The sequence below is a fragment of the Streptomyces dysideae genome (assembly GCF_001514305.1).
GTDB lineage: Bacteria > Actinomycetota > Actinomycetes > Streptomycetales > Streptomycetaceae > Streptomyces > Streptomyces dysideae.
On record NZ_KQ949119.1, the window covers coordinates 1 to 57,023 of the forward strand.

50 protein-coding genes and 2 pseudogenes are annotated in these 57,023 nt (G+C 70.1%); 40 read left to right on the plus strand and 12 right to left on the minus strand.

Features of this window, described 5'->3' with window-relative positions:
* Window positions 1-564 precede the first annotated feature (564 nt).
* On the minus strand, window positions 565-1,203 hold the full coding sequence (locus AQJ91_RS42015; RefSeq protein ID WP_067033517.1) for a dTDP-4-dehydrorhamnose 3,5-epimerase family protein: 639 nt from the start codon (window positions 1,201-1,203) through the stop codon (window positions 565-567).
* 92 nt (window positions 1,204-1,295) lie between these two features.
* Between AQJ91_RS42015 and AQJ91_RS42020 the strand changes: the two genes are divergently transcribed.
* From AQJ91_RS42020 to AQJ91_RS42035, 4 genes are all read left to right on the plus strand, one after another.
* A complete protein-coding gene (locus tag AQJ91_RS42020; protein WP_067033385.1) occupies window positions 1,296-1,763 on the plus strand; it encodes a type II toxin-antitoxin system CcdA family antitoxin in 468 nt (155 codons plus the stop codon).
* Between the two features lie 140 nt (window positions 1,764-1,903).
* Entirely contained in the window at window positions 1,904-3,046 is a 1,143-nt protein-coding gene (locus AQJ91_RS42025; protein ID WP_067033387.1) for an SAM-dependent methyltransferase, read from the plus strand.
* A 48-nt stretch (window positions 3,047-3,094) separates the two neighbouring features.
* Window positions 3,095-3,910, plus strand: coding sequence for a TylF/MycF/NovP-related O-methyltransferase (locus AQJ91_RS42030; RefSeq protein WP_079085610.1), 816 nt, complete (start codon window positions 3,095-3,097; stop codon window positions 3,908-3,910).
* Between the two features lie 11 nt (window positions 3,911-3,921).
* Window positions 3,922-4,263, plus strand: a complete 342-nt coding sequence (locus AQJ91_RS42035) for a DUF6176 family protein (RefSeq protein ID WP_067033390.1) — start codon at window positions 3,922-3,924, stop codon at window positions 4,261-4,263.
* Between the two features lie 22 nt (window positions 4,264-4,285).
* On the opposite strand, the gene AQJ91_RS42040 is transcribed toward AQJ91_RS42035, so the two are convergent.
* The 4 genes from AQJ91_RS42040 to AQJ91_RS42055 all read right to left on the minus strand — a co-directional run bounded on the left by AQJ91_RS42040 (window position 4,286) and on the right by AQJ91_RS42055 (window position 8,334).
* A complete protein-coding gene (locus AQJ91_RS42040; protein ID WP_067033393.1) occupies window positions 4,286-4,741 on the minus strand; it encodes a MarR family winged helix-turn-helix transcriptional regulator in 456 nt (151 codons plus the stop codon).
* A gap of 134 nt (window positions 4,742-4,875) precedes the next feature.
* The gene (locus AQJ91_RS42045) at window positions 4,876-5,856 is read right to left on the minus strand and encodes an aldo/keto reductase (protein ID WP_067033396.1); all 981 of its coding nucleotides are present in this window, start codon (window positions 5,854-5,856) and stop codon (window positions 4,876-4,878) included.
* 28 nt (window positions 5,857-5,884) lie between these two features.
* Window positions 5,885-7,075, minus strand: a complete 1,191-nt coding sequence (locus AQJ91_RS42050) for a nucleotide disphospho-sugar-binding domain-containing protein (RefSeq protein WP_079085612.1) — start codon at window positions 7,073-7,075, stop codon at window positions 5,885-5,887.
* A gap of 17 nt (window positions 7,076-7,092) precedes the next feature.
* Window positions 7,093-8,334 (minus strand): cytochrome P450, encoded by a 1,242-nt coding sequence (locus tag AQJ91_RS42055; protein ID WP_067033399.1) that lies wholly within the window; start codon window positions 8,332-8,334, stop codon window positions 7,093-7,095.
* 184 nt (window positions 8,335-8,518) lie between these two features.
* On the opposite strand from AQJ91_RS42055, the gene AQJ91_RS42060 reads away from it, so the two are divergent.
* From AQJ91_RS42060 to AQJ91_RS42070, 3 genes are all read left to right on the plus strand, one after another.
* Window positions 8,519-9,562 (plus strand): methyltransferase, encoded by a 1,044-nt coding sequence (locus tag AQJ91_RS42060; RefSeq protein ID WP_067033402.1) that lies wholly within the window; start codon window positions 8,519-8,521, stop codon window positions 9,560-9,562.
* 91 nt (window positions 9,563-9,653) lie between these two features.
* Window positions 9,654-11,300, plus strand: coding sequence for an FAD-dependent monooxygenase (locus tag AQJ91_RS42065; protein WP_159054788.1), 1,647 nt, complete (start codon window positions 9,654-9,656; stop codon window positions 11,298-11,300).
* Window positions 11,297-12,541 carry a cytochrome P450 gene (locus AQJ91_RS42070; RefSeq protein WP_067033407.1) on the plus strand — a complete coding sequence of 415 codons (1,245 nt, stop codon included), beginning with the start codon at window positions 11,297-11,299 and terminating at the stop codon, window positions 12,539-12,541. The genes AQJ91_RS42065 and AQJ91_RS42070 overlap by 4 nt, the downstream gene beginning before the upstream one ends.
* Window positions 12,542-12,637: 96 nt before the next feature.
* Here the strand turns inward: AQJ91_RS42070 and AQJ91_RS42075 are convergent, their stop codons facing one another.
* Both AQJ91_RS42075 and AQJ91_RS42080 read right to left on the minus strand, forming a co-directional pair.
* Complete coding sequence (locus AQJ91_RS42075; protein WP_067033410.1) at window positions 12,638-13,414, minus strand: AfsR/SARP family transcriptional regulator; 777 nt, start codon at window positions 13,412-13,414, stop codon at window positions 12,638-12,640.
* A gap of 71 nt (window positions 13,415-13,485) precedes the next feature.
* Complete coding sequence (locus tag AQJ91_RS42080; RefSeq protein ID WP_067033412.1) at window positions 13,486-13,932, minus strand: anthrone oxygenase family protein; 447 nt, start codon at window positions 13,930-13,932, stop codon at window positions 13,486-13,488.
* Window positions 13,933-14,156: 224 nt separating this feature from the next.
* Between AQJ91_RS42080 and AQJ91_RS42085 the strand changes: the two genes are divergently transcribed.
* Genes AQJ91_RS42085 through rfbD form a run of 10 tightly spaced genes read left to right on the plus strand, consistent with a single transcriptional unit; the run spans window position 14,157 to window position 22,108 of the window.
* Entirely contained in the window at window positions 14,157-14,534 is a 378-nt protein-coding gene (locus AQJ91_RS42085) for a TcmI family type II polyketide cyclase (RefSeq protein WP_107122678.1), read from the plus strand.
* A gap of 11 nt (window positions 14,535-14,545) precedes the next feature.
* Window positions 14,546-15,001: a cupin domain-containing protein gene (locus AQJ91_RS42090; protein WP_067033523.1), complete on the plus strand. Its 456-nt coding sequence runs from the start codon at window positions 14,546-14,548 to the stop codon at window positions 14,999-15,001.
* On the plus strand, window positions 14,998-16,263 hold the full coding sequence (locus tag AQJ91_RS42095; protein ID WP_067033417.1) for a beta-ketoacyl-[acyl-carrier-protein] synthase family protein: 1,266 nt from the start codon (window positions 14,998-15,000) through the stop codon (window positions 16,261-16,263). Before AQJ91_RS42090 ends, AQJ91_RS42095 begins: the two co-directional genes overlap by 4 nt.
* Entirely contained in the window at window positions 16,260-17,528 is a 1,269-nt protein-coding gene (locus tag AQJ91_RS42100; protein WP_067033419.1) for a ketosynthase chain-length factor, read from the plus strand. The genes AQJ91_RS42095 and AQJ91_RS42100 overlap by 4 nt, the downstream gene beginning before the upstream one ends.
* Before the next feature lie 2 nt (window positions 17,529-17,530).
* Window positions 17,531-17,995: an SRPBCC family protein gene (locus AQJ91_RS42105; RefSeq protein ID WP_067033421.1), complete on the plus strand. Its 465-nt coding sequence runs from the start codon at window positions 17,531-17,533 to the stop codon at window positions 17,993-17,995.
* A gap of 19 nt (window positions 17,996-18,014) precedes the next feature.
* Window positions 18,015-18,767, plus strand: a complete 753-nt coding sequence (locus tag AQJ91_RS42110; RefSeq protein ID WP_067033423.1) for an SDR family NAD(P)-dependent oxidoreductase — start codon at window positions 18,015-18,017, stop codon at window positions 18,765-18,767.
* Complete coding sequence (locus AQJ91_RS42115; protein ID WP_079085615.1) at window positions 18,764-19,126, plus strand: antibiotic biosynthesis monooxygenase family protein; 363 nt, start codon at window positions 18,764-18,766, stop codon at window positions 19,124-19,126. The genes AQJ91_RS42110 and AQJ91_RS42115 overlap by 4 nt, the downstream gene beginning before the upstream one ends.
* Window positions 19,123-20,190, plus strand: a complete 1,068-nt coding sequence (locus AQJ91_RS42120) for a glucose-1-phosphate thymidylyltransferase (protein WP_067033425.1) — start codon at window positions 19,123-19,125, stop codon at window positions 20,188-20,190. The genes AQJ91_RS42115 and AQJ91_RS42120 overlap by 4 nt, the downstream gene beginning before the upstream one ends.
* Window positions 20,187-21,230, plus strand: a complete 1,044-nt coding sequence (gene rfbB / locus AQJ91_RS42125) for a dTDP-glucose 4,6-dehydratase (RefSeq protein ID WP_067033428.1) — start codon at window positions 20,187-20,189, stop codon at window positions 21,228-21,230. Before AQJ91_RS42120 ends, rfbB begins: the two co-directional genes overlap by 4 nt.
* The gene (rfbD, locus tag AQJ91_RS42130; RefSeq protein WP_067033432.1) at window positions 21,227-22,108 is read left to right on the plus strand and encodes a dTDP-4-dehydrorhamnose reductase; all 882 of its coding nucleotides are present in this window, start codon (window positions 21,227-21,229) and stop codon (window positions 22,106-22,108) included. Before rfbB ends, rfbD begins: the two co-directional genes overlap by 4 nt.
* Window positions 22,109-22,164: 56 nt before the next feature.
* Here the strand turns inward: rfbD and AQJ91_RS42135 are convergent, their stop codons facing one another.
* Together AQJ91_RS42135 and AQJ91_RS42140 are read right to left on the minus strand one after the other, a co-directional pair.
* Window positions 22,165-22,536 carry an antibiotic biosynthesis monooxygenase family protein gene (locus AQJ91_RS42135; RefSeq protein WP_234383363.1) on the minus strand — a complete coding sequence of 124 codons (372 nt, stop codon included), beginning with the start codon at window positions 22,534-22,536 and terminating at the stop codon, window positions 22,165-22,167.
* Window positions 22,533-22,790, minus strand: coding sequence for an acyl carrier protein (locus AQJ91_RS42140; protein WP_067033435.1), 258 nt, complete (start codon window positions 22,788-22,790; stop codon window positions 22,533-22,535). Before AQJ91_RS42140 ends, AQJ91_RS42135 begins: the two co-directional genes overlap by 4 nt.
* A gap of 175 nt (window positions 22,791-22,965) precedes the next feature.
* Here AQJ91_RS42140 and AQJ91_RS42145 point away from each other — a divergent pair, with 175 nt between their 5' ends.
* The 8 genes from AQJ91_RS42145 (at window position 22,966) to AQJ91_RS42180 (ending at window position 33,724) form a co-directional block, all read left to right on the plus strand.
* On the plus strand, window positions 22,966-24,525 hold the full coding sequence (locus AQJ91_RS42145) for an MDR family MFS transporter (RefSeq protein ID WP_067033438.1): 1,560 nt from the start codon (window positions 22,966-22,968) through the stop codon (window positions 24,523-24,525).
* Window positions 24,526-24,875: 350 nt separating this feature from the next.
* The gene (locus AQJ91_RS42150) at window positions 24,876-25,688 is read left to right on the plus strand and encodes an AfsR/SARP family transcriptional regulator (RefSeq protein WP_067033440.1); all 813 of its coding nucleotides are present in this window, start codon (window positions 24,876-24,878) and stop codon (window positions 25,686-25,688) included.
* Window positions 25,689-25,733: 45 nt separating this feature from the next.
* Window positions 25,734-26,603: a class I SAM-dependent methyltransferase gene (locus AQJ91_RS42155; protein ID WP_067033443.1), complete on the plus strand. Its 870-nt coding sequence runs from the start codon at window positions 25,734-25,736 to the stop codon at window positions 26,601-26,603.
* Window positions 26,600-28,036, plus strand: coding sequence for a M20/M25/M40 family metallo-hydrolase (locus AQJ91_RS42160; protein WP_067033444.1), 1,437 nt, complete (start codon window positions 26,600-26,602; stop codon window positions 28,034-28,036). Before AQJ91_RS42155 ends, AQJ91_RS42160 begins: the two co-directional genes overlap by 4 nt.
* A 1,815-nt stretch (window positions 28,037-29,851) precedes the next feature.
* Window positions 29,852-30,667, plus strand: coding sequence for an alpha/beta fold hydrolase (locus AQJ91_RS42165; RefSeq protein WP_067033448.1), 816 nt, complete (start codon window positions 29,852-29,854; stop codon window positions 30,665-30,667).
* A gap of 3 nt (window positions 30,668-30,670) precedes the next feature.
* Window positions 30,671-31,510, plus strand: coding sequence for an SDR family NAD(P)-dependent oxidoreductase (locus AQJ91_RS42170; protein WP_067033450.1), 840 nt, complete (start codon window positions 30,671-30,673; stop codon window positions 31,508-31,510).
* Between the two features lie 60 nt (window positions 31,511-31,570).
* Window positions 31,571-33,145, plus strand: coding sequence for an acyl-CoA synthetase (locus tag AQJ91_RS42175; RefSeq protein ID WP_067033453.1), 1,575 nt, complete (start codon window positions 31,571-31,573; stop codon window positions 33,143-33,145).
* Window positions 33,146-33,241: 96 nt separating this feature from the next.
* On the plus strand, window positions 33,242-33,724 hold the full coding sequence (locus AQJ91_RS42180) for a GNAT family N-acetyltransferase (protein ID WP_067033456.1): 483 nt from the start codon (window positions 33,242-33,244) through the stop codon (window positions 33,722-33,724).
* 73 nt (window positions 33,725-33,797) lie between these two features.
* On the opposite strand, the gene AQJ91_RS42185 is transcribed toward AQJ91_RS42180, so the two are convergent.
* Together AQJ91_RS42185 and AQJ91_RS42190 are read right to left on the minus strand one after the other, a co-directional pair.
* A complete protein-coding gene (locus AQJ91_RS42185; RefSeq protein WP_079085617.1) occupies window positions 33,798-35,363 on the minus strand; it encodes a sodium/solute symporter in 1,566 nt (521 codons plus the stop codon).
* Window positions 35,360-35,965, minus strand: coding sequence for a DUF485 domain-containing protein (locus AQJ91_RS42190; protein ID WP_067033458.1), 606 nt, complete (start codon window positions 35,963-35,965; stop codon window positions 35,360-35,362). The genes AQJ91_RS42185 and AQJ91_RS42190 overlap by 4 nt, the downstream gene beginning before the upstream one ends.
* A gap of 376 nt (window positions 35,966-36,341) precedes the next feature.
* Between AQJ91_RS42190 and AQJ91_RS51155 the strand changes: the two are divergent.
* The 3 genes and pseudogenes from AQJ91_RS51155 to AQJ91_RS42200 form a co-directional block, all read left to right on the plus strand.
* Window positions 36,342-36,599: pseudogene (locus tag AQJ91_RS51155) on the plus strand (DUF3631 domain-containing protein); the annotation flags it as partial.
* Window positions 36,600-36,678: 79 nt separating this feature from the next.
* Window positions 36,679-37,479: pseudogene (gene dmpG / locus AQJ91_RS42195) on the plus strand (4-hydroxy-2-oxovalerate aldolase); the annotation flags it as partial.
* 248 nt (window positions 37,480-37,727) lie between these two features.
* Entirely contained in the window at window positions 37,728-39,068 is a 1,341-nt protein-coding gene (locus AQJ91_RS42200) for an MFS transporter (RefSeq protein ID WP_067033461.1), read from the plus strand.
* Between the two features lie 330 nt (window positions 39,069-39,398).
* Here the strand turns inward: AQJ91_RS42200 and AQJ91_RS57605 are convergent, their stop codons facing one another.
* Entirely contained in the window at window positions 39,399-39,743 is a 345-nt protein-coding gene (locus AQJ91_RS57605) for a helix-turn-helix domain-containing protein (RefSeq protein WP_267891302.1), read from the minus strand.
* Between the two features lie 252 nt (window positions 39,744-39,995).
* Between AQJ91_RS57605 and AQJ91_RS42210 the strand changes: the two genes are divergently transcribed.
* The 12 genes from AQJ91_RS42210 (at window position 39,996) to AQJ91_RS42265 (ending at window position 56,861) form a co-directional block, all read left to right on the plus strand.
* Window positions 39,996-40,709, plus strand: coding sequence for an aminotransferase class IV (locus tag AQJ91_RS42210; protein ID WP_067033464.1), 714 nt, complete (start codon window positions 39,996-39,998; stop codon window positions 40,707-40,709).
* A 107-nt stretch (window positions 40,710-40,816) separates the two neighbouring features.
* Window positions 40,817-42,616 (plus strand): class I adenylate-forming enzyme family protein, encoded by a 1,800-nt coding sequence (locus AQJ91_RS42215; protein WP_067033467.1) that lies wholly within the window; start codon window positions 40,817-40,819, stop codon window positions 42,614-42,616.
* 123 nt (window positions 42,617-42,739) lie between these two features.
* Entirely contained in the window at window positions 42,740-43,429 is a 690-nt protein-coding gene (locus tag AQJ91_RS42220) for a DsbA family oxidoreductase (RefSeq protein WP_234383364.1), read from the plus strand.
* A 198-nt stretch (window positions 43,430-43,627) separates the two neighbouring features.
* A complete protein-coding gene (locus tag AQJ91_RS42225) occupies window positions 43,628-45,022 on the plus strand; it encodes a nitrate/nitrite transporter (protein ID WP_067033532.1) in 1,395 nt (464 codons plus the stop codon).
* 14 nt (window positions 45,023-45,036) lie between these two features.
* On the plus strand, window positions 45,037-46,131 hold the full coding sequence (locus AQJ91_RS42230; protein WP_067033473.1) for an AMP-binding protein: 1,095 nt from the start codon (window positions 45,037-45,039) through the stop codon (window positions 46,129-46,131).
* Window positions 46,131-47,498, plus strand: coding sequence for an aldehyde dehydrogenase family protein (locus tag AQJ91_RS42235; protein ID WP_067033476.1), 1,368 nt, complete (start codon window positions 46,131-46,133; stop codon window positions 47,496-47,498). The genes AQJ91_RS42230 and AQJ91_RS42235 overlap by 1 nt, the downstream gene beginning before the upstream one ends.
* Window positions 47,499-47,515: 17 nt before the next feature.
* Window positions 47,516-48,142 (plus strand): FMN-dependent NADH-azoreductase, encoded by a 627-nt coding sequence (locus tag AQJ91_RS42240; RefSeq protein WP_067033478.1) that lies wholly within the window; start codon window positions 47,516-47,518, stop codon window positions 48,140-48,142.
* Window positions 48,143-48,207: 65 nt separating this feature from the next.
* On the plus strand, window positions 48,208-49,629 hold the full coding sequence (locus tag AQJ91_RS42245; protein WP_079085620.1) for a 3-deoxy-7-phosphoheptulonate synthase class II: 1,422 nt from the start codon (window positions 48,208-48,210) through the stop codon (window positions 49,627-49,629).
* A 75-nt stretch (window positions 49,630-49,704) separates the two neighbouring features.
* Window positions 49,705-51,900 (plus strand): aminodeoxychorismate synthase component I, encoded by a 2,196-nt coding sequence (gene pabB, locus AQJ91_RS42250; protein WP_067033481.1) that lies wholly within the window; start codon window positions 49,705-49,707, stop codon window positions 51,898-51,900.
* Window positions 51,897-54,116 carry a molybdopterin oxidoreductase family protein gene (locus AQJ91_RS42255; protein WP_067033484.1) on the plus strand — a complete coding sequence of 740 codons (2,220 nt, stop codon included), beginning with the start codon at window positions 51,897-51,899 and terminating at the stop codon, window positions 54,114-54,116. The genes pabB and AQJ91_RS42255 overlap by 4 nt, the downstream gene beginning before the upstream one ends.
* A 19-nt stretch (window positions 54,117-54,135) precedes the next feature.
* Entirely contained in the window at window positions 54,136-55,380 is a 1,245-nt protein-coding gene (locus tag AQJ91_RS42260) for an NAD(P)/FAD-dependent oxidoreductase (RefSeq protein WP_234383365.1), read from the plus strand.
* Complete coding sequence (locus AQJ91_RS42265) at window positions 55,377-56,861, plus strand: FAD-dependent oxidoreductase (protein WP_067033489.1); 1,485 nt, start codon at window positions 55,377-55,379, stop codon at window positions 56,859-56,861. Before AQJ91_RS42260 ends, AQJ91_RS42265 begins: the two co-directional genes overlap by 4 nt.
* Window positions 56,862-57,023 lie beyond the last annotated feature (162 nt).

A 57,023-nucleotide genomic window follows, 5' to 3' on the forward strand; every position in this document is an offset into this window, starting at 1 on the left:
CCTCCGGCTCGTAGCGGCCGTTTGGGCAGGCGCTCGGAGACGACGGCACCGGCATACTCAATCCGTGATCGAGACCGACGGACCTGTTCCGCTGCCCGGTGCCTCCGTACCGGATGGGCCCCGCATGCCGGACGCACACCACGTACACCATGCGAAGGGCCACGCGCGGAGCCGCTCGGCCCGACCGGGTTCTGGCGTCTGGCGAACCGGATGCGACGCGGGGTGTTCAACCCTGCTTGGCATCCGGTTCGTCAGATGCCATGACATGGGGCATCCTGCCCTGCGCCACCCGTCCGGAACACTTCGCAGGCCGTCTGCGTGCGGCGGGAGATCCAGGGTGAGGTTCCTTACCTTCCTGGTCGTGGGGTCTGGCTGGTCGTCGGAAGGGCTGAGTTGGCGGGGACGGCCGCCCGCCCGCCGAGGGTCCAGCGCCGGTATCGAAGGTGACGGCTTCGGACAGGTGTGATAAAGCACGGCGGTTTCCCATCCGATGCGCACGAGGCCACAGTCCGCGAGAGCGACCGCAATCACTTCGACGGGCCGACTCCCCGCCATAGACGTCAGTCAGGGCAGTGAAGGTCCTCCATGAGGAATCGAGGAGGACCTTTCGTGCGTCCCGCCCTCAGTTTGGTACCAGGAGATGCATTGGGCGTAGGACGGGAGAATGCCGAGGTCTTCGGCCTCGGTCAGGGTGGGGGCAGTGCTGTCCTTGTGGGAGAGGACGGGGGTGATGTCCGGGGGCCACTCGATGGCGAGGCGGGGGTCGAGCGGGTGGATGCCGTACTCGCGGTGTGGGGCGTAGCCGGTGGAACAGAGGTAGACCACGGCGGCGTCGTCGGTCAGCGCCGCGAAGGCGTGGCCCAGGCCCTCAGCGAGGTAGACGGCTTGGTGGTGGTCGTCGAGCCGCACCGCTTCCCATTGGGCGTACGTAGGTGACCCGGTCCTGAGGTCCACGATGACGTCAAGGACCGTGCCACGGACGCACGTCACGTACTTCGCCTGGCCCGGGGGGACATCCGCGAAGTGGATGCCGCGCACAGAACCTCGGCGGGAGATTGAGAAGTTGGCCTGTGCGAGGGGGAAGTCCCGGCCGGTCGCCGCACGCAGTTCGGGCTGACGGAACCACTCGTGGAAGCTGCCCCGCTCGTCCCGGTGCAGTACGGGTTCCAGGAGCCAGGCGCCTTCGACAGTCAGGGGGCGCAGAGTCATCACGTCCTTCATCGTCGGGTTCATGGGGCGACATTGGGGTTACATTGGGGTTATGGTTGCAATGGGCTACCGAAGGACTCGTGCACATGCCCAAGATCAATGTCTATGTTCCCGACGCGCTGGCCGAGCGCGTCAAGGCCGCTGGCATCTCGGTTTCTCCCATCTGTCAGCGTGCACTGGAAGAGGAGGTGCGCCGCATGGAGGCGCAGCAGAAGGCAAGTGCGGAACTGCTCGAGGTCGCCGCGCGGCTTCGAGCCACCCAGCCGGAAGCCGGAATCGGGGGAGAGGAGGGCTCACGCGGTCACCAGGCCGGGCTGAACTGGGCACGGACCACCGCGACTTACGAGGAACTGTCCGAGATGGCTGGTCTGGGGCTGCACGGCTGGTCGGTACTGCCGGTACCCGGACACCACACCATGGTGCCCGCCCTTCGCGAGGCGGGATACCCCCAGCAGGCAAATGAAGAATTCGAGTTGAGCATCCAGGATCCCTGGGTTCGGGGCATGGTCTCGGCCTGCGTCGACGTATGGCGCGAGGTCGCACCAGTCATCTGAGTCGGCGGCTTGGGTGGCCGACCGGCCCCCCATGAAGGGGCTCGAACGAATCTCGTACGAGACACCAGCCGTCCCCTGAGTGCCATGACTAGATTCCCTGAGTGTCTGGGACCTGCGCGCTTCACGAAGGGTGGTGTCTCGTGATCGAGGACGACACAGGCAAGCTGATCGCGGCAGCCGGTGGGACCGAGAGGGATATCGGGGACGCTCTTCGGGCCGTGGGACCCGAGCGTGCCGTCCAACTGCTGGCGGACGAACTCATCCACCGCGCCGACCTGGAGGACCTCCCGCACGCCGAAGCCGTGGTGCGCTTCGCCTGTCACCTTGGTGAGCGGACCGTGAACCATCTGGTGCACGTCTCCAAGGGAAGCGCCCGCCACCTCGCCGACGCCGGGGAGTCCGAGCGGGCAACGGCGCCCGACGTGACGGTCCGGTACGACACCCCGGAACTGGTGCGTGCGGTCTTCGGGCCGACGAGCGCACGCACCAGTGCCACCCGCCGCGTCGAGTGGCACACCACCGACCCGATCGGGCCGCACAGCGAGGTACCGCGCACCGCTCCTCTGGTACAACGCCTCCTGCGCGGCACCGTGCCCGGCCCGGACGACCTCGCCGAGTTGTCGCTCCGCTTCGGCAGCGACAAATGGGGCCTGCACTTCTACACCCCCCTGTTCGAACGGCACTTCGCGTCTTTGCGGGACCGCCCGCTGACCCTGCTTGAACTGGGCATCGGAGGCTTCGACGACCCGGAGGCCGGCGGCGGCTCGCTGCGCCTGTGGCGGCGCTACTTCCATCGCGCGATGATCTGCGGCGTCGACATCGCGGAGAAGACCGTGGCGGCCGGCGGGCGAATCCGCTCATTCTGCGGCAGCCAGACCGATCCCGTCTTCCTCGATTCCGTACTGGAGCGCGTCGGACCGCCGGATGTCGTGATCGACGACGCGAGCCATCGCTGCGCGGACGTCATCGCGTCCTTCCGCCATCTCTTCCCGGCGCTGCGGCCGGGCGGCCTGTACGTGGTCGAGGATCTGCAGACCTCGTACTGGCCAAGGTATGGGGGCAGCAGCGAGGAGCTCTCGTCACCGGCCACGAGCATGGGGTTCCTCAAGACGCTCGCCGACGCGGTCAACCACGAGGAGCTCAACGGACCGGCCCCAGACGCCGTCGACGAGTTCGGCCCGCACGTCGTGAGCGTGCACTTCTACCACAACCTGGCAGTGATCGAGAAAGGCACCAACAAGGAGGGCACACTCCCTTCCTGGCACCCGGCACGCGCCGGCTGATCGTCCTCCTCACCCCTGAACCGTCCGTTTCGACCGGAAGGCACTGTGATGACCGCGCGCGCCCAAGCCGAAGCCCCGCCGATACCGACGGCAGACGATCTCGCCGCCACCTACCTGGAACTGATGAAGCGTGTCCTGATGCGCTGTGCCGACGGCGAGGTGTTCCTCGCCGCCCCGCCGGACGGAGAAGCGAGCCGGGCACCGTCGATGGAGGAGATGGAGAACGGGGTCGCCATGCACCCCGACGCGGACACCATGGTCGGACGGCCGCGGCTCGACAACGTCCAAGCGTGCATCGAGAGCGTGCTGCGCGACAACGTGCCAGGCGACTTCGTCGAGACCGGCGTGTGGCGCGGCGGCACCTGCGTCTTCATGCGGGCCGTGCTCAAGGCGCACGGCGTCACGGACCGCCGGGTGTGGCTTGCCGACTCCTTCGCAGGATTCCCCAAGCCCGATTCCCGCACCTATCCCATGGACGCCGTGTACGAGCGCTACGCGAGCTTCGCCAAGGGACTCGGCGAGTCCATCGCGGTGCCGGCGGATGACGTACGGGCCCGCTTCCGGGGCTATGGACTCCTCGACGACCAAGTGCGCTTCCTGGAGGGCTTCTTCGCCGACACCCTGCCGCAGGCGCCGGTCGACGACATCGCTCTCCTGCGCCTCGACGGTGACTACTACCAGTCCACCTGGGAGGCGCTGGAGCATCTGTACCCCCGGCTGAGCTCGGGCGGCTACTGCATCGTCGACGACTACTGGCTCACCACCTGCCGCAAGGCGGTCGACGACTTCCGCGAGAAGCACGGCATCACGGAGTCCGTCGAGATCATCGACTGGACCGGGGTCTACTGGCGCAAGGAACAGTGAGGTCCGCCGCCATGTACACACGGTGCATCCGTATCCGTCTGCGCCCCGGCACCACAGAGCGGGCCGCCGAGTGGCTGCGTGACTTCGAGAAGCGCAGGGAGGAGTCGCTCGCGTCGATGCGCAACTCCGGGATGGTGTGGGAGAGCGCCTTCCTGGACCGCAGGCCGGAGGGCGACGAGGTGCTGCTGGTGCAGTGCTCCCGTGACTTCGACGCCACCTCCCGGGCCTTCCTCGGTTCGACCCTGGACATCGATGTTCAGGCGCGTGCCGTGATGCAGGAGATCGCCGAGGCGTTCAGTACGCCGGAGACGATGGTCCACCTCGTGGCGGAGCCGACGCAGGACGTGGCGTAGAGCCAGGCCGCGGACGCGGAACTCACATCCGCTCGACGGACTTCGCGAACTTCACCAGGAGCCGGGAGAACTCCCGGACCTCCTCGGCGGGCCAGTCGGCGACAAGGTCGTCGAACACCTTCTGCTGGAACTCCACCGACCTGGCGAGCAGGCCCTCACCGGAAGGCGTCAGCCGGAGCACCTTGCGCCGGCTGTCGCGCTGGGACGGTGTGTGGGTGACGTACCCGCTCTTGACCGCGTCCGAGACCATCCGGCTCGCGGTCGAGGGGTCCAGCTTCAGCTGTTCGGCCACGGAGCCGATGGTGACCTCGCCGTCCGGCAGCGGCTCGGTGCTTTCCCCCACTGCCTGGACGACCATGATGTGGATCAGCCGGGTCTGCTCCAAGGAGGTCGGCTTCCGGCCCAGGATCCGGACCGTGCGGAAGAGGGCGGGGCCGGAGGCGCGGGTCGGGGAACCGAGGTCGTCCACGCTGCTCATGGCAGGACCGTAACACACATATACATGTGCGGCGCATGTATTTTTCGGTCGGCGTGCCGAACGCGGCGGACGAAGCAGAGCTTCGTCCGCCGCGTTCGGCACGCCCGTTCTGGTCACCGGATCGCCGGTGCCCGTCAGGTGTCGAGGAGCTCCTCGACCTGGGGTGCGTACCGGGCACCGGCCACCTCCCGCTCGGGGAAGCATTCCCCTAGCTCGGCCAGCTCCTCGGGCCCCAGCTCCAGGGCGGCCGCCGACGCGTTCTCCTCAAGGTGCTCGGGGAACTTGGTGCCCGCCAGCGCCACGACGTCCTCGCCCTGGGCGAGAACCCAGCCGATGGCCAGTCGGCTCAGGGACACGTCCAGCCGCTCCGCGACCGCCCGGAACCGCTTCAGCAAGACCAGGTTGCGTTCGATGTTGCCTGGCGCGAAGCGGGGGAAGTTGTGGCGCCAGTCGCCCTCGTCCACCTCATCCAGCGAGCGCACCGTACCGGTGAGGAAGCCCCGCCCGAGTGGGCTGTACGCGACGAGCGGCACCTCCAGCTCCCGCAGGGCCTTCAGGATCTCCCCCTCCACGTGCCGCTGCCACAGAGAGTGCTCCGTGGCTACGGCGGAGACCGGATGCACGGCCTGCGCGCGGCGCAGCGTGGCCGACGACACCTCCGACAGCATCAGGCCGCGCACCTTACCGGCCTTGACGAGCTCCGCGAGGACCCCCACCGACTCCTCCACCGGGACCTTCGGGTCTACCCAGCCCAGGCAGTACAGGTCGATGCGGTCCGTCCCGAGCCTGCGCAGCGAGGCATCGCAGGTACTACGCAGGTACTCCGGGGTGCCGTCGAGCATCATGCCGCCCTCGGGGTTCGGGCGGATGCCGGTCTTGACGCAGATCACGGCCTCGTCACGGCGATTGCCGAGCGCGCGTCCGAGCCGCTGCTCGCCCTCGCCCCCGGCATAGAAGTCCGCGGTGTCGATGAGCGTGACGCCCAGATCCAGGGCTCGCCGGACGGTGGCATCGCAGGTCTTCGGGTCCTCCACGCCGTAACCGCCGGACATGCTCAGCGTCCCGAGGCCGACGGCCGACACTTCGATGCCCTGCCCCAATGTGCGTGTCCTCATCCGTTCCTCTCCTCCCTGTCGTCACCCTTCACCCTGCCGCCACCCGGTCGGTGATCAGCCGTGCAATATCCACGGGCGACGGCTGCGCGGCCGATTCGGCGGCTATCGCGAGGGACGCCTTGCGGTGCGGGCCTTCTCCCTGAAGAGCGGTCACCGCGTCCCGTATCGCTGTGACCGTCCGCTGATCCGGTCCGAGTTGTATGCCCGCGCCCACCGCGGTGATCTGTCCGGCATTGGCGAACTGGTCCGCGAAATGAGGCAGTACGAGCTGGGGTACGCCGCTGACGAGCGAGGCCATCGTCGTACCGGAGCCGCCGTGGTGCACGATCGCGTCGCACAGCGGCAGCGTCGCCCCGAGTGGCAGCCAGCCCGCCGCTCTGAGCCGCTCCTGCAGCCGGGCCGTGCCCCGCAGAGCGGCGGCGTCCGCCTCGTCCATGCCGACGACGACCTCCACATCCAGATCGGCCAGGGCCTCCACCACCTCTTCCAGGAGCGGCTCCATTCGGCCGTACCGGGGCAGCACGGTTCCCAGCGTCACGCAGACCAGAGGCCGTTCGGCGGGACGCAGCGCCCAGTCGGGCAGCACCGATGTGCCGTTGTAGGGGACATATGCCATCGGGTCGCCGACAGGGACGTCCTCGTGCTGGAAACTCGGTGGGCAGACATCGACCAGCGCCACTGGTGGTGACGCTTCGGGTGTCGCCAGGACCCTGGTGGCGGGCCGGAACGCCGCCGTCGCGGCGGCCTGCAGATCAGGGCGCGGGGCGAGCCCCCAGCGGTGTTCGACCCGGGGGACCCCGAACCGGGTCGCTGCCACGGGGCCGGCCAGTTCCATCGGTTCCGAGACCACGACGTCCGGCCGCCAGCTCTCCACCAGCCGCATCAGGCCCGGCAGAGCCCGTTCCGCGAGCCGGGCGAAGCCCTGAGCGGTGTCGGCGACGGCCTGGCGCGGATCGGCGGACTGGCGCGGCGGTCCCTGCCCCGTGCTCTTGGGCCGCATCACCTCGATCATGTCGTAGGCATCCGCACAGGGGACCACCGGCAGACCGGACCTGGTCACCTCCGGTAGCAGGCTCCCGGGCGTCGCCACCAGCACCTCGTGGCCCGCGGCGCGCAGCGCCCAGGCCAGCGGCACCATCGGATAAAAGTGGCCCGCCGCCGGACACGTGGTGAACAGGACGCGGGCGCGCCGCGGCGCCTCGATGCCAGCCGCGCTCATCACCGGCTCCGCGCCCCTCACCAGGTCACCCGCAGCCGGCGCACGATGCGGTGCATGCCGGGAAGGAACTCCAGCGCGTCCTCCCCGTCGAGCCGCAGCTCGGGCAGCCTAGCGGTGAGATGGTGCAGCGTCAGCCGCAACAGGGCTCGGGCCAGATGAGAGCCTACGCAGGCCCGTGGCCCGTGTCCGAAGGCGAAGTGCCGTTTGGGCTCGCGGGTGATGTCCAGAGTGTCAGGGCTCTCGTACTGTGCCTCGTCGCGGTTGGCGGACGCATACATCACCATGAGCCGGTCGCCCGCGGCGAGCGACCTGCCGCCCAGTTCGACCGGCTGCGTGACCTGCCGGAACAGGCCCTGCAGGGGCATGTCGTAGCGCGCCACCTCCTCCACCGCCCGGGATGCCAACTCCGGCTTCCGGCACAGCAGTTCCCACTGGTCACGGTGGTCGAGCAGGTGCCACACGGCGGTGCTGACCATGGCCGTCGTAGTGCTCTGACCGGCGCCGATCAACCCGGTCATGGACTCCACCACCGTCCTTCGTTCGCGGGCGGTCAGCGGGCCGTTCCCCTCGGCCACGGCCTGTACGACGGCGCTGAACAGGTCGTCGCGCGGCTCGGCACGCCGCCGCTGGGCGTATTCGTCGAGCAGCCGCTGATAGGACGCCACTCGCCGGGCGCTGGCCAGCTGTTCCTCGGGGCCGAGGCTGGAGGAGGCCGACATCAGGACGGTCAGCGAGTAGCTGCCCTCCACCACCGCGTCCACGTCCTGCGGAGCCAGGCCGAGCACGCGTGCCTTGCCGCGGATGGGCAGGCGGCGGGCGAAGCGGCGCTGCAGATCACCGGGTCCGCCCGCCGCGAACTCGTCGACCAGCGAAGAGACCTGCTCCTCCAGATATGGCTCCAGGATCTTCACCCGCGCCTGCGTGAACGCCTGCTGGATCGGCGTACGGGCTCGGATGCGCGCCTCATCGCCGGGGTTGTCCGCGTCCGCAGGGAGCGGCGGCGTCGACGCCTCGATCTCAGCCTTCGCCTCGGGGGTCAGTTCCTCCAGGGAGCGCAGGACTGCAGCCAAGGAGAAGGTCTTGGGGTCGGACAGCACGCGCTGGACGTCCTGGAACCGCGTCACCACCCAGGCTCCGAGGGCCGGGGAATGGAATACGGGGTCCTCGTGACGGGCCCGCGCGTAGAAGGCGTATGGATCGTCCTGGAGCCGTAACGGGTCATACTCCTGCCCGAGCACCGACACGTGAGTCTCGGTCATGCGGTCACCTCTCTCTGCGGGAGCTGGGCCGTCGGCGCTCATGCTCCGGCGGTGGCGTCACCGCTGATTCGAGAGGTGGTCGAAGGTTCGCCCTGGCGGGCGACACCGCGCATTCTCAAACCGTTCCTGATGCCGGGCTCCGAGGATGACGGCGTCGGTCACGATCCCTTCGGAGGGAGAACCCATGCCCGAGTCGTCCGCCGCGGTGCGTACCAGCGCGTTGACCCCGGAGCCCATTCACCGAGTGCTCCTCGCCTACTGCGGTTCCAAGGTGCTGATGAGCGCGGTCGAAGTAGACCTGTTCAGCGTGCTCGCGCAGGAGGGCCCTGCCACCGAGGCAGAGCTGCGCCGCACACTGAATCTGCACCCTCGTTTCTCCCGGCACTTCCTGGATGCCCTGGTCGCCCTGGAACTGTTGGAGGCGCACGGCGACCGGTACGCCAACTCTCCGCTGGCCGACCACTTCCTGGACCGTGCGAAGCCCACCTGCATCGGCGGATTCGCCGAGATGACCAGTGACACCTTCTACCCGGCCTGGGGCCGGCTGACCAAGGCGCTGCACACCGGCCAGGCCCAGGCGCCGCTGCCGCCCGACGACGAGAATCATCTGTTCCGGGTGAACGCCAAAGAACAGCCGGACCGGGTACGCCGCTTCATGTCCTCCATGGACTCGCACAGCACCCGCATCGGCGAGGAACTGGCCGCCCTCATCGACTGGAGCGGATACAGCCGCTTCGCGGATCTCGGGGGCGCCCGTGGCAATCTGACCGCGGTCGTCGCCAAGGCACACCCCCACCTGAGCGGCGTCTGCTTTGACCGTCCGCAGAGCCGTCCCTTCTTCGACGAGCACATCGGAAGGCTCGGTCTCACCGACCGGGTCACCTTCCAGGCGGGGGACTTCTTCGCCGACCCGTTGCCGGATGCCGATGTCCTCATCTACGGCCATGTACTGCATGACTGGGGCCCCGACAGCCGTCGCACGCTACTCAATCGCGCCCACCAGACGCTGCCTCCGGGCGGAACGCTGGTGATCTACGACCGGATGCTCGACGGCAGCCCAAGGGATCTGGCCAAGCTCATGTACAGCATGACGTTCATGCTCGCCTCGGGAGGGGGCTCCGAGTACAGCGTCGAGGAGTGCGGCGACTGGCTGCGGGAGGCGGGCTTCACCGAGATCAGCGCCCAGCCACTGTTGCACGATCACACCGTGCTGATCGCCCGCAAGTGAGGTCAGCCCCCCGTTCCCGACGCCCAATGTCGCGTCGACGCCCGGATTCCCCTCCATGTCTGCCGATACGAGTTCTGCCCGGGAGGGCCACGTGCACATCGAACGGACGCCCGTCCTCATCATCGGGGGCGGCCTGACCGGCCTGTCCGCCGCCGCGTTCCTCGCCTGGCACGGCGTACCGTCCGTGCTCATCGAGCGGCACGCCGACATCTCGGCGCACCCGAAGGCGCGGGCCATCAACCCCCGCTCCACCGAGCTGTTCCGCTCCATAGGCATGGAGCAGACCGTGTATGCCAACCGTTCGCCGATCGCGGACAACACCGATCTGGTTCATGTGGAGACGCTGGCGGGGCGGGAGCGGGTGCGCATGCCACGCTCGACCGGTGACGAGATCAGCGCGCTCAGCCCGAGCGAGTGGGCGCTGATCGACCAGAACCGGCTGGAGTACCTGCTGCGGGATCGCGCACGTGACGCGGGTTGCGACATCCGCTACCACACCGAGCTGACCTCCTTCGCCCCGGACGAGGACGGGATCACCGTCGAGACCCTCGACCGCAGTACCCAGGAGCGCCGTACCGTCCGGGCCGAGTACGTCATCGCGTCGGACGGCGGCCGCAGCCGGGTGCGTGAACTGCTCGGCGTGCCGCAGACCGGCCCGGGCACCCTCTCGAACCTGGTTAGCTTCTTCTTCACAGCCGACCTCACCGAGGCGCTGCGCGGGCGCAGCATCATCGCCTGCTACGTCAACAACCCATCCGTGCGCGGCACTTTCATGCCCCTGGACAACGACCGGCGCTGGGTCTTCAACGTCTCGTACGATGCCGAGGGCGGGGAGAAACCGGAGGAGTTCACTCCGGAGCGGTGCACCGAGCTGATCCGGCTCGGTATCGGCGTACCCGATCTGCCGGTGAAGATCGACACCACCGATCCGCTGCCCTGGGAGATCGCCGCCAGGGTCGCCGAGCGGCTCCGCGTCGGCCGGGTGCTGCTCGCCGGGGACGCGGCCCATGTCATGCCGCCCACCGGCGCGTTCGGGGCCAGCACCGGCATTCAGGACGCCCACAACCTCGCTTGGAAGCTCGCCCTGGTGCTGAACGGCACGGCGGGCCCAGAGCTGCTGGAGAGCTATCACACCGAGCGGCACCCCGTCGCCCGACTCATGATGGAGCAGTCCATGCTGCGGTTCCGGGTGCGCGAAGGGGAGGACTACGCCGACGTGGCCGCAGCCATGCTGGACGAGCTGTCCATGGCTTTCGGATACCACTACCAGTGGGGGGCGTTCGTCGCGGCTCCGTCCAGGCGGCAGCCCACCTCCGCCGCCGACCAGCCGCCGGTGGAGGATCCGCACCGTCCCACTGCCGCTCCCGGCCACCGCGCCCCGCATGTGCCCCTGCTGCGCGGGCGCGAGGAGATCTCCATCCTCGACCTCTTCAGCCGGTCCTTCGTCCTGCTCGCAAGCTCCGAGGCCGAGCCGTGGGCAGTGGCCGCTCGCTCCGTCGCGGACGAACTCGGCCTCGACGTCGAGGTGGTCCGCATCGCCCCCGATGGGGAACTCCAAGATCCGGGGGGAACCTGGGAGGCGGCCTACGGCGTGCGCCCGTCCGGTGCCGTCCTGGTCCGTCCGGACGGCTTCGTGGCCTGGCGCTCCGAGGGCGGTGCCGGCGCGGTCGGCCCCGAGGCCGAACTGCGGGACGCACTGCGCACCCTGCTCGCCCGGGGACCGGAGGCCGCAGCATGACCGGCACGGCAGCGCCCTCACTTGGTGACGCCTACGTCCCCTTCGCCGACGACGACCCGTACCCCCTGTACGCCCGCGCCCGCCGGGAGGAGCCCGTCTTCTTCTCGCCGGCGCTGAACGCCTGGGTCGTCACCCGGTACGAGGATGTGCGCACGGTCCTCGGCAACCCAAAGGCGTACTCGCTGGCGACGGTCCCGGACTCACTGGCCATGCTCTCCCCGGAGGCGTACGAGGAACTCGCGAAGACCTTCTCCGAGGTCCCGGTGGCCATCCGTGAGGACGCCGTCGACGAGGCCCGAAAGCGGGTGCGCACGCCCATTCTGCGGGCCTTCTCCGGCGAACAGGCCGAGCTGATGCGGGACTTCGTCCAGGCCCAGACGGACCTGCTCGTCGACCGCTTCGAGGAGCGCGGGCACGCCGAGCTCATGGCGGAGTTCGCGCGCCAGCTGCCGGTACGGGTCAAGGCGCCGGTGCTCGGGCTCGATGAGGCCGACATCGAGGCGTTCGTCACGGGCACCTCCGACTTCATGGAGCTGCACTCTGTCGCCGCGCAGCTGTCGGTGGCGGATCAGGTCGACCGGGCCCGCAAGGTTGTCTCGTACCAGCGGCTGCTGGACTCCTACGCCCTGAAGCGGCGCGCCGAGCCGCGCGACGACCTGTTCAGTGAACTGGTACGGGCCATGGCCCCAGGTGACGAGCCGCTCACCACGCCGCAGCGCAAGGCACTGGTGGACAGCATGACGGGGCTCGTCGCGGCGGGTCACTTCACCAGCACCGCCGCGCTCGGCACCGCCGTGTGGCATCTGCTCTCCCACCGGGACCAGTGGGAGCTGCTGTGTGAGAAGCCGGAGCTGGTGGACGGTGCGATCGAGGAACTGGTGCGGTACGACATGCCGCTGCGCGGGCTGATGCGTCGGGTCACCAAACCGGTGTCGCTGTCCGGGGTGGCGCTCGGCCCCGGGGACGAGCTGATGATCGTGTACCAGTCGGCCAACCGCGACGAGAGCGTGTACGCGCACCCCGACGAGCTGGACATCCGGCGCACGGATGCCGCTGAGCACTTCGGCTACGGGCACGGCTCGCGCTCCTGCGTCGGCGCGGACCTGGGCCGCGTGATGCTGCGCACCGCCCTGCTCACCCTGACCGGCCGGCTGCCCGGACTGCGGCTCGCGACGGGGCACGAGGTGCGCTGCATGCCTGGACTGCACAAGATCGTGCGGGAGTTGCGCGTGGAGTGGTGAACTGCGTGGAACGGTGAATCGCTCCGACATCACGGGGCCCGCCTGCCGTGACCGGTGAGGCGGGCCCCGTGCGGCGCCTTTGCTTGGTGACGCCCCTCAGCAGAGCAGGGCGTCGACGGGCGCCGAACACTGCTCGGAGAGAATGCGGCCGCGCAGCCGCCGCAGCCGGGGCGCTGGAGCGGCGCCCAGTTCGGCGTGGAGGATGCGCTGGTGCTGCCGATAGGCCCGCAGGGCCTCCCCGCGCCGCCCGCAGCGATGCAGTGCGACCATCAGCTGGGCCAGGAACTGGCCGTCCAGGGGGAACTCGCGCACCAGTCCCTTGAGTTCGCCGATCAGGTCCCGGTGGCATCCCAGCAGCAGATCCATGTGGATGCGCAGCTGGGCGGCGCGCAGCCATTTGGCGTTGAGGGCGGCGAGGTGCAGGTCCAGCTGCGGGCCGGTCGGCACCCCGGCGAAGGGGTGCCCCCGCCACAGGGCAAGTGCTTGGCGCAGCAGACCGGCGGCGTGGTGCAGGCGGTCCGGCTCGGGTCCCCCGCGCAGCAGGGTGCGGGCGCTCTCCGTCAGCCCCTCGAAGACGAAGGCGTCCACGTCCTCACGCTGCACGGCCAGCCGGTAGCCGGAGCCTCCGGTGGACAGGCGGTCGCTGTCGCCGGGTAGCAGTTTGCGCAGCTCGTGCACGTAGGTGCGGATGGTTGTGTCGGCGGTGGACGGGGGCCCGTCCGGCCACAGCTCGGCGGAGAGCGCCGTCAGGGGCAGGGAGCTGCCCCTGGCCATCAGTAGCAGGGCGATGAGCTGCTGCAGCCGGGGAGCGGAGACCGGGGTCTGCCGATCGCCATCGGTCAGCTGAAGCGGGCCGAGGACCAAGAACTGCAAAGAAGCCTCCTGAGGAACATCGGAACACGTGGCGGAACACGGGACATGGGGCCGGGCCCACCGGGAGGCGGTCAGCCCGTGACGACTCCGGCGGCCGTCAGGACCAAGCCGAGGAGGGCGAACACGGTGCGTAGCGCGTGCCAGTTCCGCCACGCGGTGCGCGGGTCCTCCCAGTCGTCGGGGACGGCGGTGAGCCGCTTCACCCGCCGGTTGATGGGAACGTTCCGGCTCTGGGAGACCACGGAGACTCCCAGCAGACAGACCGCGCCCGCGATCAGCGCGGCCCGCCGCCCGGTGCTGTCGGTGGTGCAGGCCAGCACGACCACCAGCACGGTGGTGGTAACCACCAGGGGCGGCATCACACGGTCGAAGTACCGGCCGAACAGCCGGTGCGCATCGATGTACTCGTTGGGCGGCAGCGTCATAAAGCCGGGTACGAGGCTGATCGCGACGCAGAACAGCACTCCGGCAGTGACGCCGGCGCCGAGCAACGCGGTCACGCCGATGGCCAGGAACATGTCCGTCACCTTCCGTGTGAGGCAGGGGGCATGAGGGGGCGAGCGGGGAGCGGGGTGCCAAGCGGGGGCGAGCCTTTCAGCCTGCCGTCCTACCCCGCACCAGGAAGGTTCGAGAACCGGTCGACAGCGCCGCGGACCGCGGCCTCCAACCGTCCTCAACCTCCGGCTGACGGCACGGCCACATCGTCTTCTGGACCCCGTACACCCACCGGAAGGGCTCGAGCGTGTACCGAACTCTCATCGTGGCGCGGATGGATCCCGGCGACGCTGGTGCCGTCGCAGAGGCCTTCGCCCGATCCGACCAGACCGAACTGCCCCGGATGCTCGGCGTGCACGGCCGTGCGCTGTTCCGCTTCCACGACCTGTACTTCCATCTCGTGGAGTCCCGCAATGAGATCGCCGCGCCGCTCGACCGGGTCCGTGAGCATCCGCTGTTCACCGGGCTCAGCAGCGAACTCGCCCGGTTCGTCAGTCCCTTCTCGCCCGACTGGCAGGGACCGCGCGACGCGATGGCCCAGTGCTTCTACACCTGGGAGTCCGCGGAGAGCGAGCGGGCCACCGCCTCCCCCGTCGCGCGGCCCGCCTCGCCCGGCGGGAGGTGACGGAGATGACCATGCGCGACATGCATGCGGCCAAGGTCGGGACGCAGGACATTACCTCCGACCGCCGTCGGGGCGCGGACCTCCGGGTCCTGCTGAGCCCCCGCACGGTGGGGGCGACCAAGGGAATGCTGGGGGTGGTCGCGCTGCGGCCCGGTGAGTTCGTCAGCGAGCACTACCACCCGTACTCGGAGGAGTTCCTGTACGTCGTGGAGGGCGAGGTCGTTGTACGGCTCGACGACGAGCCCGTCCCGCTCGCCGCCGACGAGTCCCTGCTGGTGCCGGTCGACGTCCGGCACCGCGTCGAGAACAACGGCGGCCGTCCCGCCCGGGTGGTCTTCGCGCTGAGCGGTCTTGCCCCGCGTCCCGAGCTGGGGCACGTGGACACAGAGCCGCAGCCCGCCGCGGACACCGAGCCGTGGCTTGCTGACGCGCCGGATCCCGGATCCGCTGCCGGGGGTGGCCAGTGACCCGCCGCGCCGTCGTCACGGGGATCGGCGTGGTGTCGGCGGGGGCGGTCGGGGTCAAGGCGTTCTGGTCCCTGCTGACCGAGGGGCGCACTGCGACCCGGCCCATCACCCTCTTCGACGCCGAGGGTTTCCGTTCCCGCATCGCGGGCGAGTGCGACTTCGACCCCGAGGCGAACGGGCTGACCACCGAGGAAGCGCTGACCATGGACCGGGCCGCGCAGTTCGCCGTGGTCTCGGCGCGGGAGGCGCTGGCCGACGCGGGCCTCGACCCGGGGCACACCGACCCGGCCCGCCGAGCGGTGTCCATCGGCAGCGCCGTGGGCTGCACCATGAGCCTGGAGCGCGAGTACGTGAAGGTCAGCGGCTCCGGCGATGCCTGGCTCGTGGACCACCGGCAGGCGCACCCTGAGCTCCACTCCTACCTGGTGCCCAGCAGCATCGCCCGCGACGTGGCCTGGCAGATCGGCGCGGAAGGGCCGGTCACGCTCGTCTCCAACGGCTGCACCTCAGGCCTGGACTCGGTCCGCCACGCTGCCAGACTCATTGAGGAAGGGACGGCTGACGTCGCCCTGGCGGGCGCTTCCGATGCCCCCGTCTCGCCCATCACCGTCGCCTGCTTCGACACCATCAAGGCCACCTCGGCCAACAACGAGGACGCCGCGCACGCCAGCCGTCCCTTCGACCTGCACCGGGACGGCTTCGTCCTGGGCGAGGGCGCTGCCGTGCTGCTCCTGGAGGAGCGCGAGGCCGCGCGGCGACGCGGGGCCCGGGTCTACGCGGAGATCGCCGGATACGGCTCGCGCGCCAACGCCTACCACATGACCGGACTCAAGCCGGACGGCCGGGAGATGGCGGAGGCCATCCGGGTCGCCCTGGCCCGGGCGCGGCTCGAACCGACGGACGTCGACTACGTCAACGCCCACGGTTCGGGCACCCGGCAGAACGACCGGCACGAGACGATGGCGTTCAAACGCAGCCTCGGCGACCACGCCCGGCGCGTACCGGTCAGCTCCATCAAGTCCATGATCGGCCACTCGCTGGGCGCCATCGGCTCCATCGAACTCGCGGCTTGCGCCCTGGCGATCCATCACGATGTCGTGCCGCCCACCGCGAACCTCCATCACCCTGACCCCGAGTGCGACCTCGACTATGTGCCGCTGACCGCCCGCGAACTGCCCGTCGACGCGGTGCTGAGCGTGGGCAGCGGATTCGGCGGCTTCCAGAGTGCCCTGGTGCTGACCGCGCCGGAGACCGCCCGATGACGGGCCCGGCCGGCCCTGAGCTGGTGATCACGGGCATCGGCGTACTGGCTCCCACCGGACTCGGCACCGAGTCCTACTGGCGGGCTGCGCTGCGCGGCGAGAGTGGCATCGGGCCGGTCCGCAGGTTCGACGCGACCGGGTACCCGGTCCGGCTGACCGGGGAACTGCCGTCGTTCGAACCTGCCGAACGGGTGCCACGCAGGCTGCTGCCGCAGACCGATGTGTGGACTCAGCAGAGCCTGGCCGCGCTGGAGGAGGCGCTCGCCGACGCCGAGCTGGCCACGTCCTCCGTACCCGAGTACGAGTTCGCACTCTCTACGGCGAGTTCGGCCGGCGGTGTGGAGTTCGGCCAGCGAGAGATCCAGAGCCTGTGGAGCAAGGGCCCTCGGCACGTTGGTGCGTACCAGTCGATCGCCTGGTTCTATGCCGCCACGACCGGACAGGTCTCCATCCGGCACGGACTGCGCGGCCACTGCGACACCTTCGTCTCCGAGGCGGCCGGTGGCCTCGACTCCTTCGCCGGAGCCCGCCGCGCCGTCGAGGACGGGGCTTCCGCCGTAGTCTGCGGAGCCACCGACTCCGCGCTGAGCCCGTACGGGATGGTGTGCCAGTGGTCGGGCGGGCAGCTGAGCGAGCGGGCCGACCCCGCCCGGGCCTATCTGCCGTTCACCGAGGACGCCTGCGGGTATGTGCCGGGAGAGGGCGGCGCGATGTTCGTCGCGGAAGAACGGGCCGCGGCCGAGCGCCGCGGCGCCCCCCGCTGCTACGGAGTGGTCGCCGGGCATGCGTCGACTTTCTCCCCGCCGCCCAGCTCGGGCCGCCCGCCCACCCTGCGCCGGGCGGTGGAGTCGGCGCTCAGCCAGGCGTCCCTCACCCCGGCTGAGGTGGACGTGGTGTACGCGGACGCGCTCGCCGTACCGGAGGCCGACCGGGCGGAGGCTCAGGCGCTGTGCGAGGTCTTCGGGCCGTACGGGGTCCCGGTCACCGCGCCCAAGACGGGGCTCGGCCGGCTCTACTGCGGCGGTTCGGCGCTGGATGTGGCGACGGCGCTGCTGAGCATGCGGGACGGGACGGTCCCGCCCACCCCGAACGTGCACCGGGCCGCCCCGGAGTACCGGCTCGACCTGGTGACCGGCGCGCCGCGGCGGATGCCCGTCCGCAACGCGCTGGTCGTCGCCCGCGGGTACGGCGGCTTCAACTCGGCACTGGTGCTTCGCGCCCCCGGACCTCGTAGACCTCGTGGACTTCATGGAGAGGAGTACTGAGCATGAGCGAGCACACCGAGAACACGGTGTTCATCGACGCGCCCCTGGAACTCGTCTGGGAGATGACCAACGACGTCGCCTCCTGGCCCGACCTGTTCAGCGAGTACGCGTCGGCCGAGATCCTGGAGCGGCACGGGGACACCGTCCGATTCCGGCTCACCACCCACCCGGACCCGGACGGCAAGGCCTGGAGCTGGGTCTCAGAGCGAACCGCCGACCCGAGCAGCAGGACCGTACGGGCCCACCGCGTGGAGCCCGGCGCCTTCTCCTACATGTGGATCTTCTGGCAGTACTGGGCCGCTGGCAAGGGCACCGAGATGCGCTGGGTGCAGGACTTCGAGATGAAACCCGAAGCCCCGTTGGACGACGCCGGGATGCGTGAGCGGATCAACCGCAACTCGGCTGTCCAGATGGGACGCATCAAGGACCTCGTTGAGCGGCGCGCCCTCGCCCTCACCACCGACTGACACACACCTGGAGGCACGCATGGAAGCCCGTACCGAAGGAACTCTGCACGGCAAGCGCGCACTGGTCACCGGGGGAACCAGGGGCATCGGGCGCGCGATCTCACTGGCACTCGCCGAAGCAGGAGCCGGAGTGACCGCCTGCTACCGGCACGACCAGGAGTCTGCGGTGGCCCTCGAACGCGAGCTCAAGCAGACGGGGAATGCGGACCACGGTACAGTCCGTGCCGATCTCGGCTCCGCTGAAGAGGTAGGCAGGGTCATCGAGTCCTGCCGGCAGCGGCACCCCGCGCTCGACGCGCTGGTCCACAACGCCGGTGCGATCAGCCACGTCCCTTTCGACCAGCTGGAAACCGCCGAGTGGCACCGGGTCCTCGACACCAATCTGACCGCCGCCTACCTCCTCGTCCAGCAGGCGTTACCAATGCTCGGCCCCGGGGCCTCTGTGGTCCTCGTCGGCTCCAAGGTCGCGCAGGTCGGCGTACCGCTGCGGGCGCACTACACGGCGGCGAAGGCGGGACTGACCGGCCTTGCCCGCAGCCTGTGCAAGGAACTCGGCCCGCGCGGCATCCGCATCAACGTGGTCGCCCCGGGAGTCACCGAGTCCCCAGCCGCCGACCAGTTGAGTCCCGAGCAGCGGGCACGGTACGAGTCCATGGCCGCCCTGCGCCGGCTCGGAACCCCCGAGGATGTCGCGGCGGCGGTCACCTTCCTGGCGGGCGGGTCCGCGGCCTACATCACCGGGGAGACACTGCACGTGGATGGTGGGATGTGAGCCCCGCCGACTCCGGTCCCGCGGTGCGGGTGCTGGTCTGGTACCGCGAACCCGAGAGCGATCCGGCGGCGCTGCGCCGGGCCTTCGGCCAGGTCGAACGGGCCCTGCAGCGCACCCCCGGGCTGATCCGTAGCGAACTGCTGAGGTCGGTGGTGCGGCACGGGAGTGTCGCCGTGCACAGCGAGTGGACCAGCCTGGACGCCTTTCTCGCCTGGGAAAAGGGACCCGACCACCGGCGGGACACCGCCCCGCTGCGCCCCTACCAGGACACCGGCCGGGACCAGGTCTTCGACGTGTACGCGGTGGCACCCAAGGGCGGGACGGACGTCATCACCGGGGCCGGCAGGGCAGGGGTATGAAGGCGCTGGTGCTCTGCGGAGGCTCGGGCACCCGGCTGCGGCCGATCACCCACACCTACGCCAAGCAACTGGTGCCGGTCGCCAACCGGCCTGTGCTCTTCTACGGCCTGGAGGCCATCGCGCGGGCCAACATAACCGAGGCCGGCATCGTGGTTGGAAACAACGCCGACGAGATCCGCGCGGCCGTCGGTGACGGCTCCCGGTTCAGCCTGCGTGTCACCTACATCCCCCAGCAGCGCCCCCTCGGACTGGCCCACGCGGTGCTGATCGCACGGGACTTTCTCGGCGACGAGGACTTCGTCATGTACCTGGGGGACAACTTCGTCGTCGGCGGCATCACGGAACTCGTGGACCGCTTCGACGCGGAGCACCCCGACGCCCAGATCCTGCTGACCCGTGTCTCCGACCCTTCGGCCTTCGGCGTCGCCGAACTCGACGGACGCGGTTCGGTGGTGCGCCTGGAGGAGAAGCCGGAGCATCCCAAGAGCGATCTCGCCCTAGTCGGGGTGTATCTCTTCGGGCCCGCCGTGCACCGCGCCGTACGGGCCATCGCTCCCTCTCGTCGCGGCGAGCTCGAGATCACCGATGCCATCCAGTGGCTGATCGACGACGGCCGGGACGTGCGGTCCACGACCATCTCCGGCTATTGGAAGGACACCGGCAACGTCGACGACATGCTGGAGGTGAACCGCACACTCCTGGAAAACCTGGTCCCAGGTGTCGCCGGAGAGGTGGACGACACCAGCGAACTCGTCGGCCGGGTGAGGATCGAACCGGGCGCCCGGGTGTTCGGCTCGCGCATCGTTGGGCCCGCCGTCATCGGTTCCGGCACCACCATCACCGGTTCCTACGTCGGGCCGTTCACCTCGGTCGCGGAGAATTGCCGGATCACCGACAGTGAGGTCGAGTTCTCCATCGTGCTGTGCAACTCCCGGCTGCACGGAGTGCGCCGGGTGCATGCCTCGCTCATCGGCCGGAGCGTCGTGGTGACCCCCGCTCCCCGGACCCCCGATGCCCACCGCTTCGTGCTGGGCGACCACAGCGAGGTGCAGATTCCCACATGACGACGAACCGACCCACGACACGGCCCACGCGATTCCGGCCCACGCGCAGGGTGCTGGTGACCGGAGGGGCTGGGTTCATCGGCTCGCACTACGTCCGCTCCCTGTTGGGCGCGGACGGGCCCGGCGGCACGGCGGTCACCGTGCTCGACAAGCTGACCTACGCCGGAGTCCGCGCCAATCTGGACGCCGTGCGCGGCCACCCCGGCTTCGCCTTTGTCCGCGGGGACGTGTGCGACGCTCCCCTGGTTGGTGAACTCGTGGCCGCTCACGACGAGGTGGTGCACTTCGCCGCCGAATCCCATGTGGACCGCTCGATCGATCGCCCGGCTGACTTCGTACGGACAAACGTCCTGGGGACGCAGACGCTGCTGGAGGCGGCTATCCGGCACCGGACCGAACTGTTCGTCCAGATCTCGACCGACGAGGTGTACGGCTCGGCGGAGAGCGGCTCGTGGCGGGAGGACTCCCCGCCCGATCCGAACTCGCCGTACTCCGCGTCAAAGGCGGCCGCGGATCTTCTGGCCCTGGCCTGTCACCGTACGCACGGCCTAGACGTACGCATCACTCGGTGCTCCAACAACTACGGCCCTCACCACTTCCCGGAGAAGCTCATCCCGCTGTTCATCACCCGGCTCCTGGACGGCCTGCCCGTGCCCCTGTACGGGGACGGCGAGCACATCCGCGACTGGCTGCACGTCGACGACCACGTGCGGGGCATCGAACTCGTCCGGCGGCGTGGACGGGCGGGCGAGATCTACCACATCGGCGGCGGCACGGAGCTGAGCAACCGGGAGCTGACGGGCAGGCTGCTGAAGGCGATGGACGCGGACTGGGACCTCGTGGAGTGGGTCGAGGACCGCAAGGGACACGACCGCCGCTACTCCCTGGACTGCTCCAAGGCGCGCACCGAGCTCGGCTACCGGCCCCGCACGGACTTCGCCAGCGGTCTGGAGGAGACCATCGCCTGGTACCGCGACAACCGGCCCTGGTGGGAACCGCTGACCCGCTCGGCACTGGTCCACCCGGCGGTCCCCCGATGACGGGCGCGTGGCTGGTCACGGGCGCCGGCGGGATGCTGGGCCAAGACGTGGTGGCCCGGCTCGCCGGGACGGCGGGCGAGCCGGTGGTGGCGCTGGAGCGGCGGTCGCTGGACATCACCGACGCGGCGGCGGTGCACGAGGCGGTCGCCGCGCACCGGCCCGCCGTCGTCGTGAACTGCGCGGCTTGGACGGCTGTTGACGCGGCCGAGTCCCAGGAGGCGCCCGCGACAAGGACCAACGCGGACGGGGCGCGCCATCTCGCGGCGGCCTGCGCCCGGAGCGGGGCCACGCTGCTGCAGATGTCGACCGACTACGTCTTCTCCGGCGACCGCGTCACGCCCTACCCGGAGGACCATCCGACGAAGCCGCGCACCGCGTACGGCCGCTCCAAACTCGCAGGCGAACAGGCCGTACGGGAACTCCTGCCGGACACCGGTCTGGTGGTGCGCACCGCCTGGCTGTACGGCGCCGGGGGCCGCAGTTTCGTGCGCGCCATGAGCGGCCTAGCCGCCGGGGACGGGACCGTCGACGTGGTGGACGATCAGTACGGCCAACCGACCTGGAGCGCGGACCTGGCCGCCTTGCTGATCCGGCTCGGCCGGGCGGCGCGGCAGGGAGCCGTGCCGCCCGGCGTGTATCACGGGACGAGCGCGGGGCAGGCCAGCTGGTACGAGCTGGCGCGGGAGGTGTTCCTGCTACTGGGCGCCGATCCGGAGCGGGTCAGGCCGACGCGGGGCGCGGACCTGGGGCGGGCGGCGCCGAGGCCCGCGTACACCGTGCTGGGGCACGGCCTTTGGGAAACCACCGGCATCCAGCCCCTGCGGCACTGGCGGGAGGCACTGGCTCAGGCGCTGCCGGTCCTGTCGCGGGAAGGGTGACCCCTCGGGCGGCGGCCGGAGTGGCCGCCGCCCGAGGCAGGACGGACATGCACGTATCAGCCGGCTCCCGCGCCGCGCAGCGCGTACACCATGTTCATGGTCATCATGGAGCCGGCGCCCCGGTACGGGTGGAGCAGCTCACGGTGGCGGACATGGGCCTCGCTGCTCTCGAAGGCACGGAAACTCGGCTCGTCCGTCCAGTCGCTGACGATGTAGTAGACGCTCCCCTCGGCCTCCTTCTCCCCTGCCTCGCCACGCAGCAGCCACTGCGCCAGATTGCCGGGATTCCCGGTCACCGCGTCGCCAACCTTGAGCCAGGTCTCCTCGAATTCCCGCTCACGGCCCGGATGGATCTCCATGCGCAGCAGCACCCGGAAGACGGCTGAGCCGGGCCTGTCGTCCTGGCCTGTCGTTGGCACGCCGGTCACACTGCTTCCTTGAGCCGCTCGGTGACGTAGTCGAGGAACGACCGCGGACACTCCAGCCGCGGCACTTCGGAGTCCTGGATGGTGACCCCGGTCTCCAGCTCCACCCGGGTCGCGGTCTCCAGCAGTGCCAGTGAGTCGACGCCCAGCTCGCCGAAGGCCGTGTTCTGGAGCTCCTCGGGCGAGGCGGAGTCCAACGGTTCCCCCGTCGCGGAACTGATGATGCGGAACAGATCGTCGAGCGTGAATTCACTCATTGCGCATGCCTTCCTCCCGATTGCTCCAAGCGTTGCTCCCGGATGTCAGCACTGTCTCGAGCCCGGGTCGAGCCGGGGAGCAGGAGCGGAATCGAAGGGGCGGAAGGGGTGGCGTGCTGACACACGAGCGCTAATATGTGTGTGTCACGCATGTGAAGTTCGACCGGAGGGGCCCATGTCCGAAGTGAACACCGAGACCGAGCGCCCACCGGGGCAGCCCTCGGCGCGGGGCCCACGCTATGTGCTGCTGCCCCTGGTCGGCGTACTGCTGGCACAGCTCCTGGCCATGCTCGACATGAACATCACCGCCACCGCGATGCCGGTGATTATCGACGAGTTCGGCGGGCTGAGCACCTTCTTCTGGGTGGCCACCGCGTACACCCTGGCCGCCACCGTCACCACTCCGCTGTACGGCAAGTTCGGCGATCTCTTCGGGCGCAAGCCCGTCTTCGTCTTCGCCATGGCCGCTTTCCTCACAGGGTCGATCCTGAGCGGCATCGCCCAGTCGATGCTCCAGCTTTCGCTGTTCCGGGCCCTGCAGGGTGTCGGCGCGGGCGGCTTCATCGTCTCGGCGATGGCGCTCTACACCGAACTGCTGACCCCGGAGCAGCGCACGAAATACCAGGGCTACTTCTCCACCGCCCTCACCGGCTTCGCCGCGCTCGGTCCGCTCGCGGGCGGTTACATCACCGATCAGTGGGGCTGGCGCTGGATCTTCTTCGTGAACATTCCCATCGGGGCCGTATCCCTGCTGCTGATCCTCACGACGCTGAAGCTCGACCGACGCGTCGCCCGGCCGAAGATCGACTACGCCGGCGCCCTGCTGGTCGGCGGAGTGGCTACTTGCCTAGTGCTCATCTCCAGCTGGGCCGGCACCGAGTACGGATGGGGCGATCCGCTGATCATCGCGCTCATCGGCGGGACGCTGGTGCTGCTGGCGTCGATCGGCCTGGTGGAGCGACGGGCCGCCGAACCGGTCGTCCCGCTCTACCTGCTGCGGAGGCCCATCCTCAACATCGCCAACTTCCAGGCCTTCGCCTCAGGCGCCGCGATGTTCGGGGCTCTGATGTTCCTGCCAATCTTCCTCCAGGTGAGCACCGGCAGTTCGGCCACAGACTCCGGCCTGCTCCTCCTGCCGCTGACCATCGGCATCGTGCTGGCCGCGCTGGTGGCCAGCCCTTTGATGGTGAAGTTCGGCAACGAGAAGTGGTTCGGCGTTTTCGGAGTGATGGTGACCGGCGTCGGGATGGCCATGCTCATCACTCTGACCCCGGACACCGGCAGGCTCGTCTCACTGGCTTATACGGTACTCATCGGCATCGGCCTCGGACTGATGACTCAGGTCTACGCGCTCGCCGTCATGAACAACTCGCCCCTCAAGGACCTCGGCGCGGCCGTCTCACTCCAGACACTCGGCCGCCAGCTCGGCGGTTCGCTCGGCCTCGCCGCCTTCAATGCGATCTTCCACGCACGACTCGTCACGGAACTTTCCGGACTGACGCCGGAGCAGGCGAAAGCGGCAGAACAGCCGGAGAGCGTCCATAAGATGACCGGAAATATTCGGGAAACTGTTTTCGGGGCATATGACGACGCTGTCGACCGAGTCTTCCTGGTGACTGCCTGCCTGCTGCTTGTCGCACTGTTTCTAGCCTTGCTCATCAGGCTTCCGAGTCGGCCGAAGGAGCCTGATCAAGAGGTTTTGAAAGATCAACTAAAGGCTGAAGGGCCCGCGTAGTCTAGTTCGCCAGAAGAGGGAAGGTGAGGTGGTTTCAGGTCTATCTCCCTAGGTGGGAGGGGTTTGGCGCGGGACCCATGTGTACCCGCAAAGACTTCCGATCAGTCGCTGCTCGTACCAGAAGTCGGGAATCCCACATCTGAGATCAAGTTGCCGCCAAGCGTGATAGCTTGAACCCGCAACTTATTGGTGCGGGAGTATTTGTGGATTCTCTTTGGTGGTGGGCGCTGGGTGATTGGTGAATCCCATCTCGAGAGCAGGGTGGCGCGTTCCGTGATGCCCAAGAGTCGCTTTCCGCACCGGCGTGTTGCTTTCTCAGCACAGTTGCTGACACTCCGGGAGGGAAACTCATGGAATTTCGCCTGCTCGGTCCCATGGCGGTCATAGACCCCCGCCTCTCCGCCCCTACGGCACCCAAGCCCCGCAAAGTGCTGGCCCTGCTGCTCCTTCATGCGAACCGGCCGGTCCCCACCTCGCTGCTCATCGAGGAGCTGTGGGAGGACCGGCCGCCCACCAGTGCGGTGCGGACCCTTCAGACGTACATTTTCCAGCTCAGGCGCCATTTCGCCGCAATCGACGACTGCGCGGACGAAGCACCGGCGGGCAGCGGGCGGGAACGCCGACTCATCGTCACCGGAGCGTCCAGCTATCTCCTGCAGGTCGACGAGGGCGCCCTCGACGTCACAGAGTTCCAGCGGCTCTCCGGGCTCGGGCACACCGCTTTGCGTGCCGGCCGTCCGGACCGGGCCGCCGAGCTGCTCGGCCAGGCGCTGGCGCTGTGGCGCGGCCCGGCGCTGGCCGATATGAGTCCCGGCCGGCCTCTGCAGATGCATGCCGTACAGCTCGAAGAGGACCGGCATGCGGCGCTGGAGAGGCGGATAGAGGCTGATCTGCTCTCAGGCCGCCCCTACCACGAACTGATCGGCGAACTCAGCTCGTTGCTGGTCGAGGACCCCCTGAACGAGGGGGTCTGCCACCGTCTGATGTCAGTGTTGTGTCTGGCCGGACGCCGGAGTGAGGCCATCACTGTCTACCACCGGCTGCGCCATCGGCTGGTGGAGGAGTTCGGGATGGAACCCTGCGGAGAGTTACGCGAGCTGTACCAGCGTGTCCTTTGCGACGATCTGTCCGCGCCCCAGGTCCGTGAATTCGTCAGGCTCTAGCGCGACCTGAACCCAGTAGATCCGCAGGCATAGGAGGTGCCCGTCATGGACGCGACCCGGCACAAGGAATCCATCGCCGATACCTTTGACCGCGCGGCGGCGGTCTTTGACCGCTCGCCGGTGGACTTCTTCACCCCACTCGGTGAACGGCTCGTCGCCAGAGCGGAGTTAAGGCCCGGCGATCGCATACTGGACATCGGCTGCGGCCGGGGGTCCTGCCTGTTCCCCGCCCGCGAGGCGGTCGGGCCGGACGGCTTCGTCACCGGCATCGACATCGCCCCCGCCATGGTGCGTCACACAGGGGCGGAGGCTCTCGAGCGGGGCTGGAACAATGTGACGGTACGACAGATGGACGCGGAGGAGCCCGAGTTCGCGCCCGAGTCGTTCGACGTTGTGCTGGGCGGATTCAGTGTGATGCATCTGCCCGGCGCCCCCGCGACGCTGGGGGCCTATCTCCAGATGCTCGCTCCGGGCGGCCGGCTGGTCTACAGCGACCTGGTGGACGAGGACGGGCTTCCACCCTTCGTGCCGCCGGACGCCTTCGCCGTACTGGCCCCTCACTTTCCACCCGGGCCCGATCCACGCGAGCGCGGCCGTGCACCCTGGTCCGAGTCCGCGACGAGTATCACCTCCGCGCTCATCCGGCTTGGATTCGAGCAGGTGACGGTGGCTGAGGAGATCCACGAGATGGCCGTCGCCTCGGGAGACGACTGGATCACCTGGTCGATGTCCACCGGACTGCGCGCCGCCTGGGACGAACTGCGCGGAGCCGAGGCCACCGCCGCCAGAGAGGCGATCGGCACGGTGTTCGAACGGTTGCGCGGTCCCGACGGCCGTATCGTCCTGCCCGTGCCGGTGCGCTTCGTCCATACGCGCAGGCCCCCGGAGAGCCGCAACCTCGCGGAGGAACGATGACCGCCCCGGACAGGCTCATCCCTCACGCGCCCGACGACATAGACGTCGTCTCCCTTGCCCGCACCATGATCCGGTACGACACCTCGCACAACGGCGAGGGCGCCGACACCCTGCCGCTCGTCCGCACCCTGGACCGCATCTGGCGGCACGCCGGTGTAGCCACCGAGATCATCCCGACTCCCAAACCCGGCAACGTCCACTTCCTCGCTCGTATCAAAGGGACCGGGGAGCGGGCTCCGCTGCTCGTGCTGTCCCACTCCGACGTCGTGTCCGCACATCCGGAGGACTGGCAGCACCCTCCCTTCGCGGCAGATATCTCCGACGGCTTTCTATGGGGGCGCGGCAGTCTGGATATGAAAGGCGCAGGCGCGGCCTTCATGAACGCCCTGCTGAGGCATGTGCGGGAGGGGGCTCTGTTCGACCGTGACATCATCTTTCTCTCGGACTGTGACGAGGAGGGCGGCTGGTACGGAACCCGTTGGCTGACCGAGCACCACTGGGACCGGGTCGCCGCAGGGGCCGTGCTCACGGAGGGCGGCTGGATGCTGGCCCAGCAGGAAGGCAGCACACCCATGCTGGCCTCGCTGAGTTGCGTGGACCGGGCCTTCGGCGCGGTACGGCTGACCGCCTCCGGGACAGCCACCCACTCCTCCCGTCCGCTCCCGGACTCGGCGCTGGCCCGGCTCGCCGCAGCGGTGCACGCTGTCTCACGCGCCCGTACTCCGGTCGTCCTCACCCCTCTGAACCGTGACTACTTCGCGGCCCTCGCTCAGGGCACCCGTGACCCCGAACTGGCCGCCGCCGTGCGTCGGCTCCTCGACGCCGAGGATGCCTCCGAAGAGGCCAAGCTCGAGGCGGCGGCGGAAGAGGTACTGAGCAGGTCGCCCTATCCAGGGCTGCACAACGCACTGCTGCGGGCCACCATCGCCTTCGTCTCCCAGGATGGAGGCCTCCGTGCCAACGTCATCCCGCGGCGGGCGTCCGCGCTCCTCCAACTGCGATTCACCCCGGGCGGCCAGTCGCCCCAAGAACTGCTCGATCACATCGGCAAGGTCATCGTGGATTACCCGGGCATCCGCATGGAACTGGTCGGCCCGCCGGGGGAACACTCCGCCGACACCCTTGCCCGTTGGAACCGAGACTGGAACGCCCGCCCTAGCCCCATCGACTCCGACGTCTTCACCGCCTGGCGCCGGGCGGTGGCCCTAACTCATCCCGGCGTTCCCACCGTACCCGCTATGTTCGAGGCGGGCACCAGCGGCAAGCCCTGGCAGGATCGCGGCATCCCGGTCTACGGCACGTATCCCTACCTGGTGGACAATCCAACGCTGACCGCCATGCACGGCGACGACGAGAGGGTGAGCGTGGTGGCCCTACGACAGGGCGCGGAGCTGCTGTACCGGATGTTCGGAGCGTTCGTCGTGCACCGATAGCCCGGCATACTGGATTCCGATCGAGACTCACACCGCTCGGCCGCTGCCCACAGGGCAGCGGCCGAGCGGTCGGGCGCCGTGAGTCTGCCCGCTGCCGCTGCCCCTGGCGGCTTACGGCCCGTTTCGGCCAGCGGCACGGCTCTGGCCTGCGAACCCACTCCACGACCGCTCCCGCTCAAGCCGCGCCCTTGCTGGGACCCAACCGCTCGGTGGACATCGGATCTGGGACCGCAACACTTCCGTGTCGCCTTCCTGCCACGTGTGCCACCAGCGGCGCCGAACGCGTAGCCACCCGTAGACCTTCGCGATGACCTCGGTCTTCTGCCCGCGCACCAACAGCTCGCCGCCGAAGTCGCAGCCGCTTCCCCATCTTCTCCTGCTCTCTGGAGGGCCAAGGGGCGGGGACTCCACCGCCTGCCTGGGCGCTCATCGGGTGGGGTAGGACTCGATTCCATAGGTCATGCTGCGGATCCTGTCACCACTGGTTGGTCGATGGCCAGGGGTTTTAGCTGGTCAGGAACGGACCTGAAGGACGGTCTCGGGAACAGCCAACCGGCCACGCTGTAAGGGGCCGTCTCTGGAGTAACCTGCGGGAGACCCGGCGCGCGTACGAAGAGTCTGTGGGAGGCCTACAATCTCGGTGACTCTGCTTCTTGCCACCCGTGGTGGCCAGCCGGTGGCCGGACGCCTTTGGACGGTGCAGCATCGGGTGGCACGGGTCAACCTGTTGCACGTGCTCTGATCAGGCACAACGTCACTACGCGGCACGGCGGAACACCACGCAACACGAACCCTCACGGTCTCGTAATGCGTAGGTCTCGGGTTCGAATCCCGAAGGCGGCTCCATGGTGAACCCCAGGTCAGGCCTTTGACCTGGGGTTTCTTCTCTTGGGTGACCTTGGAATTCGGGCCATTCGGACAGTTGGTTTCTACGCATCGCAATGCGTAGGTCGTTGATCTACTACCTGTCGCGCGTGGGTAGCCCAATGGGCTTTGAGCTGCGGTTTTGCTGCACTGAAGCGTTGAATTGGCCCGAGGGGCGGCCCGTCCGGTGGACAGCCGGTGGACAGCTGTGCGTGATGCTTCGTCAGAAGCCTCCCGCTCCTCTCGACCGGTGTGTGATGTGTCGCGTGTCCGAGAGAAGGGGACGGGCGGCATTGGGCTGTGCAGTTTCGACATACAGCAAGGCTTGTCGCTGGGCTCGTCCGGTTTCTGCGGTGAGCATCAATGAGATCGTGCAGGCGCTTCATGGGTGTCGCTACCCACGGCCCGATCCCCTCGGTACGGCTGACCAAGATCTTCCGACAGGCCAGCAGTCCGGGGTGGTGACGAGCACCCACTGGATCAACTAAGGGCCTGCCCCCGCTGACAGACGGCCTGCCCGACTTCCTCCTCTTCGTGGAGGACAACACCGACAACGCGGCCGGTCTTAACGTCGACGTGGTGGCCAGGCGGATCCAGCGGAAATTCGGCCTCGGCCACCGGCCGCCCTACCGGCCTCGCCGCCCTCAGCCTCCTGGCCGAGGGCTGAGGTTCCCCCTGTGTGCGGGAGGCGCTGATCAGCTGGTCAGGGCGGGTTGACGGGGTTTCAGGTTCGTTCGTTCTGAGGCGTCTGGCCCGCCGCCACTGAGATCGCCGAGCTGGACGCCGAGATCGGTCCGCTGGTCAAGCAGGCGGCCCCCGCCCTGTTGGAGCTGTTCGGGATCGGACCCGCGACCTCGTCCGCCAGCTCCAGGCCCTCGGCCACCAGGTCACCCTCGAACCCGCGACCGCCTGACCGGCCTCACTCCGATATCCGGTCCGCAAGCGGCCCGGATGCTGCCGCCTGCCCTACCGGAGATCGATGCCGGTGCCGGTCCGGTGCTGGTGATGCTGCACGGCGGCGGACCCGGCGCGAGTGCGGTCGCCAACTACCACCAGAACCTGCCAGCCCTCACCCGGCACTTCCGTGTCGTGCTGCCCGACCAGCCCGGCTTCGGCGGCAGCTACCGCCCCGCCGAAGCCGACCTGGACGCCCGCAGCATCACCGAGATCACGGTCGATGCCCTGCTGCAGACGCTGGACGCCCTCGGCGTCGACCGGTTCCATCTGCTGGGCAACAGTCTGGGCGGAGCAGCCGCCATCGCCACCGCGCTCGAAGCCCCGGAGCGGGTCGAGAAGCTGGTGCTGATGGCACCGGGCGGCGGCTGGCTGCCCTTCGGGCCCACCCCGACCGAGGGCCAGAAGGCGATGTTCCGCTACTACAACGGCGAGGGCCCGACCCTGAAGAAGATGCGGGACTTCATCGGCGTGATGACCGCCGAGCCGAAGCGCTGGGCGGACACTGCACAGGCCCGCTACGAGGCGTCCCTCGACGAGTCCCACATCGCCTTCTACCACGCCTACAACGCGGCCTTCGCCAAGCGGCACGGCATGGACCCGCTCTGGCAGCGGGTCCACAAGATCAAGGCGTCGACCCTCTTGCTCTGGGGCCGCGACGACCGCACCATCACCCTCGACGGCGCGCAGCTGATGCTCAAGCAGATCCGCGACGTCCAGTTGCACGTCTTCGGCGGCTGCGGCCACTGGGTCCAGCTGGAGCGGCAGGCCGAGTTCGAGCGCCTGGTCACCGACTTCCTCAAGGAGCACTGACCCATGGGCTGGCTGGAGGGCGAGGTCGCCCTGATCACCGGCGCCGGCTCCGGCATCGGCCGCGCCGTCGCCCTGCGCTACCTCGCCGAGGGCGCGAGCGTCGCCGTCCTCGGCCGCAACGCCGAGCAGCTGGAAGAGGTGGTGCGCGCCGCGGGCGAACGGGGGGACCGGGTGCTGCCCGTGCCCGGAGACGTACGCTCCCCGGACGACCTGCACCACGCCGTTGAGGCCACGGTCGAGCGGTTCGGCAAACTGGACATACTCGTCCCCAACGCCGGGATCTGGGACTACCACCGCAGCCTCACCAGGCTCACCGGCAAGGAGTTCTCCGAGGCCTTCGACGAGATCTTCGGCATCAACGTCAAGGGATACGTCCTGGCCGTGGAGGCCGCCTGGCGCGAGCTGGTCGCCACCCGCGGGAGCGTCGTGATGACCCTGTCGAACGCCTCCTTCCACACCGACGGCGGCGGCGTCCTCTACACCGCCAGCAAGCATGCCTGTCTCGGCCTGCTCCGCCAGTTCGCCTACGAGCTGGCGCCGAGCGTCCGGGTCAACGGCGTCGCCGTCGGCGGCATGCGCACCCAGCTGCGCGGCCCGCAGAGCCTGGGCCTTCAGGACCGTACGCTGGCCGCGTCCTTCGCCAGGAACGAGGCGTCCGGAATCGAACAGCCGCCGCTCATCCCGCTGTACGACTCCAGCGTCGAGCCAGAGGACTTCACCGGCCCGTACGTCCTGCTCGCCTCCCGCGCCGACAGCGGCACCGTCACCGGAGCCGTCATCCCCGCCGACGGCGGCATCGCCGTCCGCGGCTTCCGCACCCCTGCCGGCGGCGCGGGCCTCTGAACCACCGCCACCGTCCGTCGCCCGTCCCCGTCACCGACAGCCATCGAAGGAGCCGACACCATGGCCGCCGTCGACATCAGCCCCGCCGCGGCACTGCACCGCAGAGCCCAGTTGCCCACCGCCAGTGCCCTCGTCTACGAGGGCCGTGAGATCTCCGCCGCCCAACTCAGCCGCACCGCAGCCGAGTTCGCCGCCGGACTCGCCGAGCACGGGCTGCGCCGCGGCGACCGGATCGCCTACCTCGGCTTCAACAGCGTGACCGTCTTCGAGACGCTCATCGCGGCGGCTCACCTCGGGGCGATCTTCGTCCCGGTCAACTTCCGGCTCGCGGCCGACGAAGTGCACCACATCCTGACCGACAGCGGCGCCCACACCGTGGTGGTGGAAGCGGGCCACCGTGAACTCGTCGAGTCGATCATGGGCGACATACCGGCCCGCCGCCACATATTGGTCGACACCGATCCCCAGTGCCCCGCGGCGGCCGCGCGAGCCGCCGTCTGGTCCCCGCTGTCGGAGCTGCTCGGCCCCGACCGGCCCGCAAGGGAGCGCGCCGCCCTGTACGACGACGACCTCGCGGTGCTCATGTACACCTCCGGCACCACGGGTCGGCCCAAGGGCGTCATGCTCACCCACGGCAACCTCTGGTGGAACGCGGTCAATGTTGACAGCGTCGTGGACACCCGGGCCGACGACGTGAACCTGGCCGTCGCCCCGCTCTTCCACATCGGCGGCCTCAACGCCCTCACCCTGCGCACCTTGCTGCGCGGCGGCACCGTCGTCCTGCGCCGCGGCTTCGATCCCGCCCAGTGCCTCGACGACCTGGTCCACCACCGCGTGACCGGTCTCTTCGCCGTCCCGGCCATGTACGCCGCCCTCGCCCGCGTGCCCGGCTTCGCCGAGGCCGACCTGAGTGCCCTGCGGTCGGCGATCGTGGCGGGCGCACCCGTGCCACCGCAGCTCATCAAGGACTACGGCGAGTGCGGGATCCTGCTCCAGCAGGCCTGGGGGCTGACCGAGACGGCGCCCTTCGCCACCTACCTGCCGGCCGGCCTGACGCGGGAGAAGGCGGGATCGGCCGGAGCCCCCATGCCGTACACCGAGATCTGTCTCGCCGACCCCGTCACGGGCGCCCGCATCCGGGAGACCGACGTGCGAGGCGAGATCTGCGTACGCGGCCCCAACGTGGCCTCCGGTTACTGGGACAACCCGGACGCCACCCGTGCGGCCTTCGACGACGCGGGCTGGTTCCACACCGGTGACATCGCCTACCGGGACAAGGACGGTCTCTACTACATCGTCGACCGGCTCAAGGACATGATCATCAGCGGTGGCGAGAACGTCTACCCTGCCGAGGTGGAGCGAGTCCTCGTCGAGTACCCGGGCGTCCTGGAGGCCGCCGTCATCGGCGTCCCCGACCCCAAGTGGGGCGAAACCGTCCTCGCCGTCCTCACGTGCGAGCCTGGCACCGCTCCCACTCTGGAGGACGTCCGCGGCTTCGCGGGCCGGCACCTGGCCCGCTACAAGCTCCCCACCACAGTCCTGATCGCCGAGCAGCTGCCCCGCAACGCCAGCGGAAAGCTCGCCAAGGTCGAGCTCCGACGCTGGGTCGAGCAGCAGGCCGCCTCGGCTCTCTGACCCGTCCCCACCACCCCTGACCCGCCCGGCCCTGTGCGACACGGCCCGGGCCGGCCCTACACGACCGCGGAGCCCTCGCCATGGCCATCCTCCTCGATGCCGTATCGCCGCCCCCCCGTGCCGGCCCTCGGCGGCGGCTGGAATTTGCGGCCGACCGGTGATCCCGTCGGCATCTCCAGCCGTACCGTCGGCGCCTACGCCGCCACCTTCGACGGCGGGCCGACGATCCTCCTGGAGATCCACCGCGTCCCGCACCACCCGGTGTGCGTCTGCTATCCCTTCGGGGCCCATGACCTCGCCGTCGGACTCACCCTCCCGGACCCCGCCCCTTCGGAACAGGCCCTGGCCTCCCGCCTGCTGCGCGAACTCGTCCCCGCCCTCTTCGCCGCGGACCCACACTGCCGCCGGGTCGTCGCCGCACCGGCCGAGGACGACTCCCCGGCCCAGCTCACCCTGGAAGCCGCGGGCTTCCGCCGGGTCACCGAGGCCGACCTGCCCGGCGGCACGGTCGTGCTGTTCACGGCCGAGCCACCGGCCGTCATGCGTGTGTCCACCGCTCTCGACGACATGCCGCACTGAACCGCCGTACGGCACCGCGAGCCGGCCGCCCACCAGGTGAACCGGCGGGCGTGACCGGCTGACTGCCGTGGCGTCATCCGCGCGGTGAAACCCCCCTCGTGATGCGGTCCTCGGAGCGGGCCGCCCGGCTGGCCGCGCGGAAGGGCGCCGATCCGAGCCAACCGAGAAGGAATCCGACCGGAACCGAGACGATGGCCGGGTTCCGGAGCGGGAACACCGAGAAGTCCAGGTCGGGCAGCACTGCGGTGGCACTGCCGGAGATCTGGGGCGACAGGCACATCAGCGACACGGAGGTGGCCAGACCGCCGTAGATGCTCCACATCGCGCCCCGGGTGGTGAAGCCCTGCCAGAACATGCTGTACAGCAGAGCGGGCGCGATCGCCGAGGCGGCCACGGCGAAGGCCAGACCTATGAGGAAGGAGACGTTGAGGCCGCCTGCGAACATGGCCAGCAACGTGGCGCTCGTACCGACCACCACGGCCGCCACCCGTGTCACGAACAGCTCGCGCTGCTCGGACACGGTTCCACGAGTGATGACCGCGCCGTAGATGTCGTGGGCCAACGAGGTCGCGGCGGCGAGAGTGATACCGGCCACGACGGCCAGCACCGTGGCGAATGCCAGGCAGGCGACGAGGCTGAGCAGGAGCGAACCCCCGATTTCCGCCGCGAGAAGGAGCACGGCCGTGTTCCCGGAGGGGTTGTCCGCCGCGATGGCGTCCGTGCCGACCAGAGCTGCGGCTCCGAAGCCGAGCACGCCGGCGGCCACGTAGAACGCACAGGTCAGCAGGGCCGCGTACTGGACCGATCGCCGCGCGTCGCGCCGGGAGGGCACGGCGTTGATCCGCATCAGGAGATGCGGCAGTCCGGCTGCTCCGATCAGCAGGGCCAGTTGCTCGCTGGCGGAGTCCAGCCTCGTCGTTCCGCCGTCGCCGAAACGCAGCCCCGGCTGCAGGAATCGTTCGCCGTGACCGCTGTGGTCGGCCGCGGCGCTCAGGAGCGCGCCCGGGTTCCAGTCGAATCTGGACAGCACCGCCAGCGCCAGGGCGGTGCCGCCGACCAGCAGCAGGACCGCCTTGAGGGTCTGAACCAGCGTGGCCGCTCCCATGCCGCCCAGGACGATGTAGAGGATCATGAGAGCGCCGAGTACGGCGGCGACGCCCTGCTCCATGCCCCGGCCGGACGTGCCCAGAATTCCCACCGTGAGTGCGCTCGCTCCGACGAGTTGGGCGGTCAGGTACATCAGGCAGACGAGGAGTGTGGCGATGCCCGCCGACAGATGCACCGCACGCGGGCGCAGACGACGGGCCATTCGGTCGCCGATGGTGAACTGTCCCTTGCCGTGGTACGGCTCCGCTACCAGCAGGAGGACGACGACCCAGGAGACGGCGGGCCCCAGAACGGAGAGCGTGCCGTCATAACCGGTGAGGGCGATCAGGCCGGGACTGCCCAACAGAGCGGCCGCGGACATGACGTCTCCGAAGAGGGCCAGACCGTTGTGAGCCGGCGTCAGGCGACCATCGCTGACGTAGAACTCCGTGACGGTCCCTCGGTGCGGGGCGGCCCATACCGCCAGGAACAGCGCGCAGACGAGGAAGACGGCGAAGACCGGTAGATCGGCAGTGACGTGATCCGATGTCATGAGCGGTGCCTCAGCTCCTCGGTGGACGTTCCCAGGCTCTCGAGGAGAGGGTCGAGTGAGGTCTCGGAATACCGCCCGTACCACAGGACCCAGGCCGCGACGGCGACGAGTTGCAGCAGACCGAGGCCGAGACCCACGTTCAGCGGGCCTGCCACCGGCAGGGCCATGAAGTCCCTGGCCGCGTTGGCCGAGCCGCTGATCAGCAGGTACAGGGCGATGACCGGGGCGCCGGCGAGGAGGGCGCGGCGATGTGCCGCGCGCGCTCTGCGAGGGACGCCCGCCGCCTCGAGGGCGGCTGACAACGTCGTCCCCGAGGCGATGGGCACGGAGCGGGCATGAGGATGGCGCCGAGCCAGGTCCGCGGCAACGCGCGAGGCCCACGCCCGCCGTTCGCGGCGGGCGCGGGCCTCGGTGCCCTCGGAGCTCAGCGATCGCCCGTACCGGAGGCTGAGTGTGTCCAGGCTTCCGAACGACGCGTAACAGTCGTTCATCGCCCGGGCCAGCTCGTCATCGGAATACAGGCGTCCGTGGTCGAGACGGCTCAGGTACAGGATGACGGCCGCGAGCGCATCCTGTTGGGGAGGTCTGCTCTGGGGATACATGGGCGGCTCTCTGCGTAGTGGGGCTGCGTGATGTGTGGATGGTCGCGGCGCTGTAGTCCCCGAGCGCCGCGAGATCCAGCTCCCGTCCGCCGGCTGATGAGTCGGTCGCGGCAGGGGCTGCGCCGGGGCGTCGCGGTGAACGGCGCCCCCGGCCGACGAGCCATCCGCCCCTCCGCGGCAAAGGCTGTGAGTTCCGGGAGGAGGGTCGGTGGCGTGTGCGTCACATCCGGACATCACATACCCGTTGCAGACGTGGCCACAGCGGTTGTTCCGCCATGCGGCACAGGGAACACCTGGCGAAGCCCGGGCAGTTGCGCCGAATGACCCCGGCGGATCACCGCGTCAGCCGACGCGCGTCTTCGGCAGTTCGCGGCGGATGCCCGGCCAGGTGCCGCCGGCCGGGCAGGATGAGGGTGCGGGGCTCTGCACCCTCATCCTGGCCGACATCCGCCGGATCTTCGCCGCAGAGGGCGATCCTGCAACGCTGCGGACGAGCCGCCTGATTGAGCAGCTCAACGCTGGCTCGGAGACGCCGTCGGCCGAACACGGCCCGCAGAGGCTGACCCCGCGCGGCCTTCAGCTGCTGGTGAAGGACTACGGCATCGGCTCGGCCAACCACCGCTTCCCCGGCGGGACTCAGACCAATCCGGGCCCGACGCGCGTGGCGGCCCAAGCCGCTATCTGCGCCCGTGATCGCAGCTTGAGTTTGTCCCGCCGTCCTCATCACCCTCCTCCTGCCCGGCATCGGCACCATCGCCGAACTCGAACGAGCCCACGACCTCGGCGTCCGCTCGGTCCGCGTCGCCACCCACTGCACCGAGGCCGACATCGCGGCACAGCACATCGCCAAGGCCCGCGAACTCGGCATGGACGTCGCCGGTTTCCTGATGCTGAGCCACATGGCCCCGGCCGCTGAACTCGCCACCCAGGCCAAGCTCATGGAGTCGTACGGCGCACACTGTGTGTACGTCACGGACTCCGGCGGCCGGCTCACCATGGACGGCGTCCGCGCACGCGTGCGCGCCTACCGTGACGTGCTGGACCCGGCCACCGAGATCGGCATCCACGCACACGAGAACCTCTCCCTGTCCGTCGCCAACAGCGTCGTCGCGGTGGAGGAGGGCGTCACCCGCGTCGACGCGTCCCTCGCCGGACAGGGCGGGGGCGCGGGCGCGGGCAACTGCCCCATCGAGGCCTTCGTCGCCGTCGCCAACCTGCAGGACTGGAAGCACGGCTGCGACCTGTTCGCCCTTCAGGACGCCGCCGACGGCCTCGTACGACCGCTCCGGGACCGCGCCGTGCAGGTCGACCGGGAGACACTGACGCTCGGCTACGCGGGCGCGTACTCCTCGTTCCTGCGCCACGCCGAAGTCGCCGCCGAACGCTACGGTGTCGACACCCGCGCCCTGCTCCTGGAGGTCGGCCGCCGCAGGCTCGTCGGCGGCCAGGAGGACATGATCGTCGACATCGCACTCGACCTCGGGTCGGCCGCGCCCGCCACCCCGGTTCCGTAGTTTCCGTGTTTCCGTTCGCACACCCACGGCAGATGGGCCGATGGGTGTGCGAACGGCTGCCCGCGTTCCGGGCAAACGCAGGCATTGCAGGCGGCCAAACGTGCATATTGCAGGCACCTGGCCGCTGTTGCGCAGGGCGGCACATCCATGCGCGGACCGGTCACGGGCCTCTTACAGTCCACCGCACCCAGTCCCCACTGTGGCCCGGATCACTTCGAGATCCGGTCCTGTCGGAGGTGAGCCGCTCCATGTCCGAGACCAGCAGCGACACAGCGCCCGTCGGTACCACCACACCCCCCGCCCCACCGCCCGCGGCGAAGGAGAACGTGTCGCGCGTCGCCGTCGCGAGCCTTGTCGGAACCACCATCGAGTACTACGACTTCGCCGTGTACGGCACAGCGGCCGCGTTCGTTCTGGGCCCGGCCTTCTTCCCGTCCGGCAGCTCCACGGTCTCGACCCTGGCGGCGTTCCTGACCTTCGCCGCCGCGTTCCTCGCCCGCCCCATCGGCGTCGTGCTGTTCGGGACCATCGGTGACCGGCTCGGCCGCAAGCGGGCCCTGGTCACCTCGCTGGTGCTGATGGGCATAGCCACGGTCGGTGTCGGTGTGCTACCGACGTACGAGACGGCGGGGCTCCTCGCCCCGGTGCTCCTGGTCGCCCTCCGGCTGTTGCAGGGCGTGAGCATGGGCGGCGAGTGGGGTGGCGCGGTACTGCTCGCCGCCGAGCACGCGCCGCCCGGACGACGGGCGATGCACGCGTCCATTCCGCAGATCGGCGCGCTGCTGGGTTTCCTGCTGTCCAGCGCCGTGATCCTGCCGACCATCGCCGTCGCGGGCCGGGACGGTTTCGCCGACGGGGCGTGGCGCGTGCCGTTCCTGCTGAGCACGCTGCTCATCGTCGTCGGGTTCTGGGTGCGCACCCGTGTGAGCGAGTCGCCGGTGTTCAGCCACCAGTCCTCGGACGCCCGCCCCGCGCCGCGGTTTCCCCTGGGCGCCCTGGTCAAGGAGCACCCGGGGCGGCTGCTGCTCGGGATAGGCGTGGCGGTCGGCGGTTCGGCCGTCTACTACCTGACGATCGTCTACAGCATCTCGTACGGGCCGAAGGCGCTCGGCATCCCGCAGAACACCATGCTGGCCGCCGCGAGCGTGGCCGCCGGCGTGACCGCCATCGCCGTGATCCCGGTGGCCCGGCTGGCCGACCGGGTGGGGCGACGGCCGGTGATCCTGACCGGGGCGATCGGCTGCGTGGTGTGGGCGCTGCCCATGTTCGGCTCCATGGAGACGGGCAACGGGCTGGTCATCACCGGAGCGTTCACCGTGGGACTGGTGCTCTTCATCCTGATGTTCGCGCCGATCGCGGCCTTCCTGCCGGAGCTGTTCCCGGCCCGGCTGCGCTACACCGGAGCCTCGGCGACCTTCATCCTCGCCAACACGCTCGGTGGCGGCTTCGCCCCGCTGGTCGCCACCTGGCTGAACTCCCAGTGGAAGTCGCCGCTCGTGCTCGGTGCCTACGCGGGCGGACTGTGCCTGATCAGCCTGCTGTGTGTGCTGGCGCTGCCGGAGACGCGTGACCGCGACTTCGCGGCCTGACACGCCGACAGCACCACACACGGAGCCGCTCCACCGGCCGTGCCGCGCGCACGGTGACCGTGCGCCGCGTGTCGGCCGCGGTACGACCGGTGGAGCGGCTCGTGACGCCCCGGGTGCGGCTCGGCGGGCCCGCCCGTGCCGCTCGACGCCACCGCCCCGTCGTCCCTGGCGCTCAGCGCGGACCGGTGCCGTGGGTGCGGGCCACGCCGGTGGCTCCGGTGCCGGGCTGGACGCGGGGCACGCTGACCACGATGTGCACCAGGCTCTCGCCGACCAGTGACTCGTACACATGAGGCCGGTCCCCGGGACAGCGCACGAAGTCACCGGCCGTCAGTTCCACCGGGCTGTCGGCGGGGCCCACCGCACCGTGCCGCTGATGACGTACAGGTGCTCCAGGGTGCCCACCGGGTGCGGCTCGGAGGGTCCGCCCGCACCGGCGGGATCGTCGCAGACGCGCACCAGACAGTTCTCGATCACACCGGAGTCGTACACGCTGTCGAGCAACCGGGACTCGTATGTTCCGTGCCGCTGCCACACCACCTCGTCGCGGCGCTGAACGGTCATCACCTGCTCCAGGTTGGACAGCGTCTGCTTGGCCAGGCCGGACTGCCGGGCCAACTCGGCCAGGGACAGGCCCCGTTGCTCTCTGAGGAGGCGCACATTCCGTGCGACCACGGTGTTTCCCGAGGACACGGGCACAGCACCACCGGGGGCCCGGTGCATTGGCACCCTCGCTATGGCCCTCACATGGCTCTGTTGTTCCATTCGCGGTCTCCCTACCTTGCTTGAAAGGCGACCGACTTCTGGTCGGATCTCGCCGGCCGTGGGTGAGGAGGGCCACCGTACATGCGTACCGATATCGGCACTCGATCCTTTTTCGTTTGGAATTCCGGTGACGGGTTCACCGCCGAGGAAGACGACCAGGGGATGGTCATAGCCGATTCCTGGCTGCTTCGGGAGGGCCGGGTCCGGGGTTACGAAATGCACTGGAACCGGTTCGGAAACGCCATCGGTGCCTGTGGTGTCGACCGTGCCGGGATCACGGAATTCCGAGCCGCCGTCACCGCGCGACTGCCGCGGACCGGAACATGGTTTCCCCGGGTCGAACTGCTCGGCGGCCCGTCGCCCCGACTGGCGCTGAGGCTGCGTCAGGCCCCGCCACTTCAGGACAGCGCCCGTGTCTGGGTGGCGGATCGCGTCGATCCGCGCACGTGCCCCACGCGCAAGGGGCCCGACTTCCCGGTGCAGGGGCGGCTGAGGAAACAGGCCAGACAGCACGGTGCCGACGAGGCGATTCTGGTCGACGAGCACGGCAGGGCCGTCGAGGGGGCCTTCAGCAGTCTGCTGTGGTGGGACGGCGGCGACCTGTGCACCGCACCGGAGGACGGCCGGATCCTGCCCGGCATCACCCGACGTCTGCTGCTCGACCACGCCGCCCGGCTCGGAGTGACGGTGCGTCATACGCGGGTGAGCCCGGCCCGGCTCGCGCGGTGCGAGGTGTGGATCACGAGCGCCCTGCACGGCATCCGCGTCGTGACGGGCTGGGAGCCACAGGGCGTGCCCGCACCACCCGTTCCCTCGGCCGGCGGGCCGTGGCAGGCCCACCTGGAATCGCTCATGGAGCCGCTGCCCCTGCGGTGAGACACCGCTGTGGCACCGCACGGTGTCCCGGCTCGACGCGTCCCGCCCGTCCACCGCGCGAGCCGTCACGCGTCCCACGAGTTCACCACAGAGTAAGGAGAATCGAGATGAACATCCGATCCCTGCAACGGCATCTGGCGTCGGTTCGCCGTATGAAGCTCGGCCCTTCGCACCGGGGGTTCCGGGCACGGCTGGAGCTGGTGTCCGAGCGTTCCCTCGGCGTCGGGACCTTCCTCTGGCACACCCTGGACCGGGCAGCCGACCAGGATGCTCCCCTGCTGTACCACCTGCCGCGCGGCGGTGGGGAGAAGGACGTCCGCGTCTTCACCCTGGCTGATCTGCGGGACGCGACCGAGCGCTACGCACGCTGGTTCCACGCCGCCGGTGTGGTGCGCGGTGACCGGGTCGGCATCTACAGCGGGGACGGCATCGCCAACTTCGTCCACTTCATGGCCCTGAACAGCCTTGGGGCCATTCCCGCCCCGGTCAACCCGAACATGGCTCCGCACATCGCGGCGCGCTATCTGAAGCGACTGGAGCCGCGCGGGGTCGTCGCCGACGCCGACCGGCTGGACTCCCTCGTCGAGGCCGCCGAGAGCCCGGACGGGTTGGGCTTCACGGTCGCGCAGGAGGAAGTCGACGCCGCGGGCAGCGCGGGCCCGCTGCCCGTCGGCTACCCCTACATGCACGGTGACCACGATCCGGTGCTGATCGCGCACTCCTCGGGGACCACGGGCCTGCCCAAGGCGCCGATCCTCGGCCACCGGCAGTTCTTCGCGGGCAAGCGCCCCCGCATCCTCACGATGCCGTCCGGCGTCGACGACAGGAACCTGCTGGTGTTCCCCCCGTCCCACGGCTCCGGCCTCAGCTACATGATGATGGCCACCCTGACCGGTGTGCCCACCCTGGTGATGGAGGAGCAGCGGGGACCGGCGGTGGCCGAGGTCATGCGCTGGTGGAAGCCGACCGTGGTCATCGCCTTCCCCATCACCTTCGGCGAGCTGGCGGCGCTGGGCGTGGAGCCGTCCGCGGCCTCGCGGGTGACCACCTGGCTGAGCACGGCCGACGCCTCGCACGAGGCCCACATCCGCGAGCTGGTACGGCTCGGACGGCACCGCTCCGGCGGCAAGTGGCGGCAGGGTTCGCGCTACATCGACGGGCTCGCCTCGACCGAGGTGGGCATGGCCGTGTTCCAGAACATCCACGGCCCGGACACCGACGCCTACAAGCGGTGTGTCGGCCACCCGGAGCCCATCGTCGAAGAGGCCACCGTCTACGACGAGCAGGGCAAGCGGCTGGGGCCGAACGAGATCGGGTTCATCGCGGTCAAGACACCGACCGAGACGCTGGGGTACTGGAACGACCCGGATCTGACACACCGTTCGAAGCACGACGGCTTCTGGCTCACCGGCGATATCGGCTACTACGACGAGCAGGGCCGCTTCTACCAGTACGACCGGGTCACCGACGTCATCCACACCGCCCGCGGGCCCGTCTACAGCCTGCCCACGGAGGAGCTCGTCCTGAAGGCCTGCCGTCAGGCGGTGGACTGTGTGGTGGCCGCCGCCGTCAGCCCCACCGACGAGGAGCTGTCCGAACCGATCGCCGTGATCCGGCTGGCCGAACCCTGCCGGCTGACCTCGGAGGAGCTGCTGTCGCAGATCAACGGGGCACTGCGCAAGGCCGGTACGCACGAGGTCTCCGCGGTCGTACTCGTCAAGGGCGAGAACGACATCCCGCTCGGCGTGACCGGCAAGGTGCTCAAGCGTGAGGTACGCAGCGCCTACGAGAAGGTGCTGCTGTCCGACGACGACCAGGGGCTCGACATCGCTCGCACACGTGCGGCGCGGAACTCGCTGAGCAGCCGTGCCTCGACGTCCGACCCCCGGCAGGACCAGGCCGTCTGAGGCCGGCGCCGGCCCCGCGCACCCGTGCGCCGCCGCGGGCGTCCCGGCCTACCCGGGACGCCCTCGGCGGCGGGGCCGACCCCAGCGGGAGCGCTCCCGCACATGAGAAGGGACTCCCGAGACATGATCAGCGTTCTGCCGGGCACCGTCGCGGTCTACGCGGACCTCGCCTGCCCCTGGGCGCATGTCGCCGTCCAACGGCTGTGGCGGACCCGCGCCGAGCTGGGACTGGACGAGGTCGTGCGCTTCGACCACCGCGCCGTCCTGTTGGAGGTGATCAACCGGGGCTCGCTGCCCAAGCCGGTCATCGACGCCGAGATCCCGGTCACGGCGGAGATGGAACCGGACGCGGGGTGGCGGCTCTGGGCAGAGCCGGACTGGCGGTGGCCGGTGAGCCGGTTGCTGGCGGCGGAAGCGGTGCAGGCGGCCAAGGAGCAGGGCCTGGCGGCCAGCGAAGCCCTCGACCGCGCGCTGCGCAGGGCGTTCTTCGCCGACAACGCCTGCATCACGATGCGTCATGTGGTGCTGGACGTCGCCGAGTCGAGCCCCTCAGTGGACGCCGCGGCGGTGGGTGAGGCGCTGGACGCGGGGCGCGCGCGTGCCGCGACCATCGCCCAGGTCGACGACTTCGTCTCCGGCGGTGTGATCACGAGCCCGCACCTGTTCACCCCGGACGGGGGCTCATGGCCGAACCCGGGGGTCGACTACCAGTGGGCGGGGCAGCCGGGCACCAGTCCGGTCGTACTGAAGGCGGACGACCCCTCGGTGTACCGGCGGATCCTGACCCGGGCGGCGGAACACGCCCGCGAGTGAGCGGGGCGCGGCGCCGCCGTCTCCGCGGCCCGGTGTCACCGTTCGACATCGTCGGCCGGCAGCCCACCGGCCCGGTGTCACGGCTCGACATCGCTGACCGGCGGAGCCGCTGCCGGCGCTTCGGTGAAGTACCGCCCCGCGTGTTCCGCCGTCCCCGTGTGTCACGCCCGTCCGTTCAGGAGGCCATCGATGAGCGCCATGCCGAAGAGCGGCTCCCCCGACGGCACCAGTGCCCGGCGGCGGTTCGGACGGCCCGGCATCCAGCACTGGGATCCGGAGAACGAGGAGTTCTGGCGGCGCACGGGGCGACGCGTGGCGATGCGGAACCTGGCGTTCTCGATCCTCGCCGAGCACGTCGGATTCTCGGTCTGGAGCCTGTGGTCCGTGCTGGTGCTGTTCCTGGGGCCGGAGTACGGGCTGTCCGCTGCGGACAAGTTCCTCCTGGTCTCCACGCCGACGCTGGTCGGAGCCGTACTGCGGATCCCCTACACGCTCGCCGTGGTCTGGTTCGGCGGTCGCACCTGGACCGTCGTCAGCGCGGCTGTGCTGCTGGTCCCCACGCTGCTGGCGGCGGTGTTCCTGCACCCCGGCACCTCGCTGGGAACGCTGCTGCTCGTCGCCGCCGTGGCCGGCCTCGGCGGCGGCAACTTCGCCTCCTCCATGGCGAACATCAACGCGTTCTTCCCGCAGCGGCACAAGGGGTGGGCGCTCGGGCTGAACGCGGGCGGCGGCAATCTGGGCGTCGCCGTGATGCAGCTGGCCTGCCTCGCGGTACTGGGCACGGTGGGCGCGACCGAGCCCCGGCTGCTGTTGTGGCTCTGTATTCCGGCGATCATCGTCGCCGCGGTGTGCGCCGCACTCCTCATGGACGACCTGCCCGGCAACCGCAACGACACGGACGCGCTGCGGGACGTCCTGCGGGACGCCCACTGCTGGGTGATGTCCCTTCTCTACCTGGGCACGTTCGGTTCGTTCATCGGCTACTGCTTCGCCTTCGGCCTGGTGCTCCAGACCCAGTTCGACCGTACGCCGCTGCAGGCCGCGTCGTTGACGTTCCTCGGGCCGCTGCTCGGCTCGCTGACCCGGCCGGCCGGCGGGTGGCTGGCCGACCGGATCGGCGGTGCCAAAGTCACCTTCGCCGTGTTCTTGGCCCTGGTGGTCTGCACCGTGGTCGCCGTCGTGGCATCGCGGACGAACTCGCTCGGCCTCTTCGTCGCCGACTTCATCGTGCTGCTCATGCTGTCCGGGGCGGGCAACGGATCGACGTACAAGATGATCCCGGCGATCTTCCGGGCAAAGGCGCTCCAGGGTGGCGCGGGCAGCGGGACCGCGCAGGTCCGGCTGGAGCGGGCACGGCGGCTGTCGGGTGCGCTCATCGGTGTCACCGGAGCGGTCGGCGCGCTAGGCGGCGTCCTCATCAATCTGGCGTTCCGCGCGTCCTTCGCCGGCTGGGGGAGCGGCATTCCGGCGTTCACCGGGTTCCTGGTCTTCTACGCCGCCTGTGCCGCGGTCACCTGGGCGGTCTATCTGCGCCGCGGTCCCCGCGGGCGGACACCACGAGATTCACGTCCTGACGTCGTCCTCTCGGTCTGAAGGAGAAAACAGACATGGCAGTAGCCGCCGACCCCGTTCTCACCTTTCCCCCAGACCAGGTCCCCGATCCGGAGGAGTTCATCCAGGCCGCCATGCGGTGGCACTTCAGCCCCGAGACGGGCTCGCCGTACTGGATCGAACGGGCGAAGACCCTGGACTTCGACCCGCGCCGGGACGTGCGCACCTTCGACGATCTCCAGCTCTTCCCCAACATCGTCAACGAACTGCGCCAGGTGCCCGCCCGGGACCTCGTCCCCCAGGGCTACGGCTCATCCGTCGAGGTGATCGGAATCTACGAGAGCGGCGGCACGACCGGCGCTCCCAAACGGGTCGCCTACCTCGCCGACTGGATGGACCGCTATGTGACCTGGTCCACCCGTCAGATGGAAGAACGCGGTCATCCGCGTGACGCCCACTGGCTGGCGCTGATCCCCAGCGGCCCCCATCTGTGGGGTGAGGTCGTGGCCAGGCAGGCGCGGCGCCGGGGCGGCTTCACCTCCACCATCGACCTCGATCCGCGCTGGGTGAAGAAGTGTCTCGCCGAAGGGCGCGGTGACGAGGCCGGGCGCTATGTCGAACACATCCTGGCGCAGGGCGAGTTCCTGCTGGAGACCCAGGACATCCGGGTCCTGGTCGTCACACCCCCGCTGCTGGAACGGCTGGCGCAGCACGAACACCTGGTCAAGCTGGTGAACGAGAAGGTCCGGGTCATCATCTGGAGCGGGGCCCACATGGACGCCGACAGCCGGCACCTGTTCCGGACCGAAGTCTTCCCCGACGTCCAGCTGTTCGGGAACTACGGCAGCACCATGATCCTGTGCGGGGCCGTCGAGCGGAGCGGCAGCGAGGACGAGTGTGTCTTCGACCCCTTCGCGCCCCATGTCTCGTTCTCGGTCGTCGACCCCGAGACGGGGCGGCCGGTTCCCTACGGCGAGCGCGGCCAGGTGGTCATGAACCACATCAGCCGGAGCGCGCTGTTCCCCAACAACCTGGAACGTGACGTCGCCACCCGGATCCGCCCCCTGGCCGGACAACTCGGCGACTCGGTGGCCGATGTCAGCCCCGTCCGGACCTTCGACGACGAGGTCGTCATCGAAGGGGTCTACTGATGGACGAACCGATCCAGCTCGACGCCCTGGGCGCCCGTGGCGCGTTTCGGGCGCGGAACCGGCTGACCGTGTCCGATGTCACCGGGCGGCCGGTCGCCGAACTGAGCCAGGTGCCACGGCTGTTCGTCCAGCGCGGCCTGTCGGCGCTGCGCACCGCCACGCCCGCCGGATCCGACGAACTGTCCGCCGTCATCGCTCGGGCGGGGCACACCTTCGCGACCGACACGGTGGGCGGCCTGTCGGCCCAGGAGTACCAGTACCTCGTCAGCAGGGTCTCCGGCGTGCCGGTCACGGTGGTGCGGTCCGCCACCCGCCGTATCGAGCGCGCCGCGGCCGAGGCGTACCGCTCCGTGCGGTGCGCTCGCCCCGCGGCGGCGGTCGACCGGTGGCAGGACCCCGTGACGCGGGGCGGCGGCGCGGTCTGGACCCGGCGCGGTGACGTCTTCGCGGTGCACGCCGCGGGCAACCACCCCGGTGTGCACAGCCTCTGGCTCGAAGCCCTGGCCATGGGATACCGGGTCGCGGTGCGGCCCTCCGGACGAGAGCCCTTCACACCGCACCGCCTGGTGACAGCGCTGCGCGAGGCGGGGATCGGCGACGACCGGCTGATCCTGCTCCCCACGGACCACCACGTCGCCGACGACATCGTCCGGGGCGCGGACCTGTCCCTGGTGTACGGCGGCGACGCGGTGGTGCACAAGTACCGGGCGGACCCGAACGTCCTGACCCAGGGCCCCGGGCGGACCAAGATCCTGCTGGCGGACGGGGACTGGGCGTCCTCGCTCGACACAGTGGTCGCCTCGATCAGCGACGAGGGTGGCGTCGCCTGCGTCAACGCCACCGCCGTGTTCGTGGCGGGCGACCCGGCACCGGTCGCCGCGGCCATCGCCGAGCGACTGGCGGCGCTCCCCAGCCTGCCGCCGGAGGACGACAAGGCGGTCCTGCCCGTCCGGCCCGCCGCCGAGGCACGTAGGACGGAGAAGTATCTGCTCGACCATGCGGACGGCGGAGTCCTTCGGTTGGGCGGCGACGGGATCGTCGACGAACTCGGCGACGGCAGCGCCGTTCTGCGCCCCGCGGTGGTCCAGCTGGACCGGCCGGACGCACCGCAGCTCGCCACCGAACTCCCCTTCCCCTGCGTATGGGTGGCCCCCTGGTCGCCGGATGACGGCGTCGGGCCGCTGCGGAACACCCTGGTGCTCACCGTGGTCAGCCAGGACGAACGGCTCATCGGACGACTGGTCGACGAGCCGAGCATCAGCAACGTCCATGTCGGAGACCACCCCACGCACCGGATGGCACCCGGCATTCCGCACGACGGGTATCTCGCGGAGTTCCTGATGCGCTCCAAGGCGGTCATCAGATGAACCAGGAGGGCGGACCCATGACACGTCTGTTGCACATCGCGGCCTCACCCCGAGCAGAGGACTCGGAGTCCCGGGCGATCGCCGAGACCTTCGTCGCGGCGTACCGCCAGACACATCCCGGCGCGACGGTCGACCTCTTCGACCTCTGGGCAGAGCCGCTTCCCGAGTTCGGGGCGGCGGCGGTCGAGGCGAAGCGGGCGGAGGCGTCCGGAGGGCGGGCCGAGGGCGAGGGCGCCGTGGCATGGGAGGCGGTCCGGCGCACCTTCGCGCGCTTCGACAGCTACGACCGATATGTGTTCAGCGTGCCCATGTGGAATTTCGGAATTCCTTATGTCCTCAAGCACTTCATCGACGTGGTGAGCCAGGCCGGCCTGCTTTTCGCCTTCGACCGCGGCTCGGGATACACCGGCCTGCTCAAGGGAAAGAAAGCCGTCGCCATTTACACCAGCTCGATCTACGCACCGGGACTTCCGCCCGCTTTCGGTGACGACCACCAAACGGCCGCATTCGACGGCTGGTTGCGGTGGGCGGGGGTCACCGACCTCTCCACGATTCACTTCAGAGCGCACCAGATCACCGAGGACACCGATCTCCTGCGACGCAACGCCCATGCCGAGGCACGGGAAATCGGCAAGGAATTCTGAGCCGCAGTACACACGTCCCTGTTCCCCGACGCACACCGTTTCCGATCCGCATCAGGAGCACCCGCATGCCCCTTCCGCCCTTGCTCGAATCAGCCGGCCCCGCCGACCATGTCCCGGACGCCCAGGGAACCGAGGTGTCCGGGGCCGCGCTCACCGCGTCGTCCTGGCATCCGCTCGCCTGGCGCGGACTGCCGATCCGGCAGCAGCCGCCGTGGCCCGATCCCGACGAGGTGGCGGCCGTCACCGACCGTCTCGCCCTGCTGCCCGCGCTCACCACGACCAGCGATGTGCGCAGTGTTCTGGCGGCCCTGGCCCGGGTGCAGAACCGGGAGGCGTTCGTCCTGCAGGGCGGCGACTGCGCCGAGCCGTTCGGCCCGGAGGCCGTCACCGGCGCCCGGGCCAAGCACCGGGTTCTGGGTGCCGTGGCGGAGCGCGTCAGCACCCGCCTGGACCTGCCCGTGGTCACGGTCGGCCGACTGGCGGGGCAGTTCGCCAAGCCCCGCTCGGAACCCCTCGAAGAGGTGGCCGGGCGGGAGCTGCCGGTGTTCCGGGGGCTCGTGGTCAACGGCCCGGAGCCGCACGAGGACAGTCGCAGGCCCGACGCGTACCGGATGCTCTCCGGCTACTACACGGCGAAGAACGTGCTGCGCGAACTCGCCGTCCTGGCCCACGAGACGGCGAGTTCGTTCGCCCCGCAGGCCTGGGAGCCCGCGGCCGCCCGTGAGCTGCTGTGGAACGGGCGGGGGGAGACGGCCCCCGACGGCTCGCTGCGCTCGCTCGTCCAGGGATACGGGCAGACCCGCTGGTCCGAGGGGCGCGGCTGGCGCCACACCGGGCTGTGGACCAGCCACGAGGCACTGCTCCTGGACTACGAGAACCCGCTGACCCGCCGGGATCCCGTCACCGGTGAATGGTTTCTGCTGTCGACGCATCTGCCCTGGCTGGGGGACCGCACCCGGCAGGTCGGCGGCGCCCACGTGGAGTTCCTGGCGGGCATCGCCAATCCGGTCGCCTGCAAGATGGGCCCCACCGCCGAACCCGACGAGATCGTGCGGCTGTGCGAGCGTCTCGACCCCTACCGCAGGCCGGGCCGACTCACCCTGATCTGCCGGATGGGCGCCCGTCGGCTGCGGCAACGGCTCCCGGCCATCGTCACAGCCGTACGCCGGGCAGGCCATCCCGTGGTGTGGATGTCGGACCCCATGCACGGCAACACCACGGTGACCCGCGCGGGCGTCAAGACACGTCATCTCAGGGACATGGTGGACGAGGTCACGGACTTCTTCGAGGTCCTGCGCGGGATGGGCGAGTGGCCCGGCGGGGTCCATCTGGAGGCTGCCGCCGCCGAGGTGACCGAGTGCGTGGGCGGCACCCGGGTCGCCGACGAATCCGCTCTCGCGGACGCCTACGAGACGCTGTGCGACCCCCGGCTCAACAACGAGCAGCTCATGGCGATGGCGGACATGGTCGCCAAGCTCGCCGCGTAACCCGTACCGGTCGAAGAAACCCCAGCATCCATGCCCTCAGTGAGGGCCGGCCGTGCCGTTCCCAGGGAGGCAGCCGTGCGAACCCTGCTCGTCGACAACTACGACTCGTACACCTACAACCTTTTCCAGCTGATCGCGCAGGTGAACGGGGTCGAGCCCGTGGTCCTGCACAACGACTCAGCTGACTGCGCAGAACTCGACCTGGACGACTACGACAACGTGGTGATCTCTCCCGGGCCGGGGAATCCGACCCGGCCGAAGGACTTCGGCGCCTGCGCGCGGATCATCGAATCGGCCCGCCTGCCCGTCCTGGGCGTGTGTCTGGGCCATCAGGGCATCGCCGCCGGGGCGGGCGCGGAGATCGTACGGGCGCCGCAGGCCCGGCACGGTCACCTCACCACCGTGCGCCACGAGGGAGGGGAGCTCTTCCACGGGATTCCGCAGGGCTTCACGGCGGTGCGCTACCACTCGCTGTGTGTGCGGGAGCCGCTGCCACCGGAGTTGGAGGCGACCGCCTGGGCGGAGGACGGGGTGCTGATGGGCATCCGGCACCGTACGCGCCCGTTGTGGGGCGTGCAGTTCCACCCGGAGTCCGTCGCCACGGAGTTCGGGTACGAGTTGCTCGGCAACTTCCGCGATCTCACCGAGCGGTTCCACCAGGCGCCCGGTCTCTCGCACCGGGCTCCGGGCCACTCCGGGGCCCGCCCGGCAGCCCGCCTTGTACCCGCGCCGACCGGCCATGAGCCGGGACCCCGGCCCGTCGAGGCACGCGCCTACCGCCTGCACTCACGGATCATGGAGTCCGCAGTGGAGACCGAGGCCGCCTTCACCCGGCTCTTCGCCGCCTCCCCGCACGCCTTCTGGCTCGACAGCTCCCTGATCGACCCCCGGCTGTCCCGCTTCTCGTTCCTCGGCGACGCGTCCGGGCCGCTCTCCGAGATCGTCCGCTACCGCGTCGGTGAGGGCGCCGTCGAGGTCACGGCGGCGGGCGGGGTGACCCAACGGGTCGACGGAACCGTCTTCGACTACCTCCAGACGGCGCTGCGCGGCCGCCGGGTCGAGAATCCCGCCCTGCCCATCGACTTCTCCTGCGGCTACGTCGGCTACTTCGGCTACGAGCTGAAGGCCGACTGCGGTTCCACCGCGAAGCACAGCTCGCCGACCCCGGACGCGTTCTGGATCTTCGCCGACCGCCTGATCGCTGTGGACCACCAGCAGGGCGCCACGTATCTGCTGGCCCTCAGCGACGGCAGCCCGCGCTCCGACCGCGACGCGACGGTGTGGCTGGAGAAGACCGCCGCCACACTCGCCGCGCTGCCCCGTCCCCGGCCGATCCCCGTCCCCGACCTGTCGCCCGTCGACAACGCGCGACTGGAACCCGCACTGGTACGCGACCGCGCGCAGTACCTCGCGGACATAGCGGCCTGCAAACAGGAACTGCTCGCCGGGGAGAGCTACGAGATCTGCCTGACCAACGCGGTCCAGGCCCCCCGCCCCGCCGACGGGCTGCGCTTCTACCAGGCTCTGCGGCGCTCCAACCCCGCCCCGTACGCCGCCTATCTGCGCCTGGACGGGATGGAGATCGCGTGCTCCTCCCCGGAGCGGTTCCTGCGCATCACCCGCGACGGAATGGTCGAGACCAAACCCATCAAGGGAACCGCGCCGCGCGGCATGGACGAGGCGGAGGATTCCAGGCTGCGCCGGGAACTGACGACGAGCGCCAAGGTTCGCGCCGAGAACCTCATGATCGTGGACCTGCTCCGCAATGACCTCGGCCGGGTGTGCGAGGTCGGCAGCGTCACCGTTCCCCGGCTGATGCGCACAGAGACCTACGCCACCGTGCACCAGCTCGTCTCCACCATCCGCGGCCGACTCCGCGCCGGAGTGGACGCGGTGGAGTGCGTACGCGCCTGTTTCCCGGGCGGCTCGATGACCGGTGCGCCGAAACTGCGGACGCTGGACATCATCGACTCGCTGGAGACCCGGGCGCGCGGCGTGTACTCGGGTGCCATCGGCTTCCTCTCCTGCAACGGCACGGCCGATCTGAACATCGTGATCCGGACCGCCGTACTGACGGAGGATGGTCTGCACGCCGGAGCCGGGGGCGCCATCGTGCTCGACTCCGATCTCGTCGAGGAGTACGAGGAGATGCTGCTCAAGGCGGCGACACCGCTGCGGGCGCTGCTGGCGGGCACGTCCGGCAAGGACGCGGGGCCCGTGACCGACCGGACGGCGTTGCCGACGCGGACCGCGGAGGGCGGGCTCCGATGAACGAGCCGGCCGACGGTATCCGTACGCACTGCCCGTACTGCGCCCTGCAGTGCGGGATGGTGCTGCGGCAGAGCCGGCCCGGCACCGGCCGCCGCGACCAGGGCGCGGCGGCACCTGTCACGGTCGACGCGTGGCCGCAGTTCCCGGTCAACCGCGGGGCGCTGTGCGGCAAGGGGCAGAGCGCCACCGAGCTGCTGAACCCGGCGGCCCGGCTCGGCACTCCGCTCGTCCGCGACGGCTACGGCACGGCGCTGCGCCCCGCCACCTGGGACGAGGCGCTGGAGCGCGTGATCTCGGGCATCCGGTCGGTACAGGCCGAACACGGCCGCGACGCCGTCGGGGTGTTCGGCGGCGGCGGGCTGACCAACGAGAAGGCCTATCTGTTGGGCAAGTTCGCGCGGGTCGCACTCGGTACGTCGGCGATCGACTACAACGGCCGGTTCTGCATGTCCTCGGCGGCCGCGGCGGTGAACCGGGCCTTCGGCCTGGACCGGGGGCTGCCGTTCCCGCTCGCCGACATCGCCGAGACCGACTGTGTCCTGCTGGTCGGCAGCAACCTGGCCGACACGATGCCGCCCGCCCTGCGCTACCTGACCCAACTGGCGGAGCGGGGCGGCCGGTTGATCGTGGTGGACCCGCGGCACACCCGCACCGCCGCGCGGGCCGACCTGCATCTGCGGCCGCTGCCCGGCACCGACCTGGCGCTGGCGCTCGGCATGCTGCACATCGCTCTCGCCGAGGGCCATGTCGACGAGGACTTCGTCGCCGCGCGGACGAGCGGCTTCGCGGCCGTGCGAGCCACCGCCATGGAGTACTGGCCGGCCCGCGTCGAGGGGCTGACCGGCGTACCGGCCCATCAGATACGGGAAGCCGTAAGGATGTTTGCCCAGGCGCCCACCGGAATGGTGCTCACGGCCCGGGGCAGCGAGCAGCACAGCAAGGGCACCGACACGGTGCACGGCTGGATCAACCTCTGCCTGGCCCTGGGGAAGGTGGGTCGGCCGCTCAGCGGATACGGGTGCCTGACCGGACAGGGGAACGGCCAAGGAGGGCGCGAGCACGGGCAGAAGGCCGACCAACTGCCCGGCTACCGCAGCCTGACCGACCCGGTGGCGCGGGAGCACACTGCCCGCCTCTGGGGAATCACCCCCGCCGAACTCCCCGGCCCGGGTACGTCGGCCTACGAGATGCTCGACACCGCGGGCACACCGGGCGGGGTGCGGGCGATGCTGGTCTTCGGCTCCAACCCGGTCGTGTCGGCACCCCGGGCGGATCACGTCGAGCAGCGGCTGCGGGCCCTGGACCTGCTCGTGGTCGCGGACGTCGTACGGTCCGAGACCGCCGAACTCGCCGATGTCGTCCTGCCGTCGGCCCAGTGGGCGGAGGAGACCGGCACCCTGACCAACCTGGAGGGCCGGGTCGTTCTGCGCCGCAAAGCCGTCGAGCCGCCCGCCCGGGTGCGTACCGATCTGGAGATCCTTTCCGCGCTGGCGGCCCGGCTGGGCCGGGCCGAGGGCTTCCCCGCCGATCCGCGCCTGGTCTTCGACGAGCTGCGGACCGTGTCGGCGGGCGGCCCGGCCGACTACGCGGGGATCAGCTACGAACGGATCACCGAGGAGAACGGGGTGTTCTGGCCGTGCCCGGCGGACGGACACCCCGGCACACCCCGGCTGTTCCTGGAGTCCTTCGCGACGCCGGACGGCCGGGCCCGCATGATGCCGGTCCACCACCGGTCGGTGGCCGAGACCACCGACGAGCGATATCCGCTGTACCTGGTCACCGGGCGGGTGCTGGCCCACTACCAGAGCGGCGCACAGACCCGGCGGGTGGCCGCGCTGCGGGCCGCCGCGCCGGAGCCGTACGTCGAGATCCATCCCTCCCGGGCCCGCCGGCTCGGCGTGCTGGAGGGCGAGCCGGTGACGGTGACCAGCAGGCGTGGAACGGCCGTCGCCCAGGCCAGGCTGAGCACGGAGATCCGCCCGGACGTGGTGTTCATGCCCTTCCACTGGTCCGGGCCGGGGCGGGCCAACACCGTCACCAACCCCGCGCTCGACCCGGTCTCGCGCATGCCCGAGTTCAAGGTGTGCGCCGTACGCGTCGAACCGGTGGCCGCGCGGCAGGCACCACCGGGCGGGGGCGGCGGAGCCGGGCGGGGGCGGCGGCAGCCCGGCCGACCGAGGGAGACCGGTTCCGCATCCGCCGTACAAACCCTGTGAGGTACCCATGGGAAGGCACGTGCGCCGCGTTCTGGTGGTCGGATGCGGCATGGCGGGAGCGCGCTTCGTCCGCCGGCTGACGGCCCTGAACCCCGATGTCCGGATCACTGTCTTCGACGGCGAACGCCACCCCGCCTACAACCGCCCGCTGCTCACCGGGGTGCTCGCCGGCCACTACCGGTCCGGGGACATCGCCCTGCCGCTGCCCCCCGGCATCGAGCTGCGGGCTGGTGTCCGGGCCGGCGCGGTGCATCGGGCCACCCGTACGGTCATCGACTCCGCCGGAGTCGAACACGGGTATGACGCGCTGGTCCTGGCGACCGGGAGCCGGCCGGAACAGCCGTGGCGGCACCCATCACGCCCCGAGCGGTCCTCGGCCGGTGAGCACCGGCTGCACACCCTGACCGACTGTCTGCGGCTGTCCGAGGAGTGCGTCGGTGCCCGCAGCCCGGTGGTCGTCGGCGGGGGCCTGCTCGGGGTGGAGACCGCGCTCGTCCTCGCCGGGCGTGGACTCCCGGTGACCCTTGTCCACCAGGGGCGGCACTTGATGCACCGCCGCCTCGACGCCAAGGCCGGAGCGCTGCTGCGCACCGTCCTCGAGGACGCCGGGGTGGCCGTACGGGCCGGGACGTCCGCGCGGAGCCTGACCGGCCGTACCGGGGTCACGGGGGTGCGGCTCGCCGACTCCTCCGTGCTCGCGGCCGATCTCGTCGTGTCCGCGTGCGGCACACGTCCACGCGTCGGACTCGCGCGTCGTGCCGGGCTCGCCGTGCACGCGGGAGTCGTCGTCGACGACACGCTGCGCAGCGTCACCGACCCGCACATCCACGCCATCGGCGACTGCGCGGAACACCGCGGGGTCGTCCACGACACCGCCGTCCCGGCCTGGCAGCAGGCCGAGGTGCTCGCGGCGCGGCTGTCCGGGCACGACCGGCACGCGCGCTTCACGGGCGCCCGTACGCTCACGCGCCTCATCGCGGACCGGCTCGACCTGGCGGTCTTCGGCGAGGCCACCACCGGCGTCGGCACCGGCACCGGCGTCCGGGGTGGCATCGAGGGCGCGGCGCAGACCGACGTGCTCTGCCTCTCCGACGACCGGCATCGTGTCTACAAGAAGATCGTCACCCGGAACGATCACGTCGTGGGCGGCATTCTGCTCGGCGACCTGTCCACCGTCGACACGGTGCGCCGGGCCTACGAGGCCACCGAGCCGCTGCCACCGAACCGCCTCCACCTGGTCACGGAACTCGGAGGAGAAGGATGAACAACCGTCTGGTCGTGGTGGGCTACGGGATGGTCGGCCACTGCCTGCTGACGGCCCTGGACGCCAGCGGCGTGCTGCGGGACTGGCAGGTCACGGTGCTTGCCGAGGAGGACGTCCCGGCCTACGACCGGATCCATCTGTCCCGGTACCTCCAGGAGACCGAGCCCGCAGGCCTTCTCCTCGGCGAGCCCGGCTTCCGCGACCGCGCGGGGATCCGCACCCGTCTCGGCGATCCGGTCGTCGCCGTCGACCGCCGGGGCCGCCGCGTGACCACGGCCGCCGGACACGTCGTCGGCTACGACGTCCTCGTCCTCGCCACCGGCTCCCGCTCCTTCGTGCCGCCCGTGCCCGGAGCGGACGCCACCGGGTGCTTCGCCCACCGGACGGTCGAGGACGTACGGGCCATCCGGGCGCACTGCGCGGGGGCGGGCGTGGGAGCCGTGATCGGCGGCGGGCTGCTGGGACTGGAGGCCGCGAACTCCCTGCGCGGCCTCGGCCTGACGCCCCATGTCGTCGAGTTCTCCCCGTGGCTGATGCCCCGTCAACTCGATGAACACGGCGGGTGGACGCTGCGTCGCCACATCGAGGACCTGGGCATCGCCGTGCACACCGGTACGAGCCTCACCGGTATCGACACCGACGAACACCACCGGGCGACCGCCGTACGACTCCAGGCACCCGACGGCGCGCCGCCCACCCGCGTCGACGTCGACGCCGTCGTGTTCGCGGCGGGCGTGCGCCCCCGCGACGAGCTCGCCCGGTCCTGCGGGCTCGCCGTGGGGGAGCGGGGCGGCATCGTGGTCGACGAGACCTGCCGTACGGAGGACGAGCGCGTCTACGCGATCGGGGACTGCGCGCTCACGGTCGACGGGCGGGTACACGGTCTGCTGGCCCCCGGGAACGCCATGGCCCGCGTGGTCGCCGACCGGCTCGCGGGCGGCACGGAGACCTTCACCGGAGTGGACACCGCGACCCGGCTGAAGCTGCTCGACGTGGACGTGGCCTGCTTCGGGGACGCACCCGGCGTGGCGCCCGGCGGGTACGAGGCGAGCCATCTCGACACCCGCGCCGGGGTGTACCGCAAACTGCGCGTCTCCGCGGAGGGCCGGCTGCTCGGTGGATTGTTCGTGGGGGACACCTCCGGATACGCGGCTCTGCGTCCGCTCGCGGGCAGTGGCCGTCCGCTACCCGCCTCCGTCGAGGAACTCGTCGTCCCCGGGCCGCTTCCGGGGCGGTCCGCGGCCGTCGGAGCACTTCCGGACGAGGCGGTGGTCTGCCACTGCCACCACGTCCCGGCGGGCACGGTCCGCTCCGCCGTCCGGAACGGCTGCGCCGACCTGGCGTCGGTGGGGTGCCGCACCCGCGCCGGCACCGGATGCGGGAGCTGCACGGAGGCCGTGGCCTCGCTGCTTGGCGAAGGGCTCACCGCCACGACCGGCATCGACGCGACCGCGATACCGGTGACGGGGAGCCCCGTATGACCAACCGCCGGACAGCACCCGGGACCTGCCCGGCGGATCACGCCTGGGCCGCAGGGCCTGGCACGCGCGTCTGCCGCGTTGCCGTCGGTCGCCGACGCTCCGCGTCGCCCGCCGCGGCAGCGGCTGATGTCACAGCCTCCGCCACCTCGCAGCCGCACGCAC

Excerpts from the sequence above, each read along its gene's own strand:
- AQJ91_RS42240 (WP_067033478.1), top strand. The coding sequence starts at position 47,516 with ATGACACGTCTGTTGCACATCGCGGCCTCACCCCGAGCAGAGGACTCG.
- AQJ91_RS42170 (WP_067033450.1), top strand. The coding sequence starts at position 30,671 with ATGGGCTGGCTGGAGGGCGAGGTCGCCCTGATCACCGGCGCCGGCTCC.
- AQJ91_RS42265 (WP_067033489.1), top strand. The coding sequence starts at position 55,377 with ATGAACAACCGTCTGGTCGTGGTGGGCTACGGGATGGTCGGCCACTGC.
- AQJ91_RS42230 (WP_067033473.1), top strand. The coding sequence starts at position 45,037 with ATGGCAGTAGCCGCCGACCCCGTTCTCACCTTTCCCCCAGACCAGGTC.
- AQJ91_RS42210 (WP_067033464.1), top strand. The coding sequence starts at position 39,996 with ATGGTCATAGCCGATTCCTGGCTGCTTCGGGAGGGCCGGGTCCGGGGT.
- AQJ91_RS42140 (WP_067033435.1), bottom strand. The coding sequence starts at position 22,790 with ATGAGTGAATTCACGCTCGACGATCTGTTCCGCATCATCAGTTCCGCG.
- AQJ91_RS42070 (WP_067033407.1), top strand. The coding sequence starts at position 11,297 with ATGACCGGCACGGCAGCGCCCTCACTTGGTGACGCCTACGTCCCCTTC.
- AQJ91_RS42165 (WP_067033448.1), top strand. The coding sequence starts at position 29,852 with ATGCTGCCGCCTGCCCTACCGGAGATCGATGCCGGTGCCGGTCCGGTG.
- AQJ91_RS42175 (WP_067033453.1), top strand. The coding sequence starts at position 31,571 with ATGGCCGCCGTCGACATCAGCCCCGCCGCGGCACTGCACCGCAGAGCC.
- AQJ91_RS42055 (WP_067033399.1), bottom strand. The coding sequence starts at position 8,334 with ATGACCGAGACTCACGTGTCGGTGCTCGGGCAGGAGTATGACCCGTTA.
- AQJ91_RS42185 (WP_079085617.1), bottom strand. The coding sequence starts at position 35,363 with ATGACATCGGATCACGTCACTGCCGATCTACCGGTCTTCGCCGTCTTC.
- AQJ91_RS42235 (WP_067033476.1), top strand. The coding sequence starts at position 46,131 with ATGGACGAACCGATCCAGCTCGACGCCCTGGGCGCCCGTGGCGCGTTT.
- AQJ91_RS42160 (WP_067033444.1), top strand. The coding sequence starts at position 26,600 with ATGACCGCCCCGGACAGGCTCATCCCTCACGCGCCCGACGACATAGAC.
- AQJ91_RS42215 (WP_067033467.1), top strand. The coding sequence starts at position 40,817 with ATGAACATCCGATCCCTGCAACGGCATCTGGCGTCGGTTCGCCGTATG.
- AQJ91_RS42090 (WP_067033523.1), top strand. The coding sequence starts at position 14,546 with ATGCGCGACATGCATGCGGCCAAGGTCGGGACGCAGGACATTACCTCC.
- AQJ91_RS42225 (WP_067033532.1), top strand. The coding sequence starts at position 43,628 with ATGCCGAAGAGCGGCTCCCCCGACGGCACCAGTGCCCGGCGGCGGTTC.
- AQJ91_RS42245 (WP_079085620.1), top strand. The coding sequence starts at position 48,208 with ATGCCCCTTCCGCCCTTGCTCGAATCAGCCGGCCCCGCCGACCATGTC.
- AQJ91_RS42255 (WP_067033484.1), top strand. The coding sequence starts at position 51,897 with ATGAACGAGCCGGCCGACGGTATCCGTACGCACTGCCCGTACTGCGCC.
- AQJ91_RS42155 (WP_067033443.1), top strand. The coding sequence starts at position 25,734 with ATGGACGCGACCCGGCACAAGGAATCCATCGCCGATACCTTTGACCGC.
- AQJ91_RS42100 (WP_067033419.1), top strand. The coding sequence starts at position 16,260 with ATGACGGGCCCGGCCGGCCCTGAGCTGGTGATCACGGGCATCGGCGTA.
- AQJ91_RS42180 (WP_067033456.1), top strand. The coding sequence starts at position 33,242 with ATGCCGTATCGCCGCCCCCCCGTGCCGGCCCTCGGCGGCGGCTGGAAT.
- AQJ91_RS42060 (WP_067033402.1), top strand. The coding sequence starts at position 8,519 with ATGCCCGAGTCGTCCGCCGCGGTGCGTACCAGCGCGTTGACCCCGGAG.
- AQJ91_RS42200 (WP_067033461.1), top strand. The coding sequence starts at position 37,728 with ATGTCCGAGACCAGCAGCGACACAGCGCCCGTCGGTACCACCACACCC.
- AQJ91_RS42045 (WP_067033396.1), bottom strand. The coding sequence starts at position 5,856 with ATGAGGACACGCACATTGGGGCAGGGCATCGAAGTGTCGGCCGTCGGC.
- AQJ91_RS42035 (WP_067033390.1), top strand. The coding sequence starts at position 3,922 with ATGTACACACGGTGCATCCGTATCCGTCTGCGCCCCGGCACCACAGAG.
- AQJ91_RS42150 (WP_067033440.1), top strand. The coding sequence starts at position 24,876 with ATGGAATTTCGCCTGCTCGGTCCCATGGCGGTCATAGACCCCCGCCTC.
- AQJ91_RS42020 (WP_067033385.1), top strand. The coding sequence starts at position 1,296 with ATGCCCAAGATCAATGTCTATGTTCCCGACGCGCTGGCCGAGCGCGTC.
- AQJ91_RS42190 (WP_067033458.1), bottom strand. The coding sequence starts at position 35,965 with ATGTATCCCCAGAGCAGACCTCCCCAACAGGATGCGCTCGCGGCCGTC.
- AQJ91_RS42050 (WP_079085612.1), bottom strand. The coding sequence starts at position 7,075 with ATGAGCGCGGCTGGCATCGAGGCGCCGCGGCGCGCCCGCGTCCTGTTC.
- AQJ91_RS42220 (WP_234383364.1), top strand. The coding sequence starts at position 42,740 with ATGATCAGCGTTCTGCCGGGCACCGTCGCGGTCTACGCGGACCTCGCC.
- AQJ91_RS42040 (WP_067033393.1), bottom strand. The coding sequence starts at position 4,741 with ATGAGCAGCGTGGACGACCTCGGTTCCCCGACCCGCGCCTCCGGCCCC.
- AQJ91_RS42120 (WP_067033425.1), top strand. The coding sequence starts at position 19,123 with ATGAAGGCGCTGGTGCTCTGCGGAGGCTCGGGCACCCGGCTGCGGCCG.
- AQJ91_RS42030 (WP_079085610.1), top strand. The coding sequence starts at position 3,095 with ATGACCGCGCGCGCCCAAGCCGAAGCCCCGCCGATACCGACGGCAGAC.
- AQJ91_RS42110 (WP_067033423.1), top strand. The coding sequence starts at position 18,015 with ATGGAAGCCCGTACCGAAGGAACTCTGCACGGCAAGCGCGCACTGGTC.
- rfbB (WP_067033428.1), top strand. The coding sequence starts at position 20,187 with ATGACGACGAACCGACCCACGACACGGCCCACGCGATTCCGGCCCACG.
- AQJ91_RS42105 (WP_067033421.1), top strand. The coding sequence starts at position 17,531 with ATGAGCGAGCACACCGAGAACACGGTGTTCATCGACGCGCCCCTGGAA.
- rfbD (WP_067033432.1), top strand. The coding sequence starts at position 21,227 with ATGACGGGCGCGTGGCTGGTCACGGGCGCCGGCGGGATGCTGGGCCAA.
- AQJ91_RS42080 (WP_067033412.1), bottom strand. The coding sequence starts at position 13,932 with ATGTTCCTGGCCATCGGCGTGACCGCGTTGCTCGGCGCCGGCGTCACT.
- AQJ91_RS42145 (WP_067033438.1), top strand. The coding sequence starts at position 22,966 with ATGTCCGAAGTGAACACCGAGACCGAGCGCCCACCGGGGCAGCCCTCG.